The organism is Stenotrophomonas sp. YJH_SMC_91 (assembly GCF_059368495.1).
In genome coordinates this window covers 1-55,987 of record NZ_JCAFRT010000018.1, presented here as the reverse complement: position 1 = coordinate 55,987, position 55,987 = coordinate 1, and the positions used below count along the sequence as shown (strand labels likewise).

Annotated in this window: 53 protein-coding genes (1 of these 53 cut by a window edge); 22 read left to right on the top strand and 31 right to left on the bottom strand. The window is 65.8% G+C overall.

Features of this window, described 5'->3' with window-relative positions:
* The 4 genes from AC5P5X_RS17980 to AC5P5X_RS17965 form a co-directional block, all read right to left on the bottom strand.
* On the bottom strand, nt 1–175 hold the beginning of the coding sequence (locus tag AC5P5X_RS17980; protein ID WP_005419512.1) for a F0F1 ATP synthase subunit B. The gene continues 296 nt to the left of window position 1, outside the view; the window shows 175 of its 471 coding nt (coding positions 1–175); it begins with the start codon at nt 173–175; the stop codon falls past the left edge of the window.
* Between the two features lie 106 nt (nt 176–281).
* Nucleotides 282–587, bottom strand: coding sequence for a F0F1 ATP synthase subunit C (gene atpE / locus AC5P5X_RS17975; protein WP_005411133.1), 306 nt, complete (start codon nt 585–587; stop codon nt 282–284).
* Nucleotides 588–660: 73 nt separating this feature from the next.
* Nucleotides 661–1,461 carry a F0F1 ATP synthase subunit A gene (atpB, locus tag AC5P5X_RS17970; RefSeq protein ID WP_005411134.1) on the bottom strand — a complete coding sequence of 267 codons (801 nt, stop codon included), beginning with the start codon at nt 1,459–1,461 and terminating at the stop codon, nt 661–663.
* A 31-nt stretch (nt 1,462–1,492) separates the two neighbouring features.
* The gene (locus tag AC5P5X_RS17965; RefSeq protein ID WP_006394654.1) at nt 1,493–1,858 is read right to left on the bottom strand and encodes a hypothetical protein; all 366 of its coding nucleotides are present in this window, start codon (nt 1,856–1,858) and stop codon (nt 1,493–1,495) included.
* Between the two features lie 457 nt (nt 1,859–2,315).
* On the opposite strand from AC5P5X_RS17965, the gene AC5P5X_RS17960 reads away from it, so the two are divergent.
* A complete protein-coding gene (locus AC5P5X_RS17960) occupies nt 2,316–3,134 on the top strand; it encodes a hypothetical protein (protein ID WP_032967007.1) in 819 nt (272 codons plus the stop codon).
* Nucleotides 3,135–3,588: 454 nt separating this feature from the next.
* Here AC5P5X_RS17960 and lpdA read toward each other — a convergent pair whose 3' ends face one another.
* The 3 genes from lpdA to AC5P5X_RS17945 all read right to left on the bottom strand — a co-directional run bounded on the left by lpdA (nt 3,589) and on the right by AC5P5X_RS17945 (nt 7,907).
* The gene (gene lpdA / locus AC5P5X_RS17955) at nt 3,589–5,397 is read right to left on the bottom strand and encodes a dihydrolipoyl dehydrogenase (RefSeq protein ID WP_279730626.1); all 1,809 of its coding nucleotides are present in this window, start codon (nt 5,395–5,397) and stop codon (nt 3,589–3,591) included.
* A 108-nt stretch (nt 5,398–5,505) separates the two neighbouring features.
* On the bottom strand, nt 5,506–7,224 hold the full coding sequence (aceF, locus tag AC5P5X_RS17950; protein WP_111189469.1) for a dihydrolipoyllysine-residue acetyltransferase: 1,719 nt from the start codon (nt 7,222–7,224) through the stop codon (nt 5,506–5,508).
* Between the two features lie 167 nt (nt 7,225–7,391).
* Nucleotides 7,392–7,907, bottom strand: a complete 516-nt coding sequence (locus AC5P5X_RS17945) for a DNA-deoxyinosine glycosylase (RefSeq protein WP_005411139.1) — start codon at nt 7,905–7,907, stop codon at nt 7,392–7,394.
* A gap of 186 nt (nt 7,908–8,093) precedes the next feature.
* On the opposite strand from AC5P5X_RS17945, the gene AC5P5X_RS17940 reads away from it, so the two are divergent.
* The 3 genes from AC5P5X_RS17940 to glpK all read left to right on the top strand — a co-directional run bounded on the left by AC5P5X_RS17940 (nt 8,094) and on the right by glpK (nt 12,029).
* Nucleotides 8,094–8,729 (top strand): OmpW/AlkL family protein, encoded by a 636-nt coding sequence (locus tag AC5P5X_RS17940; RefSeq protein ID WP_005411140.1) that lies wholly within the window; start codon nt 8,094–8,096, stop codon nt 8,727–8,729.
* Between the two features lie 189 nt (nt 8,730–8,918).
* A complete protein-coding gene (gene glpD / locus AC5P5X_RS17935) occupies nt 8,919–10,424 on the top strand; it encodes a glycerol-3-phosphate dehydrogenase (protein ID WP_495216018.1) in 1,506 nt (501 codons plus the stop codon).
* Nucleotides 10,425–10,529: 105 nt separating this feature from the next.
* Entirely contained in the window at nt 10,530–12,029 is a 1,500-nt protein-coding gene (gene glpK / locus AC5P5X_RS17930; protein ID WP_005414549.1) for a glycerol kinase GlpK, read from the top strand.
* 106 nt (nt 12,030–12,135) lie between these two features.
* On the opposite strand, the gene AC5P5X_RS17925 is transcribed toward glpK, so the two are convergent.
* The gene (locus tag AC5P5X_RS17925; protein ID WP_012481327.1) at nt 12,136–12,930 is read right to left on the bottom strand and encodes a MetQ/NlpA family ABC transporter substrate-binding protein; all 795 of its coding nucleotides are present in this window, start codon (nt 12,928–12,930) and stop codon (nt 12,136–12,138) included.
* Nucleotides 12,931–12,956: 26 nt separating this feature from the next.
* On the bottom strand, nt 12,957–13,928 hold the full coding sequence (locus tag AC5P5X_RS17920; RefSeq protein WP_005411144.1) for a helix-turn-helix transcriptional regulator: 972 nt from the start codon (nt 13,926–13,928) through the stop codon (nt 12,957–12,959).
* A gap of 81 nt (nt 13,929–14,009) precedes the next feature.
* Here AC5P5X_RS17920 and AC5P5X_RS17915 point away from each other — a divergent pair, with 81 nt between their 5' ends.
* Both AC5P5X_RS17915 and AC5P5X_RS17910 read left to right on the top strand, forming a co-directional pair.
* Nucleotides 14,010–14,612 (top strand): LolA-like protein, encoded by a 603-nt coding sequence (locus AC5P5X_RS17915; RefSeq protein WP_005411145.1) that lies wholly within the window; start codon nt 14,010–14,012, stop codon nt 14,610–14,612.
* A gap of 106 nt (nt 14,613–14,718) precedes the next feature.
* Nucleotides 14,719–15,495 (top strand): DUF481 domain-containing protein, encoded by a 777-nt coding sequence (locus tag AC5P5X_RS17910; protein ID WP_005411146.1) that lies wholly within the window; start codon nt 14,719–14,721, stop codon nt 15,493–15,495.
* Nucleotides 15,496–15,610: 115 nt separating this feature from the next.
* On the opposite strand, the gene hemC is transcribed toward AC5P5X_RS17910, so the two are convergent.
* The 5 genes from hemC to mdoH form a co-directional block, all read right to left on the bottom strand.
* On the bottom strand, nt 15,611–16,522 hold the full coding sequence (gene hemC, locus AC5P5X_RS17905; RefSeq protein WP_111189468.1) for a hydroxymethylbilane synthase: 912 nt from the start codon (nt 16,520–16,522) through the stop codon (nt 15,611–15,613).
* A gap of 568 nt (nt 16,523–17,090) precedes the next feature.
* The gene (locus AC5P5X_RS17900; protein ID WP_012481330.1) at nt 17,091–17,822 is read right to left on the bottom strand and encodes a LytR/AlgR family response regulator transcription factor; all 732 of its coding nucleotides are present in this window, start codon (nt 17,820–17,822) and stop codon (nt 17,091–17,093) included.
* Between the two features lie 10 nt (nt 17,823–17,832).
* Nucleotides 17,833–18,876, bottom strand: coding sequence for a sensor histidine kinase (locus tag AC5P5X_RS17895; protein WP_171040179.1), 1,044 nt, complete (start codon nt 18,874–18,876; stop codon nt 17,833–17,835).
* A gap of 3 nt (nt 18,877–18,879) precedes the next feature.
* Complete coding sequence (locus AC5P5X_RS17890) at nt 18,880–19,539, bottom strand: alpha/beta hydrolase (protein WP_049450392.1); 660 nt, start codon at nt 19,537–19,539, stop codon at nt 18,880–18,882.
* A gap of 50 nt (nt 19,540–19,589) precedes the next feature.
* Nucleotides 19,590–21,515 carry a glucans biosynthesis glucosyltransferase MdoH gene (gene mdoH, locus AC5P5X_RS17885; protein WP_005414555.1) on the bottom strand — a complete coding sequence of 642 codons (1,926 nt, stop codon included), beginning with the start codon at nt 21,513–21,515 and terminating at the stop codon, nt 19,590–19,592.
* Nucleotides 21,516–22,010: 495 nt separating this feature from the next.
* Between mdoH and AC5P5X_RS17880 the strand changes: the two genes are divergently transcribed.
* Nucleotides 22,011–24,056 carry a TonB-dependent receptor domain-containing protein gene (locus AC5P5X_RS17880; RefSeq protein WP_111189670.1) on the top strand — a complete coding sequence of 682 codons (2,046 nt, stop codon included), beginning with the start codon at nt 22,011–22,013 and terminating at the stop codon, nt 24,054–24,056.
* 60 nt (nt 24,057–24,116) lie between these two features.
* On the opposite strand, the gene AC5P5X_RS17875 is transcribed toward AC5P5X_RS17880, so the two are convergent.
* Complete coding sequence (locus AC5P5X_RS17875) at nt 24,117–24,290, bottom strand: hypothetical protein (RefSeq protein WP_005411154.1); 174 nt, start codon at nt 24,288–24,290, stop codon at nt 24,117–24,119.
* Between the two features lie 216 nt (nt 24,291–24,506).
* Here AC5P5X_RS17875 and AC5P5X_RS17870 point away from each other — a divergent pair, with 216 nt between their 5' ends.
* A complete protein-coding gene (locus tag AC5P5X_RS17870) occupies nt 24,507–24,893 on the top strand; it encodes a DUF2628 domain-containing protein (protein ID WP_024957921.1) in 387 nt (128 codons plus the stop codon).
* 77 nt (nt 24,894–24,970) lie between these two features.
* On the opposite strand, the gene AC5P5X_RS17865 is transcribed toward AC5P5X_RS17870, so the two are convergent.
* The 3 genes from AC5P5X_RS17865 to AC5P5X_RS17855 all read right to left on the bottom strand — a co-directional run bounded on the left by AC5P5X_RS17865 (nt 24,971) and on the right by AC5P5X_RS17855 (nt 28,886).
* On the bottom strand, nt 24,971–27,502 hold the full coding sequence (locus tag AC5P5X_RS17865) for a methyl-accepting chemotaxis protein (RefSeq protein WP_099484402.1): 2,532 nt from the start codon (nt 27,500–27,502) through the stop codon (nt 24,971–24,973).
* A gap of 209 nt (nt 27,503–27,711) precedes the next feature.
* Nucleotides 27,712–28,605: an NAD-dependent epimerase/dehydratase family protein gene (locus AC5P5X_RS17860; RefSeq protein ID WP_005414561.1), complete on the bottom strand. Its 894-nt coding sequence runs from the start codon at nt 28,603–28,605 to the stop codon at nt 27,712–27,714.
* 98 nt (nt 28,606–28,703) lie between these two features.
* Nucleotides 28,704–28,886, bottom strand: coding sequence for a peptidase S41 (locus tag AC5P5X_RS17855; protein WP_099490603.1), 183 nt, complete (start codon nt 28,884–28,886; stop codon nt 28,704–28,706).
* Nucleotides 28,887–29,105: 219 nt separating this feature from the next.
* Between AC5P5X_RS17855 and AC5P5X_RS17850 the strand changes: the two genes are divergently transcribed.
* Nucleotides 29,106–29,411, top strand: coding sequence for a KGG domain-containing protein (locus AC5P5X_RS17850; protein ID WP_024957919.1), 306 nt, complete (start codon nt 29,106–29,108; stop codon nt 29,409–29,411).
* Nucleotides 29,412–29,421: 10 nt separating this feature from the next.
* Here AC5P5X_RS17850 and AC5P5X_RS17845 read toward each other — a convergent pair whose 3' ends face one another.
* Nucleotides 29,422–30,894 carry an MFS transporter gene (locus tag AC5P5X_RS17845; RefSeq protein WP_111189671.1) on the bottom strand — a complete coding sequence of 491 codons (1,473 nt, stop codon included), beginning with the start codon at nt 30,892–30,894 and terminating at the stop codon, nt 29,422–29,424.
* A gap of 126 nt (nt 30,895–31,020) precedes the next feature.
* Here AC5P5X_RS17845 and AC5P5X_RS17840 point away from each other — a divergent pair, with 126 nt between their 5' ends.
* A complete protein-coding gene (locus AC5P5X_RS17840) occupies nt 31,021–31,650 on the top strand; it encodes a TetR/AcrR family transcriptional regulator (RefSeq protein WP_005414565.1) in 630 nt (209 codons plus the stop codon).
* 15 nt (nt 31,651–31,665) lie between these two features.
* On the opposite strand, the gene AC5P5X_RS17835 is transcribed toward AC5P5X_RS17840, so the two are convergent.
* Together AC5P5X_RS17835 and AC5P5X_RS17830 are read right to left on the bottom strand one after the other, a co-directional pair.
* Nucleotides 31,666–32,016 (bottom strand): VOC family protein, encoded by a 351-nt coding sequence (locus AC5P5X_RS17835; protein ID WP_005411161.1) that lies wholly within the window; start codon nt 32,014–32,016, stop codon nt 31,666–31,668.
* Nucleotides 32,017–32,172: 156 nt separating this feature from the next.
* On the bottom strand, nt 32,173–32,373 hold the full coding sequence (locus tag AC5P5X_RS17830; RefSeq protein ID WP_005411162.1) for a hypothetical protein: 201 nt from the start codon (nt 32,371–32,373) through the stop codon (nt 32,173–32,175).
* Between the two features lie 188 nt (nt 32,374–32,561).
* Here AC5P5X_RS17830 and AC5P5X_RS17825 point away from each other — a divergent pair, with 188 nt between their 5' ends.
* Entirely contained in the window at nt 32,562–35,918 is a 3,357-nt protein-coding gene (locus AC5P5X_RS17825; RefSeq protein WP_111189672.1) for an autotransporter domain-containing protein, read from the top strand.
* Nucleotides 35,919–36,033: 115 nt separating this feature from the next.
* Here AC5P5X_RS17825 and AC5P5X_RS17820 read toward each other — a convergent pair whose 3' ends face one another.
* From AC5P5X_RS17820 to AC5P5X_RS17805, 4 genes are all read right to left on the bottom strand, one after another.
* The gene (locus tag AC5P5X_RS17820) at nt 36,034–36,396 is read right to left on the bottom strand and encodes a hypothetical protein (protein ID WP_111189673.1); all 363 of its coding nucleotides are present in this window, start codon (nt 36,394–36,396) and stop codon (nt 36,034–36,036) included.
* A 24-nt stretch (nt 36,397–36,420) separates the two neighbouring features.
* Entirely contained in the window at nt 36,421–36,801 is a 381-nt protein-coding gene (locus AC5P5X_RS17815; RefSeq protein WP_005411165.1) for a hypothetical protein, read from the bottom strand.
* Between the two features lie 66 nt (nt 36,802–36,867).
* The gene (locus tag AC5P5X_RS17810; RefSeq protein ID WP_495216017.1) at nt 36,868–39,396 is read right to left on the bottom strand and encodes an RHS repeat protein; all 2,529 of its coding nucleotides are present in this window, start codon (nt 39,394–39,396) and stop codon (nt 36,868–36,870) included.
* Between the two features lie 317 nt (nt 39,397–39,713).
* The gene (locus AC5P5X_RS17805) at nt 39,714–40,166 is read right to left on the bottom strand and encodes a PA2169 family four-helix-bundle protein (protein WP_005411167.1); all 453 of its coding nucleotides are present in this window, start codon (nt 40,164–40,166) and stop codon (nt 39,714–39,716) included.
* Nucleotides 40,167–40,720: 554 nt separating this feature from the next.
* Between AC5P5X_RS17805 and AC5P5X_RS17800 the strand changes: the two genes are divergently transcribed.
* Nucleotides 40,721–43,555, top strand: coding sequence for a TonB-dependent receptor (locus AC5P5X_RS17800; RefSeq protein WP_049886011.1), 2,835 nt, complete (start codon nt 40,721–40,723; stop codon nt 43,553–43,555).
* A 260-nt stretch (nt 43,556–43,815) separates the two neighbouring features.
* Entirely contained in the window at nt 43,816–44,844 is a 1,029-nt protein-coding gene (locus tag AC5P5X_RS17795; protein ID WP_111189675.1) for a hypothetical protein, read from the top strand.
* A 27-nt stretch (nt 44,845–44,871) separates the two neighbouring features.
* Here the strand turns inward: AC5P5X_RS17795 and AC5P5X_RS17790 are convergent, their stop codons facing one another.
* Entirely contained in the window at nt 44,872–45,822 is a 951-nt protein-coding gene (locus tag AC5P5X_RS17790) for a DMT family transporter (protein ID WP_172961848.1), read from the bottom strand.
* A gap of 7 nt (nt 45,823–45,829) precedes the next feature.
* On the opposite strand from AC5P5X_RS17790, the gene AC5P5X_RS17785 reads away from it, so the two are divergent.
* Nucleotides 45,830–46,633, top strand: coding sequence for an AraC family transcriptional regulator (locus AC5P5X_RS17785; RefSeq protein ID WP_005411172.1), 804 nt, complete (start codon nt 45,830–45,832; stop codon nt 46,631–46,633).
* 85 nt (nt 46,634–46,718) lie between these two features.
* Nucleotides 46,719–47,360 (top strand): glutathione S-transferase family protein, encoded by a 642-nt coding sequence (locus AC5P5X_RS17780; protein WP_005411173.1) that lies wholly within the window; start codon nt 46,719–46,721, stop codon nt 47,358–47,360.
* Nucleotides 47,361–47,383: 23 nt separating this feature from the next.
* Here the strand turns inward: AC5P5X_RS17780 and AC5P5X_RS17775 are convergent, their stop codons facing one another.
* On the bottom strand, nt 47,384–47,791 hold the full coding sequence (locus tag AC5P5X_RS17775; protein WP_005411174.1) for a hypothetical protein: 408 nt from the start codon (nt 47,789–47,791) through the stop codon (nt 47,384–47,386).
* 49 nt (nt 47,792–47,840) lie between these two features.
* Nucleotides 47,841–48,260, bottom strand: coding sequence for an H-NS histone family protein (locus AC5P5X_RS17770; protein ID WP_005411175.1), 420 nt, complete (start codon nt 48,258–48,260; stop codon nt 47,841–47,843).
* 118 nt (nt 48,261–48,378) lie between these two features.
* Here AC5P5X_RS17770 and AC5P5X_RS17765 point away from each other — a divergent pair, with 118 nt between their 5' ends.
* Entirely contained in the window at nt 48,379–48,771 is a 393-nt protein-coding gene (locus AC5P5X_RS17765) for a DoxX family protein (protein ID WP_005411176.1), read from the top strand.
* Between the two features lie 16 nt (nt 48,772–48,787).
* Here AC5P5X_RS17765 and AC5P5X_RS17760 read toward each other — a convergent pair whose 3' ends face one another.
* Nucleotides 48,788–50,563 (bottom strand): serine hydrolase domain-containing protein, encoded by a 1,776-nt coding sequence (locus AC5P5X_RS17760; protein ID WP_258391080.1) that lies wholly within the window; start codon nt 50,561–50,563, stop codon nt 48,788–48,790.
* A gap of 61 nt (nt 50,564–50,624) precedes the next feature.
* Nucleotides 50,625–51,266: a hypothetical protein gene (locus AC5P5X_RS17755; RefSeq protein ID WP_111188971.1), complete on the bottom strand. Its 642-nt coding sequence runs from the start codon at nt 51,264–51,266 to the stop codon at nt 50,625–50,627.
* A 346-nt stretch (nt 51,267–51,612) separates the two neighbouring features.
* Between AC5P5X_RS17755 and AC5P5X_RS17750 the strand changes: the two genes are divergently transcribed.
* The 6 genes from AC5P5X_RS17750 to AC5P5X_RS17725 all read left to right on the top strand — a co-directional run bounded on the left by AC5P5X_RS17750 (nt 51,613) and on the right by AC5P5X_RS17725 (nt 55,899).
* The gene (locus tag AC5P5X_RS17750) at nt 51,613–52,458 is read left to right on the top strand and encodes an HNH endonuclease (protein ID WP_241900157.1); all 846 of its coding nucleotides are present in this window, start codon (nt 51,613–51,615) and stop codon (nt 52,456–52,458) included.
* Between the two features lie 4 nt (nt 52,459–52,462).
* Entirely contained in the window at nt 52,463–53,284 is an 822-nt protein-coding gene (locus tag AC5P5X_RS17745; RefSeq protein ID WP_099470530.1) for a GIY-YIG nuclease family protein, read from the top strand.
* Between the two features lie 93 nt (nt 53,285–53,377).
* Nucleotides 53,378–53,926 (top strand): hypothetical protein, encoded by a 549-nt coding sequence (locus AC5P5X_RS17740; RefSeq protein ID WP_099470529.1) that lies wholly within the window; start codon nt 53,378–53,380, stop codon nt 53,924–53,926.
* A gap of 168 nt (nt 53,927–54,094) precedes the next feature.
* Nucleotides 54,095–54,343: a helix-turn-helix transcriptional regulator gene (locus AC5P5X_RS17735; protein WP_111008288.1), complete on the top strand. Its 249-nt coding sequence runs from the start codon at nt 54,095–54,097 to the stop codon at nt 54,341–54,343.
* Between the two features lie 117 nt (nt 54,344–54,460).
* A complete protein-coding gene (locus AC5P5X_RS17730; RefSeq protein WP_111188970.1) occupies nt 54,461–54,751 on the top strand; it encodes a hypothetical protein in 291 nt (96 codons plus the stop codon).
* A complete protein-coding gene (locus AC5P5X_RS17725) occupies nt 54,748–55,899 on the top strand; it encodes a YfjI family protein (RefSeq protein WP_495216016.1) in 1,152 nt (383 codons plus the stop codon). Before AC5P5X_RS17730 ends, AC5P5X_RS17725 begins: the two co-directional genes overlap by 4 nt.
* Here AC5P5X_RS17725 and AC5P5X_RS17720 read toward each other — a convergent pair.
* Nucleotides 55,878–55,987: IS3 family transposase (locus tag AC5P5X_RS17720; RefSeq protein ID WP_495215958.1), on the bottom strand; the 110-nt coding region annotated here is incomplete at its 5' end. The genes AC5P5X_RS17725 and AC5P5X_RS17720 overlap by 22 nt on opposite strands.

The window sequence follows — 55,987 nt, the reverse complement described above, 5'->3', positions numbered from 1 at the left end:
CCTGCGCCTGGGCCAGATCTTTCTGGCTGCGGTCGGCAGCAGCGAGGCCTTCAGCAATCTTCTGCTGGCGCTCTTCGATCGCGTTCATCAGCGGCGGCCAGATCTTGGTCGCGATGATCCAGATCAGACCAGCGAAGGCCAGCGCCTGCGCAAGAAGGGTGAAATTGATATTCATGGTTAGCTCGATCGCTGGTTTCGGGGTGGACGCGCCGCCGTAGCGGCACATCCGGCCTTCATCCGAAACCGGGTGCATCAGCACCCGGTCGTCTCAAACCGCTGTATCAGCCGGCCAGAGCCTTGGTGACGGCGCCAGCGAAGGCAGCCGACAGCGGGTTGGCGAAGGCCAGCAGCAGGCCAACGGCGACCGAGATGATGAACGCGGCGTCGATCAGGCCGGCGGTGATGAACATGCGGACCTGCAGGACCGGGATCAGTTCCGGCTGGCGGGCGGCCGACTCCAGGAACTTACCAGCCATGATGGCCAGACCCAGACCGGCGCCCAGCGCGGCCAGGCCGATCATGATGCCGACGGCAAGGGCGGTGGAGCTCTGAATCTGCGCGAAGTTGGTCAGGACGGCGAAGTACATGGTTATCTCCAGGAACTTAAGTTGCTAAGGGTGATGAAACGGATGAAGGTTGAAACGCGTTGAAGCTTGAAACTCAGTGAGCGTCTTCCGACAGGCTCAGGTACACGATCGACAGCATCATGAAGATGAAGGCCTGCAGCGGGATCACCAGCAGGTGGAACAGCATCCAGCCGAGGCCGAACACACCACCGGCAATGGCACCGAAGAAACCGGCACCACCCAGCACCCAGATCAGCAGGAACACGATTTCGCCGCCGAACATGTTGCCGAACAGTCGCATCGCCAGCGAGATCGGCTTGCTCAGCCACTCGACGATGTTGAGGATCAGGTTGAACGGCATCATCCACTTGCCGAACGGGGCCGTCAGGAATTCCTTGATGAAGCCGCCCAGGCCCTTGGACTTGAGCGCGAAGAACAGCATCAGGAAGAACACGCTGATGGCCATGCCCAGGGTGGCATTGACGTCAGCGGTCGGCACCGGCTTCCAGTAGTGCACGCCCGCCCATTCCAGCGGCTTGGCGATGAAATCGGCCGGGATCATCTTCAGCAGATTCATCAGCAGAATCCAGAAGAAGATGGTGATGGCGATCGGCGTGACCAGCTTGCTCTTGCCGTGGTAGGTGTCCTTGGCCTGGCGGTCGACGAACTCCAGGCAGATTTCAACGAAGGCCTGCCACTTGCCCGGCACGCCGGCGGTGGCCTTGCGGGTGCCCAGCCAGAACGCGACAACGATCACCAGGCCCATCAGGACCGCGGTGAGGAAGGTATCGACGTGGATATGCCAGAACATACCCTCACCCTTGCCGACCGGCGCGGTCAGGTTGTGCAGGTGATGCTGGATGTAGCTGGTAGGGGTTAGAGCCTCGCCCGCCATGTGTCCGGAACCTTCAGTTAATTGAATTCTGTCAACGCCTGGCCATCGCCAGGACCTGGAACATCAAGCCGACGGCGATACCGGCCAACAGCGCCAATGCAGGCAGCTTGAAGACCAGGAACCCCACCAGCAGGACGCCGAAAACCACGACCCACTTGGCCACGATCGCAATGATCAGGCGAGCCATCGCCGATCCTGCGGCCAGTGCCCCACCGCCCAGTGCCATCCGTGCCGCCACCCAGCCACCGGCCGAAATGGCCACACCGGACGCCAGCGCGCCGAGGGCGTATTTCGGACCTACCAGCAGGAAGGCCAGGGCCAGGACAGCCACTGCGGCCAGCGGGTAGACCGCGGCGCGCAGCATCAGTCGCCGACCCGCATCAACGGAGTTCAGCACAGGACGTCCCGCGTGGTTGCAAGTGGAGGGCTGAGGCGGCTACAGCAGGGGGGCCTCATCGAGCCGCCAAATTATAGCAATGGGACAATTTGCGAGACAACCGCTCCCTGTTCATCCCTGGAAGCCGCAAGTTGCGGTAACGGTTACATTTTTGCGTGCCACCAGGGGGACAATGACGTCCGCACCATGTTGCGACGCACTATTGAACTTTGGTCGCAGGCTGCGGAACTTTCGTCAGACATGCCGGTCCGATCATTCGACCTGCCTGCAGCATCCTCGTCGGCTCCGCCCCGCAGGTCCCACGATGGCCCCGAAGCCCGGCTCCGGGGCCATCTTTTTGCATCGTCGCGACAGCACTGAACCGTACACATGCCATGGACCATACGTTCACGCATGGTGGACGGGCCTGTCCGGCACAGTGGCCTTCATTCTGATGAACCACTGCAAGGACTCTTCGATGCGCCCCGTACCCACCCTGCTCGCCCTCTCCCTGCTCGCTGCCGGCGCCTCGTTCGCCAATGCGGCCCACGCCGCCGAAGGCGATGACCGCTTTGCCATCCGTCTGGGTGCGATGAACATCGATTCGGACAACACCCTCCGCGGCAGCACCACCGTGGCCGGCCAGGACATCTCCCTGAACCAGGACTTCAAGCTGGGTGGCAAGGAATGGGAGCCGCGCATCGACGGCATGTTCCGCATCAGCAACCGTCAGCGCCTCCTGTTCAACTACTTCAAGTACGACAAGGACCGCCGCGAGACCCTCGACCAGGGCATTTCCTTCGGCGGTGAGAACGTGCCGGCCGGCAGCTTCGTGAAGGGTGAGCTGAAGTACCAGGTGGCCAGCCTGGTCTATGACTACTCGGTGGTTGATACCGACACCTTCGACCTCGGCCTGCAGATCGGTGGCGAATACGCCAAGGTCAGCACCAAGGGCTACGCCGACCTGGGCACGGTGTACGAAGGCCAGTTCCTCGACGAGAAGGCCGATGGCGTGGCACCCGTGGTGGGCGCCCGCATGACCTTCACTCCGTCCGAGCGTTGGATGATCACGCTGCAGGGCCAGTACCTCAACACGCGCTGGGGCAGCTTCGATGACTACAAGGGCGACCTGAGCCGCGCCAATGCCATCGTCGATTACCGCTTCACCAAGAACTTCGGCGTGTTCGCCGGCTATGACTGGTTCAAGCTGGACGTGGACAAGAAGGGCAGCGACGGTACTGTCGGCCTGAAGCAGGAATTCAAGGGCCCGGTGGCCGGTATCAGCTTCGTGTTCTGATCCCCCGCCCCTTCCACGGCACCCTCTCTCCTGGCGCGGCCTCCGGAACATCGGGGCCGCGTTTTTTGTGGCATCGTCGAGCAGAGAAGCAGGTTGGTCGAGCGCGGGGGGAGAGGGGCTTGCGTGCGAATGTCCCCCGGCGCCGGCCTACGGCCGACGCCTCCTCCTTTACTTCGCACACAAGCCCCTCTCCCCCCGCGTGTCAGGAATCCGGGCGGCTTTGGCACTGGCTCTGACTATCCGCAAGCCGAGCCACTGCGCGGGTGGCGGGCGTTTCGACAAAGTAAAGGAGGAGGCGACCGCCACAGGCGGGCGACGGGGGACATTTGTCGAAATGCCTGCCACCCGCGCAGTGGCCCGGACCCTCGCGATGACAACAGCCGAAGACATTCCTGCAGCCAACAAAAAACCCCGGCAGAAACCGGGGCTTTTCGTTCGGAACGGCGCGGGCGCCTTACTTCTTCTTCGGCATGTACAGATCGGTGATCGTGCCGTCGTAGATTTCCGAGGCCATCGCCACCGACTCGCTCAGCGTCGGATGGGCATGGATGGTGTGGCCAATGTCTTCGGCTTCTGCACCCATCTCGATCGCCAGGCCGATCTCGGCCAGCAGGTCACCGGCGTGCACGCCGACGATCGCACCGCCGATGATGCGGTGGGTTTCTTCGTCGAAGATCAGCTTGGTGAAGCCCTCGGTGCGGCCGATGCCGATTGCGCGGCCACTGGCGGCCCACGGGAACTTGGCCACGCCGACCTTCAGGCCCTTGGCCTTGGCTTCGGTCTCGGTCACGCCAACCCAGGCGATTTCCGGGTTGGTATAGGCCACCGACGGAATCACGCGGGCCACCCATTCCTTCTTGTGCCCAGCAGCCACTTCGGCGGCCAGCTTGCCCTCGTGCGTGGCCTTGTGGGCCAGCATCGGGTTGCCGACGATGTCGCCGATGGCAAAGATGTGCGGCACGTTGGTGCGCATCTGGCGGTCGACCGGGATGAAGCCACGGTCGGTGACCTGCACGCCGGCCTTCTCGGCATCGATCTTCCTGCCGTTCGGCGAGCGGCCCACGGCCACCAGCACGCGGTCGAAGGTGCCCTGCGCCAGCGCAGGCGTCTGGCCTTCCTCGGCGGCTTCGAAGGTGACGGTGATGCCCTTGGCATCGGCGGTGACGCCCGAGGCCTTGGTCTTCAGGTGCACTTCGATGCCCTGCTTCTTCAGGCGGTCGGCCAGCGGCTTGACCAGGTCCTTGTCGGCGCCCGGCATCAGCTGGTCCATGAACTCGACCACGGTGACCTTGCTGCCCAGCGCGCTGTACACGGTGGCCATTTCCAGGCCGATGATGCCGCCGCCGACGACCAGCAGCGAGCCCGGCACTTCGGCCAGCTCCAGCGCGTCGGTGGAATCCATCACGCGCTTGTCGTCCCACGGGAAGTTCGGCAGCTTCACCGCCTGCGAACCGGCGGCGATGATGCACTTCTGGAAGCGCAGCAGCTGGGTGCTGCCGTCAGCAGCGGTGATTTCCAGCTCGTTGGCCGAGATGAACTTGCCGACGCCCTGCACGTTGCGGACCTTGCGCTGCTTGGCCATGCCAGCCAGGCCCTTGGTCAGCTGGTTGACGACCTTTTCCTTGTACTCGCGCAGCTTGTCCAGGGTGATGGTCGGCTTGCCGAATTCGACGCCGAAATCACCCGCGTGGGCCACTTCGTCGATGACGGCTGCGGCGTGCAGCAGCGCCTTGGACGGAATGCAGCCCACGTTGAGGCAGACGCCGCCGAGGCTGGCGTAGCGTTCGACCAGCACCGTATCCAGGCCGACGTCGGCAGCGCGGAAGGCGGCGGTGTAGCCGCCCGGGCCCGAGCCCAGCACGACCATCTCGCATTCGATGTCGGCCGGCTTGCCGCTGGACAGCGCCGGCTTCGGCGCAGCCGGTTCGGCCGGGGCGCGGTGCGACGGGGTCACCGGGGGCTTGCTGGCCGGAGCGGCTGCAGCCGGAGCCGGCGCAGCGGCCTTGGCCGGGGCTTCGGCGGCGCCTTCAGCGTCCAGCACCACGACCACGGCGCCTTCGGACAGGGTGTCGCCCAGCTTGACCTTGATCTCCTTGACCACGCCGGCAGCCGAGGACGGCACTTCCAGGGTGGCCTTGTCCGATTCCAGGGTTACCAGACCCTGGTCCTTCTTCACCGTGTCGCCGACGGCGACCAACACTTCGATCACCGGCACATCGCTGTAATCGCCGATGTCGGGAACCTTGACTTCAATCGTGGCCATGGTGGGTTTTCCTCATGCCCGCCCGGCATGGCCGGTGGGCTGTCACTGCATCTGTTCACGCGGCCGCGCCAGGGGCTGCGGCCGCACGGTGGGGGCGAAGCGGGTGCCTTACAGCAGCACGCGGCGCATGTCGGCCAGTACCTGGGACAGGTACGTGGTGAAGCGTGCGGCCAGGGCGCCGTCGATGACGCGGTGGTCGTAGCTCAGCGACAGCGGCAGCATCAGCTTCGGTGCGAATTCCTTGCCGTTCCAGACCGGCTGGATGGACGACTTGGAGACACCGAGGATGGCCACTTCCGGTGCATTGACGATCGGGGTGAACGCGGTGCCGCCGATGCCGCCCAACGAGCTGATCGAGAAGCAGCCGCCGCTCATGTCGGCCGGGCCGAGCTTGCCGTCGCGCGCCTTCTTGGCCAGTTCGCCGGTTTCCTGCGCGATCTGCACCACGCCCTTCTTGTCCACGTCGCGGATCACCGGCACGACCAGGCCGTTCGGCGTGTCGGCGGCGAAGCCGATGTGGAAGTACTTCTTCAGGGTCAGGTTTTCACCGCTGGCATCGAGCGAGGCGTTGAACTCCGGGAACTTCTTCAGCGCTGCGGCGCTGGCCTTGATCAGGAAGGCGAGCATGGTCAGCTTGATGCCGGCCTTCTCGTTCTCCTTGTTCAGCGCCACGCGCAGGCCTTCCAGATCGGTGATGTCGGCCTGCTCGAACTGGGTGACGTGCGGGATCATCGCCCAGTTGCGGGCCAGGTTCGCACCGGAGATCTTCTTGATGCGCGACAGCGGCTGCACTTCGGTCTCGCCGAACTTGCTGAAGTCGACCTTCGGCCACGGCAGCAGGTTCAGGCCACCACCGGCAGCGACAGCAGCACCGCCGGCAGCCGGCGCGCCACCGCTGAGGGCGGCCTTGACGAACTTCTGCACGTCACCCTTGGTGATGCGGCCACCCTTCTCGGTGCCGTTGATCTGCAGCAGGTCCACGCCCAGTTCGCGGGCGAACACACGCACCGCCGGGGTGGCATACGGCACCTTGGCGGGCAGCACGCCATCGGCGTTGAACTGCACCGGCGGGCTGGACGGGGTACCGGCCGAGGCGATCTCGCGGGCCGCCAGCTTGTCCGGCTGCACCGGCACAGCGACCGGCTCGACCTTGGTGGCGGTCTCGGCGGCAGCCGGAGCGGCCGCAGCGGCCGCCTTGGTCGGCGCCGGCGCGGCAGCGCCCTCGGCCTCGATGATGGCGACCACATTGCCCTGCGACAGAGTGTCGCCGACCTTGACCTTGATCTCCTTGACCACGCCGGCCACCGACGACGGCACTTCCATGGTGGCCTTGTCGCTTTCCAGCGTGACCAGGCCCTGGTCCTTCTTGACCGTGTCGCCGACGGCGACCAGCACTTCGATGACCGGAATGCCGGCGTAGTCGCCGATATCCGGCACCAGCGCTTCAACCGCACCACCGCTGGCAGCCGGGGCGGCCGGCGCAGCTGCGGCCGGGGCCGGTGCGCTCTGGGTGGCGGCAGCCGGGGCAGCGGCCTTGGCCGGTGCCGGCGCGGCAGCCGCCGGCTTGGCGGCTTCGGCTTCGCCTGCGGCCACTTCGATCAGGGCCACGACCTTGCCTTCGGACAGGCTGTCGCCGACCTTGACCTTCAGTTCCTTGACCACGCCAGCCACCGAGGACGGCACTTCCATGGTCGCCTTGTCGCTTTCCAGCGTCACCAGGCCCTGGTCCTTCTTGACCGTGTCGCCGACGGCGACAAGCACCTCGATTACCGGGATATCGCTGTAGTCACCGATATCGGGGACAAGTGCTTCCTTGATTTCGGCCATGGGGATAACTCCGGCAATCTGGTGTAGGGAAACGTCTATTGTGCGGCCAGCGGGGTCCAGCGCCAACCGTTACAGGTGTTTTCAGTACGCACGCAGCCGGGACAGGCTGTTGCCCATGGGTCGCGGCCGCGACCAGTCGGTAGCGTATTGTCCGGACGATGTCCGCTTCATGTCGCCCGCGCGTCGGCCACCGGCTGCCAGGCCTGGCGCAGGCGCGGCAACGACCACGCCGCATTGGCAGGGCTGGTCGACGGCAATGCGACCAGCTTCGGCGGGGTTTCCAGCCGTGGCAGCACCCAGCGCTGGAATGCCTGCAGCGAGGCACCACCATTGCAGCCGATCAGCTTCAGCTCAGGCAGCGTGGCGATCAGTTCCGGCAGCGCATTGGCCACTTCCGTGCCACGCACGATGTCGGCATCCAGGCTGCCGCGCCGCTCGCAGCGGCCGATCACATCCCACAGGCCGATGCCCGCGGCGTTCAACGCCTGCAGCCGTTGCACATAGGGCAGAGCCGCGTCGAAACCGCAGATATCGGCCATCAGCGGCCAGAAGCGGTTGCGCGGATGCGCGTAGTAACGCTGCTCCTGGAGGGATGCCACGCCTGGCATCGAACCCAGCAGCAGCACCCTGCAATCCACGTTCACCTGCGCTTGCAGGCCGACGCACAGCGTTGCCGCGCTCACATCTTCTCCAACTGAATGAATGCAACTGACGACCAGAAACCCCATGGATACAGGCTTTTCGCGCTGATCGCTGAACAAGGAAAACTATTTTTTAACGCGCGTCGGATTCGATTCATGTTGAGGCGACTACGGTGTGCTCGCCCCGCAACCGGGGGCCCAAAACAAGAAACATTAGGAGATACCCCCATGCGCTCCATCCGTATCCTGAGTCTCGCCCTGCTGACCTCCGCCGCCTTCGCGCCGGCCGCTTTCGCCCAGGACAGCAGCTCCACCGATACCGCTTCGGGCAAGCATTTTGCCGTGGTTGGCGGCGTCGCGCTGCTGCAGCCGAAGAATGATCCGATCGACGGCATCAAGAAGGTCGATGGTGGCCCGGCGCCGACCGTCAGCTTCAGCTACTACATCAACGACAACTGGGCCGTTGAACTGTGGGGCGCCGCCGACAAGTTCGACCACAAGGTGAAGGGCCCGAACAATGCCCGCCTGGGCAACGTCGAGCAGCAGCCGGTCGCGCTGAGCGGCCAGTACCACTTCGGCCAGGCTGACAACGTGTTCCGTCCGTTCGTGGGCGTGGGCTACTACCAGTCCAGCTTCAGCAATGAAACGCTGGCCGACGGCAGCAGCTCCGACATCCGCCTCAAGGACGCCAAGGGCGTGATCGGCACCGTCGGCGTGGACATGAACATCAACTCCACCTGGTTCGCCCGTGCCGATGCCCGCTACATGCGTTCGCGTCCGGACGTGAAGGTCGGCGGCGAGAAGATCGGCGAAGCCAAGATGGATCCGTGGACCGTCGGCTTCGGCATCGGTGCCCGCTTCTGATCCAGGCAGCACCGGCTTCACTGATGTAACGCGACGGGCCCTGCGGGGCCCGTCGTCGTTTCCGTCACCCGCGTTCTGTAGAGTCGACTGTCAGTCGACCGCTCTTTCAAAAAGTCGAACATGGCTCGACTCTACAAGAGGCAGTCAACTGACAGTCGACTCTACGCACACACAGGACACGGAGACGCGATGGACGACGTCGACCTGCTGGTGATCGGTGGCGGCATCAACGGCGCCGGCATCGCCCGTGATGCGGCCGGCCGCGGCCTGCGGGTGCTGTTGTGCGAGCAGGATGACCTGGCCGCGCACACCTCCAGCGCCAGCAGCAAACTGATCCACGGCGGCCTGCGCTACCTTGAACAGGGCGAGTTCGGACTGGTGCGCAAGGCACTGGGTGAACGCGAAGTGGTGCGGCGCCAAGCCCCCAATCTGGTCCGTCCGTTGCGCTTCGTACTGCCATGGGAACCCCACCTGCGACCGCGTTGGATGCTGCGCGCGGGCCTGTGGCTGTATGACCATCTCGGCCGGCGCAGCCCGAGTTTTCCCGCCTCGCGCGCATTGGACCTGCAACGCGACCCGCTCGGCCCCTGGCTCTCCCCGGCGCTGCGGCAGGCCTTCAGCTACGCCGATGCGCAGGTCGATGACGCGCGGCTGGTACTGCTCAATGCGCTGGACGCCGCCCGGCGTGGCGCACGGGTACATGTGCGCAGCCGCTGCATTGAACTGCGCCCTGTGCTGGGCCGTTGGCAGGCCACGCTGGAAGCCACCGACGGCCGGCAGCAAACGGTGATCGCCCAGGCCGTTGCCAATGCAGCCGGCCCTTGGGCAGGAGGCCTGCTGGAACGTATGCAGGCGCGCGATGGCGGCCCCGCCCTGCGCCTGGTACAGGGCAGCCACATCGTGCTGCGCCGGCCCTGGCCCGACGACAGCGCCTGCCTGCTTCAGCAGCCCGATGGCCGCGTGGTGTTCCTGCTGCCGTTCGCCCACGACCACCTGCTGGTCGGCACCACCGACACCGACTACCGTGGCGACCCGGCCCGGTGCAGCGTGCTGCCTTCGGAGGTGGCTTACCTGTGCGAGGCCGCCAACCACTACCTGCGCGAGCCGATCACCCCGCAGGACGTGGTCTGGCAGTTCGCAGGGGTACGCCCGCTACTTGCCGATCCAGATCCGCGTGCAGCGAAGCTGAGCCGTGACTACCGCCTGCAGTTGCAGTCCGGCCCGGCGCCCGCGCTGCATGTGCTGGGCGGCAAGCTGACCACGTACCGCGTGCTGGCCGAAGAAGCGCTGGACCTGCTGCGCCCCGCCCTGCCGCAGATGGGACCGGCATGGACGGCAACGGGCCACCCACTGCCGGGCAGCGACTGGGGCGACGCCACGCAGGCGTGCTCGCGCCTGCAGGCACTGGCACCGTGGCTGCCCGCAGAGATTGCGCGCCGCTGGGCCGGCGCCTACGGCAGCCGCAGCGCGGAGCTGCTGCAGGGCCTGCGGGGTATGAACGATCTTGGCGAGGACTTTGGCGGCGGCCTGCATGCGCGGGAAGTGGCTTTCCTGCGCGACCACGAATGGGCGCGTAGCGCCGAGGACGTGCTGTGGCGGCGGAGCAAGCTGGGGCTGCGGCTGGATGCGGCGCAGGTGGCGCGGCTGCAGGCGTGGATGGGGGGTCGGATCCCTTTCCCAGGGAAAGGGCTCTGACCCCCGTGTTGCCACGTGTGCCAACCAAGGTTGGCAGCTACCAGGGTGGCCGCGCGCGACGCGATCGATGCATTAGGATTTCCCCATCGCCACCGGAGACGCTGCATGACGCCCCGCTACGTGCTGGCCATCGACCAGGGCACCACCAGTTCGCGCGCGATCCTGTTCGACCGTGCTGGCGACATCGTCGGCAGTGCGCAGCGCGAGTTCGCGCAGATCTTCCCGCAACCCGGCTGGGTCGAGCATGACCCGCGCGAGATCCTCACCAGTGTCTATGCCACGCTGACCGAACTGCTCAGCCGCGAACAGATCGACCCGCGTCATATCGCCGCGCTGGGCATCACCAACCAGCGCGAGACCACCGTGGTCTGGGACCGCGCCACCGGCCAGCCGATCCACAATGCCATCGTCTGGCAGTCGCGGCAGAGCCATGCCATCTGCGAGCGACTGAAGTGCGACGGGCATGAGGCACTGGTCCGCGAACGCACCGGCCTGCTGATCGACGCCTATTTTTCCGCCACCAAGGTGCGCTGGATCCTCGACCACGTGGAAGGTGCGCAGCAACGCGCCGAGCGTGGCGAGCTGCTGTTCGGCACCATCGACAGCTGGCTGGTATGGAACCTCAGTGGCGGCCAGGCGCATGTGACCGACTACAGCAACGCCGCACGCACCCTGTTGTTCAACATCCACACGCTGGACTGGGATGACGACCTGCTGGCGCTGCTGGACATACCCCGCGCGATGCTGCCGCAGGTGCGCGATTCCAGCACGGTGTATGCGCACACCCGGCCACAGTTCTTCTTCGACCACCCGATCCCGATCGCCGGCATCGCCGGAGACCAGCAGGCGGCGCTGTTCGGCCAGGCCTGCTTCCAGCCGGGCATGGTCAAGAACACCTATGGCACCGGCTGCTTCATGCTGATGCACACCGGCACGCAGGCGGTGCGCTCGCGCAACGGCCTGCTGACGACCATTGCCTGGGGCCTGGACGGGCGCGTGGAATATGCACTCGAAGGCTCGATCTTCATCGCCGGCTCGGTGGTGCAGTGGCTGCGTGACGGCCTGCGCATGATCGAGCGTGCCAGCGACAGCCAGGCACTGGCCGCGCAGGTGCCGGACAGCGGCGGCGCGTATCTGGTGCCGGCATTCGTCGGCCTGGGCGCGCCCTACTGGCGCAGCGATGTGCGCGGCGCGATGTTCGGCCTGACCCGTGGCACCCGCAAGGCACACTTCGTGCGTGCCGCGCTGGAGGCGATGGCCTACCAGACCCGCGACGTGCTTGATGCGATGCAGTCCGATGCGGGCATCGCGCTGACCGAACTGCGCGCCGACGGCGGTGCGATCGGCAACGACTTCCTGGCCGGCTTCCAGGCCGACATCCTTGGGGTGCCTCTGCTGCGGCCGCGGCTGACCGAGACCACCGCGCTGGGCGCGGCCTACCTGGCCGGTCTGGCCGTCGGGTTCTGGTCCAGCCGCGAGCAGATCGCCGCGCAATGGGGCCTGGACCGGCGCTTCGAGCCACAGATGGAAGTGGCGCGCCGCGAGAAACTCTATGCAGGCTGGCAGCAGGCCGTGGCGGCCACCCTCGCCTTCCACGTCGACTGAAGGTCGTGCCGGCCGCTGGCCGGCAACCCCATGATCCTTGGCGGCGTTTGCAGATTGCCGGCCAGTGGCCGGCACGACCGCATGGCCAGAACGTCCGTAGCGCCGGTCAGAACGCCGGCAGCACCGCGCCCTTGTACCTGGTCTCGATGAAAGCCTTCACCTGCGGGCTGGTCAGGGCCTTGGCCAGCTTCTGCACGCGGGCGTCGTCCTTGTTGTCCGGCCGCGCGACCAGGAAGTTCACGTACGGCGAGTCCTTGCTCTCGATCGCCAGTGCATCCTTGGTCGGGTTGAGGCCCGCATCCAGCGCGTAGTTGGTGTTGATCAGGGCCAGGTCGACCTGGTCCAGCACGCGCGGCAGCATCGCCGAGTCCAGCTCGCGGAACTTCAGGTTCTTCGGGTTGGCGGTGATGTCACGCAGGGTCGACAGCGCGTTGGCCGGATCCTTCAGCTCGATCACGCCGGCCTTGTGCAGCAGGATCAGCGCGCGGCTGTTGTTGCTCGGGTCGTTCGGGATCACCACGTCGGCACCGTCGCGCAGCTCGGCCAGCGACTTGACCTTGCGCGAATAGGCACCGAACGGCTCGATATGCACGCCGATCACCTTCACCAGATCGGTCTTGCGATCGCGGTTGTAGGCATCCAGGTACGGCTCGGTCTGGAAGTAGTTGGCGTCCACCTGCTTCTGCACCAGCTGGTCGTTGGGCTGCACGTAGTCGTTGAACACGCGCACGTCCAGGTCCACGCCTTCCTGCTTGAGGATCGGCTTGACCACCTCAAGGATCTCGGCATGCGGCACGGCCGTGGCGGCCACCACCAGCTTCTGCGAGGGCTCGCCGGACTTGCCGCAGGCGGTCAGGGCCAGCGCAGCGGCGAGCAGGGGCAGCAACAGGGTCTTCTTCATGGGCGGAGGAGTTCTCGGGGGGAGTGTCAGGATTTTTCGTAGTTGCTCAGGGCCAGCTCGAGCAGCGCCTTGGCCTGCTCGCGCAGCATCACCGGCTCGACGATTTCGGCATCCGAGCCGTAGTGCAGCACGTCCATTAGCAGTTCGCGTGAGACGCTGTACGGCACCTTCAGTTCATAGCGGCCATCGGCCAGGAAGCGGCCCTGCTGCTTGGAGTGCCAATGCTCGTCGGCCACCCAGCGTGCGGCCTTGGCACTGAACAGGATGGTCGCCCAGCCCTTCGGCGCACCGGAGAAGATGCCGTAGCTGGCACCCAGCTGCTCGTCCAGCTCGCTGTCGGCGACGTCACGGGCAGTGCTGTCGACCACGCGCGCCTTGTGGATGCGGTCCACGGCGAAGCTGCGCAGGGCTTCGCGGTCATGGTCCCAGGCATCCAGGTACCAGTTGTCGCGGTAATGGGTCAGGCGCTGCGGCGAGACGGTGCGCTTGGTCGGCTCGTCGGTGGAACGGGCACGGTACTCGAACGCCAGCTGGCGGCGCTCCAGCACCGCCGAGGCCACGCTGCGGAAGCTGCCTTCATCGAACTTGCGGCCGCGGTGCGGGATTACCCGCACACGATCCACCGGCCAGTTGGAGACACCGGCCTGGGCAGCCAGCAGGCTCTCGATACGCTGCTGCAGCGGCGCCAGCACCGAGGACAGCACGCCGCCGCCGGTACGCGCCAGCAGGTGCTGCGAGGCCAGCAGGGCGTGCAGCTCCTCCGAGCTGAGCCACAGGCCAGGCAGTTCGAAGCGGTCGCTCTCGTCGGCCTGGTAGCGGAAGCCGGCCTCGCCGTCGCCCTCGATCGGTGCCATCAGCGCATCGCGCAGGAAGGCCAGGTCGCGGTAGACGGTGGCACGGGAACAACCGAGCTTGTCCTGCAGGGTCGCCACCGTCACCGGATAGCGCGCGGACTTGAGCAGACGATGCAGGGCGGTGATGCGTTCGTATCGGTCCATACCCCCGATTATGTCCGAGTCGCGGGTCTTGTGTGGGACGTTTGGGCTATCGTGGTCGCCCCCACCCCCATGGAATGCCCGATGCGCCGGTTGCCCGCCCTGTCCCTGCTGGCCTGCCTGCTGCTGGCTGCCTGCGATCGCGCACCGGCGCCGGCCAGGACCGAAGCCCCCGTGCCCGCGGCCAATCCGGCCCAGGCCGTACTGGGCGCCAGCCAACGCTTTGCGGCCCTGGGCAGTTTCCATGCCGAGCTGGAGGTGCTGGGCGCGCCGCAGCCGGTGCGCAGTGCCATGGACTTCGTCGCCCCCGACCGCTTCCGGGTGCAGACCCCGGGCGGGCCGCAGACGATCATTGGCGACACCATGTTCCTGCAGGCCGACGGTGCGATCCGCCAGGTTCCCACCCCGCCGGGCCTGCTGGAGCAGTGGCGCAATCCCTTGCCGGCCGACGCCCTGCCTGCCGAACTACAGGCCGAAGACCTGGGCAGCCAATCGCTGGATGGAGTCGAGACCCGTCACTACCGCCTGCGCGGCGCGCAGGCCGGCGAACGCCTGGAGTACTGGGTGGACGCCCAGGGCCTGCCACGGCAGATCGTGCGCAGCGGCAGCAGCAACGGCCGCAATTTCCAGCTGCGCCTGCGCTATTCGCGCTTCAACGACCCGGCATTGCGTATCGATCTGCCCTGAATAGGCGTCCGCGGCAACGTCTGCTGAAGCGCGCCTTGGATCGATTCTGACCGCCATCACGCTTCCAGTATCATCACCGGCTGTCAACCGCTTCGGAGAAGCCCCGATGTCCCTGCGCGTGTCCCTGCTGATCCCCCTGCTGCTGTGCGCGCCGCTCGCGTATGCACAGGATGCCTCCGAACTGGCGGCGATGTCTTCGCCGTGGAGCGGCAGTGGCGGCGAGCTCGGCTTCGCCTCGGCACGCGGCAACAGCAGCACCGAGAGCTTCAACGGCCGCCTGCGCCTGCGCTACACCGACGGCGACTGGGTGCACAGCATGGACCTGGCCGGCCTGCGTTCCAGCTCCAAGGTGACCGAGACCCGCGACGACGGCACCACTACCCGCCGCAACAACACCACCGCCAACCGCTACACCGGCAGTGCCGGCAGCGCGCTGCAGCTGGGCGAGCACCGCCAGCTGACGGCCACGGTGCGTACAGAGCGCGACGACTTCGCCACCTACGACCGCCAGAGCTCGTTCGGTCTGGGTTACGGCACCCGCCTGTGGAACACCGAGCGCTTCTCGTTCGACGCGCAGATCGGCCCCGGTGTGCGCCGCACCCACAGCACCGAGGACGACCGCACCCGCACCGGCATGATCGGCCGCGGCCTGTTCGACATGAAGTACTCGCTGACCGACAACACCGACCTGGTCAACACCCTGCTGGTCGAATCCGGTTCGTACAACACCTTCGGCCAGAACGACTTCGGCGTGTCGGTGAGCATGAACGAGCACCTGGCGCTGAAGGCCGGCTGGCAGGCGCGTTACAACAGTGACGTGGCCGAGGACAAGCGCAAGACCGATACGCTGACCACGATGAACGTGGTCTACAAGTTCAAGTAAGAAATGGGCGCCAAGGGCGCCCGTTCTTCTTCCGGTAGTGCCGGCCGCTGGCCGGCAACTGCATTCAACTGGGGCACGAGGTTGCCGGCCGCTGGGCGGCACTACCTGCGGTGGCTCAGACCTTCAGCAGTTCGCCGGCGCCATCGTCCAGCAGCAGCTTCGCCACGCGCTGGCCCAGGCCTTCCGGGTCATTGGCTTGGCCCACGGCCTCGGCGCGCACCGCACGGCCGTCGCTGGCGCTGCCAACCAGCCCCTGCAGGTGCAGGTCATCGCCCTGCCACTGCGCGATGGCCGCCACCGGCACGTGGCAGCTGCCGTGCAACGCACGATTCATCGCCCGCTCGGCTTCCACGCAGGCACGCGTGGCCGCGTCATCAAGCGGGGCGAACAACGCCATCAGACGCGCATTGCCACCATCGCACTCCACCGCCACCGCGCCCTGCGCCGGGGCCGGCAGCCACTGCGGCGGTTGCAGGCGCGCGACGATGCGCTCGCCCAGACCCAGACGCTCCAGGCCGGCCACGGCCAGCACGATGGCGTCGTAGCCACCGTTGTCGAGTTTTGCCAGCCGGGTGTTGACGTTACCGCGCAGGTCGAGCAGTTCCAGGTCCGGTCGCAGCGCGCGCAGCTGCGCCTGGCGACGCAGCGACGAGGTCCCGACCCGCGCACCGATCGGCAGCGCGTCCAGCGAGGCGTACAGGTTGGAGACGAAGCCATCGGCGGGATCGTGGCGGGTCAGCATCGCCGGCAGCGCGAAGGGTTCGTCCAGTTCCATCGGCACATCCTTCAGCGAGTGCACGGCGCAGTCGGCCTCACCGCGCAGCATGGCCAGCTCCAGCTCCTTCAGGAACAGGCCCTTGCCACCGATGGCGGCCAGCGAACGGTCGAGCACTTCGTCGCCGCGGGTGCTCATCGGCACCAGTTCCACATGCAGCCCGGGGTGGGCCTGGCGCAGGCGGTCGGCGACGTGTTCGCTCTGCCAGAGGGCGAGCGGGCTCTTGCGGGTGGCGATGCGGACGGTTTCCATCCGGTCATTATCGCGCCTCCGGCGCGGATACGGCCAACGGCGGAGCCCCTCGTGGCTGGCGGAGGGGTCGTGAAAGCAACAGCCGCGCTTGGCCGGACGGGGTGGGGTCACGGGGGACGCCGTGAATCCGTCCGTGGAGGCTTGGCCGCGGCATCCATGCCGCGGACACCCCCGCGACCCCACCCCGCCCGGCCTCTGACAGCTTCAGTGCGCGTCAGCCACGGAAGATCAAAAGAAAAAAGCAGAAGCAAAAGCAACAGCCGACGGCTTCCGGGGTCAGATCCCTTTTCCGCAGGAAAAGGGATCTGACCCCTCTTTCCCCACCCGATAACAACAATGCCTTTGCCGTCCGACGCGGGAAAAACGAGAGGGTTGGGCCGGGGTGGGGCGGCGGGACCGTTGGCGCCATGGATGGCGCCATCGAGCTACATGGATGTACTTGCAGCGTGTCCCGCCGCCCCACCCCGGCCCAACCCAGCACGTAGAAACAACGAGCCATGACCCGCTGTTGCTGTTGCTGTTGCTGTTGATTTCATAGCAGTCGCGGCCGCAGGCCGCGCGGGACCACTCACAGATGCCGCAGTTCCTGCTTCAGCGTCGCCACGCAGCGGCGGCTGACTTCCAGCGGCTGCTTGCCATGCCGCAGCACCGCCTGCACTTGACCACCCGTGCCTCGACGCAGCTCCACCAGCTCGTGGCGCGCCACCAGGCAGTTGCGATGGATGCGGATGAAGCGGCTGGCGAACTCTTCCTCCAGCGACTTCAGCGACTCCTCGATCAGGTCCTCGCCGCGCGCATGGTGCACCACCACGTACTTCTCTTCCGCCTGCAGGTAGTGGATGTCGTCCAGCGGGATCAGCCGCAGGCTGCCACGCAGGCGTGCGCACAGCATGCTGCGGGCCTGCTGCCCGCCGCTGTCCTGCGGCTGGCCATCGCGGCCGGCCAGGAACGTGCGTGCACGTGCGATCGCTGCGGCAAGGCGCTCGGCGCGGACCGGCTTCATCAGGTAATCGATGGCCGCCGCCTCGAACGCCGACAGCGCATGCGCGTCATAAGCCGTGCAGAACACCACCGCCGGGCGCGGCTCGAAGCTGGCCAGGTGGCGGGCGGCTTCCAGGCCGTCCAGCCCGGGCATGGCGATATCCAGCAGGACCAGGTCCGGCTGCAGCTCCGCGCACGCATGCAGGGCCTGCTCGCCGTTGCCGGCCTCGGCCACCACGTCCACCCCGTCCTGCGCCGCCAGCAGGCTGCGCAGGCGTTCTCGCGCCAGCGGTTCGTCATCGGCGATGACTACCCTCACGGTCGTCCCCTCACTGGATCGGCACTGTCACCTGGCAGGCATAGTAGCCCTCGCTCCAGCCAGCCGTCATCCGCGCGGCGGCGCCGAAGCGCCAGGCCAGCCGATGAGCGATGCTGTGCTGGGCATGGCCGGCACCGCGCGCCAGCGCCAACCCCGGCGCCTGCGGATCGGGCGCGGGATTGCGCACGCGGATCTGCAGCTCGTTGCCCTCGCGCACCAGCTGCAATTCGATGGTGCCGCCTTCGGGCAGCCGCGAAATGCCATGCAGCACTGCGTTTTCCACCAGCGGCTGCAGTACCAGCCTCGGCAGTGGCAGGTCCCACGGCAGCGGCTCATCGCGCTGCCAGCGCACCTGCAGACGCTCGCCGAGGCGCAGCGACTCTATCGACAGATAGCGCTCGGCCAGCTCGCATTCGTCACGCAGGGTGGAGTCGCCCTCGCCCGCGCCCAGGGCAGCACGGAACAGATCGGACAGATCCAGCACCGCGCGTTCGGCCACCGCCGGATCGCGATGCAGCAGGCTGGCGATCAGGTTCATGCTGTTGAACAGGAAGTGCGGCCGGATCCGCGCCTGCAGCGCGTCGGCCTGGGCACGCGCGTTGGCCTGCACCTGCGCGGCCCAGCGATCGCTCACATAGAAGTAGCGCAGGGCAAGCGCGGCGATCAGTGCCGTGGTTGCCGCACTGCCCAGGGTGAAGCGCCAGAAGCTGATGCCGCGGGCGAAGTTGTCGCCCAGTACCGCGTACAGTGCATGCACGATGCCGGCACAGACCACCGCGATCAGGGTCGCCAGCACGATCGCCGCGACAGCGCCCAGCACCTGCGGCAGCCTCGACAGTGCCTGCCGCAGGAGGCACAGGCTGGCGGTCACCGCCAGCGCCAGCCACAGCGCGAAGCCGCTGGCCGACAGCAGCTCGCCGAAGGTCCAGTGGCGGCTGCCATCGGGCGCCAGCGCCAGCACCACCACCACCAGCTGGGCCAGGCCGAGCATCGCCGCCAGCCGCGGCAGGCGGCACAGTTCCGGCATCCACGGCGATGTGCTGGCCGGGGGCATGGCTCAGGCAGCGCCCAACCGTTCCTGCAGCCAGTCACCCAGCGCCTGGATCTCTTCGGCGCAGACCTGGTGGGCCATCGGGTAGCTGTGCCACTCCACCTCCAGGCCCAGCGCCTGCAGTGCCTGCGCGCTGTGTACGGCCACCGCCTGCGGAATCACCGGGTCGCTGCTGCCATGGGCCATGAACACCGGCACCTGCACCGCACCGTCAACGCGCCTGGCGCTCTCGGCTTCCGGCAGGTAAGTGGACAGTGCGATCAGGCCGGCCAGTGGCGCGGTGCGCGACAGTGCAGCGGTGAGGATGATCGCCCCGCCCTGCGAGAAGCCGGCCAGGAAGATCTTCTCCGGCGCGACGCCGCGCTCGATCTCACGTGCGATCAGCGCATCCAGCTGCAGCACCGATTCCTGCACGCCGGCCATGTCGGCACGCGAGCGGAAGTCCATCCCGACGATGTCGTACCAGCCGCGCATCGGCACGCCGTTGTTGATCGTGATCGGCCGCACCGGTGCGTGCGGGAACACGAAGCGCAGCGCCGGCCAGTGCGGACGCACCAGTTCCGGCACGATCGGCGCGAAGTCGTGGCCGTCGGCGCCAAGCCCGTGCAGCCAGATCACCGACCACTGTGGCGAGGCGCCGGTTTCCTGTTCCACCGTTTGCAGCATGATGCGGCTCCTTCAAGTTCGAGCCGCATTATGCCGCTGGTGCAGGGCCATCAGTACAGCGGCGGTTGCTCGGCGGCTTCCCGGCGCAGCTGCGCGGCGCGCACCAGCACCGGTGGCGGAATGTTCTCTTCGGGGATGTCGAGCAGGCCGAGGCGATGCAGGAAGGCACCCGGGCCGCGCGAGGAGGTCAGCGCCACCACCGGAACGGCCAGCACCATGCCGATCACCACCGGCGCCATCCAGGCTGCCAGCGACGGCGACACCGCCCACGCCAGCACACCCATGAACGCACCAAACACACCCAGCCCGCCGTAGCCACGGATCAAGGCCATCCACGAGATGCCACCATCGTCACGCTGCTGTGCGTCCCAGCCGGAATCGCGGCCGGACAGCACTTCGGCCACGCCGCGCGACTGCACGTACATCACCACCGGTGCCATCAGTGCGGCCAGCACGGTCTCCACCAGCATCGACACGAACGCACGGATCGCACCGCCGCAACCGCGGCGGTCGACAGGGTCCAGCAGCATCGCCAGATAGCCCAGCACCTTGGGCAGCAGCAGCACCGCCATGGTGGCGGCGAACAGGCGCACCACCTGCTCCTCGTCCTGGGCCCGCCAGTACACGCTGGGTGACAGGTGCAGCAGGGCATTGAAATCGATGCCTTCCTGGAACAGCGGGATCGCAATGCCGATCAACATCAGCATCGCCCACATCGGCGCGGTGAAGTAATGACCGATGCCGATCAGCATGTGGGTGCGGCTGATCCAGTGCAGGCCACGGCTGCCGACCACCTTGCCGTGCTGCAGGTTGCCCTGGCACCAGCGACGGTCGCGCACCAGCAGGTCGGTCAGGGTCGGCGGGCCTTCTTCGTAGCTGCCCCCCAGGTACGGCACCATGTGCGCGGCCCAGCCGCCACGGCGCATCAGCGCCGCTTCGACGAAATCGTGGCTGAGCACGTGGCCGCCGAACGGCTTGCGCCCCGGCAGCGCTGGCAAGCCGGCGTGGTCGGCGAAGGCACGGGTGCGGATGATGGCGTTGTGGCCCCAGTAGTTGCTCTCGGCGCCATGCCACCAGGCCACGCCACGGGCGATCACCGGGCCGTACACGCGACCGCCGAACTGCTGCATGCGTGCGAACAGGGTGCGGCCACCGATCACCGAGGGCAGGGTCTGGATCAGGCCGACATCGGCGTTGTGTTCCATGCCGGCCACCAGGCGCACGATGCTGTCGCCGGTCATCAGGCTGTCGGCGTCCAGGATCAGCATCTGCGGGTAAGCGCCACCGAAGCGGCGCACCCAGTCGGCGATGTTGCCGGCCTTGCGCCCGCTGTTGTCGCCACGGCGGCGGTAGAACAGCCGCGTCTGGCCGTCCGGCACGCGCTCGCGCAGTTCGGCGAATACCTGCTCCTCGGCGCGTGCGATGTCCTCGCGCCGGGTATCGCTGAGCACGAAGAAGTCGAAGCGTTCGAGCTGGCCGGTGGCGGCCACCGACTCGTAGATCGCCTGCAGGCCCGCCAGCAGTCGGCGCGGATCCTCGTTGTAGGTCGGCATCAGCAGCGCGGTGCGGCTGTGCACGGTCGGCAGCGGCTTGTCCGGGTCGATGCCAAGGCGATAGCCACGGTCGAACACGGCGGTCAGGAAGCCGGCCACGGCGCTGGCGAAGGACAGCGCGATCCAGGCAAACAGGCCGACGAACAGCACCAGCAGGCAGGCTTCCAGCACGCTGATGCCATTGGCCGACAGCACCCGCCACATCATGCGGGTGGCGATGGCGGTCATGGCCAGGGTGCCGCCGAAGATGTAGAACCGGCGCAGGCCGATCAGGCGTGGCGAGGTACGGTGCCGACGGACCTTCAGCTTGCCTTCGCGCAGGGTCTGTTCGGGCATCGGCAGCGGAGATTCGGCCGGCAGCAGCGCCCAGCCGGCGTCGAGCCGGGGCGCATCCGCTTCCGCGTGGATGGTTTGACCCCCCATCACCGCTTACTCCCCACGATCGGCATGGCCGGCCGTCCCGGCCGGGCTGCATGCGCGAAGGTTCCCGGCGCGCCTTCCCGGCGCCCGCACTTGTCCTGGCTGTACCGGCCCTTGGCCGCACAGTCGCTGTCTGTCACTACCGGAACCCACACGATCTCCAACGGGGCGGAATCGAAAATGCGGCCCAGTCTAGGGCGCCGGATGTAAGCCGAGTGCGAAGGTTTACGCCGGGATTTATCCCCATTCAGCAAACAGCAGGCGATGGCGGACCGCGCAGCGGAATGTCGCTTCGTGGCACCGGGTACTGGATCGTAACAAACGCGAACGGTTATCATTTCATTAACCAGGCAGGTAGCCGTCTTCCGTACGGCCGAGACCCACCCAGCTGCGCCGGCCCGAACCGTGCGCCCTATGACCCATGGAAGGGGGCCTGCCTGCTTGTCTGCGTGTGCCCGCTGCTTCCATCCGGTCCCCCCTCATTCGATGGAAGCCGTCATGTCCAAGCCGTTCCGCTCCCGTTCCGCGCGCCTGCCGCGCACCCGCCTGGCCAGTGCCCTGGCCACCGCCTGCCTGCTGGCCCTGCCCGGCGTGGCCGCTGCAGCGGCCAGCGCCGATGCCTCCACCAAGGACCTGGATACCGTGGTGGTCACCGCCTCGGGCAACCAGCAATGGATCAAGGATGCGCCGGCCAGCATCAGCGTGATCAGCCGCGAGGACATCGCGCGCCAGCCGGTGCACGACCTGGCCACCCTGCTCAGCCGCGTGCCCGGCGTGACCGGTGGCCTCAGTGCGGTTGGCGAGCAGTCCAAGATCAAGCTGCGCGGCATGCCGTCGAACTACACGCTGGTGCTGGTGGACGGCAAGCGCATGGGCAGCTCGGCCTCGACCAACTACCGGCCGGACCTGGGCCGCCAGGACCTGAACTGGATCTCGCCTGACCAGATCGAGCGCATCGAAGTGGTGCGCGGACCGATGTCGTCGCTGTATGGCTCCGACGCCATGGGCGGCGTGATCAACATCATCACCCGGCGCATCGGTGATGACTGGAGCGGCAGCGCCACCCACAGCTATACCCGCCCGGGCGACGGCAAGCGCGGCGACACCCAGCAGATCGGTGCGACGTTCTCCGGCCCGCTCGGCGAGCGCTTCGGCCTGCGCATCGGTGCCAACAGCATGCGCCGCGATTCGGATCGCTCCAATGGTGGTGTCTACGGCAACGCGTATGCAGGCGAGAAGGACCGCAATGTCGATGCGCTGCTGCAGTGGAAACTGAGCGACGCGCAGGAACTGTCGCTCGAAGCCGGCCATGGCGTGCAGCAGGCCTTCATCGACGCTTCGCTGGAAAAGCAGGATGAAGGCGCCTGGGGTGCCAGCGAACTCAAGCGCAGCTCGCTGGCGCTCAACCACGATGGCAAGTGGAGCTTCGGCAATTCGAAGATCAGTGCGTACTGGACCGAGTATAGGAACGACATCGGTGCTACCGGCCGTTCCGAAGCCACCGATACGATCATCGAGGGCAGCCTGACCACGCCGTTCACCCTCGGCGTTGAACACCAGTTCGCCGTGGGCGGCCAGTGGAAGCGCCAGGAGCTGACCAACACCGACACCATCGGCCGCGCGCCGATCGACTATGCCGGCAATGCCGTCAGCGGCTCCGATCTGGAAGTGGATACCTGGGCCCTGTTCGTCGAAGACGAAGTGAAGCTGCACCGCACCCTGGCACTGACCCTGGGCGCGCGCCTGGACCACCATGAGACGTTCGGTGGCCACGTCAGCCCGCGCGCCTACCTGGTCTGGCATCCGGCCGAGCAATGGACCATCCGCGGTGGCGTTTCCAAGGGCTTCCGCGCCCCCAGCCTGACCGAGAACTCCGCCAGCGCCGCCACCCAGTCCGGTGGCCGTGGCTGCACCTCGCTGATTCCGCTGGGCTATACCCGCGGCGGCTGCTACATGGCCGGCAACCCGGACCTGGACCCGGAAACCAGCACCAACCGCGAAATCGGCATCAGCTTCGACAACGATCTGGTCGATGCCGGCCTGACCTACTTCCACACCGACTTCAGGAACAAGATCGAGTACGCACCGCTGGGCAGGTTCAACGGCATCTGGTGGACGCGGATGAGCAACGTGCAGCGCGCACGCACCAGCGGCATGGAAGGCAGCTTCAATGTCCGCTTCGGCGAGCACTGGCGCTGGCGCACCTCGGCGACATGGATGAAGGAAGCCAGGAACCTGACCACCGGCCGCAACCTGATCGATACCCCCGAATTCTCGGGCTATTCGTCGCTGGACTGGACGCCCGACGCGGTGTTTTCCAGCAGCCTGTCGGCGCAGTACACCGGCAGGCAGGCCGGCACGGCGACGACCTTCCTCAAGGCCTACACGCTGTATGACCTGACCGCCGCCTGGAACGTCAATGAGGTACTGACCCTGCGTGGCGGCGTCAGCAACCTGGCCGACAAGAAGCTGTATGCGGAAGGCTCCACCGATTACTTCGTGGCCGGGCGCAGCTACTTCCTCAGCATGACCGCGCGGTTCTGACCAAGAGCGTCCGCCGCGATCGCGCTGGCGACGGGCCAGCGCGATCGGCGGTGTTGCGGATTACTCGCTTTCCAATGCGGCGGCGGGCGCCGCGCTCTGCGTAGCCGCCGTGCGTGCACGGTCCATCGCCACCGCCAGTTGCTGGCGTGCGAGCAGCTGTTGTGCCTGCACCACTTCAGGTGTCGGCAGGAGCACCGGTCCCGGTGCGTTTTCCGGTGTAGCAGGTGTGGTCATGCAACCTCCATGGACATCCCGCCGCCGCACGGATTCAGCTGGTGCGGCAGCGGAACTGCGCACCCTATCCTAAAAACAAGGCGGGCGGGTGACGGTGCGCGCCCCTGCCGCAGCAGCCGGAACAAGGCAGGCGTCACATTTTTGACGGTGACGCTTGGATCCTGAATAGGACTTGTCCTATCATGAAAACGTTTTCTCACAGGGATGTCTCCCCCAATGAATACCACTGACCTGTCCCAGTTCAGCCCGAAGTGGCAGTTCCGCTTCAACTTCTTCCGCCAGCACGGCGCCCCCAAGAACCCCGGCTTCAAGCAGGCCTGGAAGGCGCTGTCCTTTGGTGACCGCCTGAAGATCAACCTGAACTTCTTCGCGTTGTTCTTCGGTGCCATCTACCTGCTGATTCTTGGCATGTGGCGCAAGGCACTGGTGGTGATCGGCATCAACATCGCGCTGGCCATCATCACCATGTTCCTTCCGGACGTCGTCGGGCGCATGCTGTTCATCGCCATGAACCTGCTGGTCGCCTCCAGCACCAACTACAGCTACTACCTGGAGAAGGTGGAAGGACGTACCAGCTGGAACCCGTTTGAAGGAATGTTCTGAGCCATCAGACCTGCGCAGGATGCGCGGCAAGGATGCAACCGACGCCCGGCCCCCGCCGGGCGTCTTCGTTTCCGGGATCAGGCCGCGCGGCGGGCCATGGCCTCCGGTTCGGCCTGCAGGCGGAAGCGCGAGACCGCCACGGCCAGCTGCTCGGCCTGCTCCTCCATAGCCCGCGCCGCGGCGCTGGCTTCCTCCACCAGCGCGGCATTCTGCTGGGTGGTCTCATCCATCTGCACCACGGTCTGGTTGACCTGCTCGATGCCGGCGGACTGTTCGCGCGACGCAGCCGAGATCTCGGCCATGATCTCGTTGACGCGCCCCACCTGGCCGACGATGGCCTGCATGGTACGGCCCGCACCGTGCACCAGCTGCGCACCGGCACCGACCTGCGCCACGGATGCGTCGATCAGTTCCTTGATCTCCTTCGCTGCGCCCGCCGAGCGTTGCGCCAGCGCGCGCACTTCGCTGGCGACCACCGCGAAGCCGCGGCCCTGCTCACCGGCCCGCGCCGCTTCCACCGCCGCATTCAACGCCAGGATGTTGGTCTGGAAGGCGATGCCGTCGATCACCGAAATGATCTCGGCGATGCGCTGCGAGGAGGCCTCGATCTGCTCCATGGTCTGCACCACCTGGTTGACCACTTCCCCGCCCTCGCTGGCAACGTCAGCGGCGGATGCTGCCAGGGTATTGGCCTGCAGCGCGTGGTCGGCGTTCTGGCGCACGGTGGAGGTCAGCTCCTCCATCGAGGCGGCGGTTTCTTCCAGGTTGGCGGCCTGCTGCTCGGTACGACGCGAGAGATCGCTGTTGCCCGCAGCGATCTCACCCGCCGCCAGGCGGATGCTGGCGGCCGACTGCTGGATCTGGCCGACGATCTGGGTCAACTGCTGCACGGTGCTGTTGGCATCGTCGCGCATCACCGCGAACACGCCATGGAAATCGCCGCGCATGCGTGCGCTGAGGTCGCCGGCGGCAATCGCGCGAAGCAGCGTCGAAAGCTCAGCCAGGTTGTGATCGCTGACCTGCATCATGATGTTGAGGGTCTCCACCATGCGGCGGAAATCGTGGTCGAAGCGCTGGGCATCACCGCGTACAGCGAAGTCGCCGGCCGCCGCGGCGGCGGCCAGCTGCTGGATCTGCTCGTTGATCGCGGCCAGGTTGCTCTTGGTGGTGGCCATCGCTGCGGTGAACACCGCCTTCTCGCCCGGCAGCGCTTCCATGTCCACGCTGAGGTCACCCACCGCGTAACGCTGCATCACCTCGACCAGGCGCTGGGTGACCGCATTGCTGGAAGCCACCAGCTGGTTGCTGTCGGCCACCATGCGGCCGTACTCGCCGGGGAAGGCAGTGGCGTCCATGCGGTAGCTCAGCTCGCCAGCATCGTGGCGGCGCGCCATTTCCGCCTGCGCCGCCATCACCGCCTGCAGCTGCCCGCGCATGCCCTGCATCGCGTCCAGCAGGCGGCCCACTTCATCGTTGCTGCGCGCAGGCAAGGTGCTGTCGAGCTTGCCGGCGGCGACGTCACCCGCCACCCGCACCGCTTCGGCCAACGGGCGGATCGCCAGGCGGCGCAGCAGCACGTAGACACCGGCACTCAGCGTCAGCGCGGCCACCACGCCCACCAGCAGCGTCAACCACAGCAGCTGGCGCGCCTCGGCCACGATCACCGCGTGCGGCATCACCACGCCCAGCGCGAAGCGCTGCGGGGCATTGCCCACGCGTAGCGGCACGTAGACGCGCACGTTGCCGGCTGCATCGGGCGTGAAGGCTTCGAACCGGCGGTCGGCGGCGATGTCGGCCAGCATGCTGCGGGTCAATGCGTCGGTGCGCGGCTTGCCGATCTCGGCGGCATTCGCCGAGGCGAGCACCACGCCGTTGGGCGAAAGCAGCTCGACGCGGCCTGCGCCCATCGGCGTCAGCGTCGCCAGGTGCTTCTGCAGCGCCGCCAGCGAGAAGTCGACGGTGAACACGCCGAGGAAGGTACCGTTCTCGACGATCGGCGAGCTCAGCGTGCTCATCAGCACCTGCTGGCCGGCGATGTCGTAGGCATAGGGTTCACTGACCTTGGGCAGCTTGTCGCGGCTGGGCACCACGTACCAGTCGGCCGAACCGTCGGCGGCTTCGGTGTAGTCGGTCATGGTCGACTGCTGCGGCTTGCCGTCATGCCAGGCCCAGTAGCTCATGTAGCGGCCGCTGGCATCATGCATCTCGGTATTGGCGAACTCGGCATCCTTGCCATCGAAGGCGTCGGCCTCCCACATGGTGCTCTTGCCCAGCCATTCCGGGTGGGTACGCAGCTGCTCACCGAGCACGGCCGCCAGGCTGGCGCGATCAGGCACGTCACCCCGCGCACGCTGGGCGAGCACGGCTTCGACCATGGCATCGTTGCTGGCGAACGCCGTGCCCAGGTCGGCGGCGACCTGGCGCGCTTCGGCGTTGGCCTCGCTGGTCATGGTCTGGCGCGAGGCATCGATCAGGCTGGCACTGGCCTGGCGATAGATCAGGAACGCCGTCAGGCCGAAGCACAGCAGCGCGATGACAGCGGTGCCCAGCATCAGCTTGTGGGCGATGCTGCCCGGACGGCGGGCAGCGGCGGAACGGGAAGAAGGCATGGAGGGGTCCGCAAGGCAGTTCAGGACGACCGGCACCGGGAGGGCACCGCGCGGGCGCGCGATCCGTCGCGCAGGCCACCGGCCGCCGGGACCCGCCCGGCGCAGGAAGCGCACCGGGTTAGCGGCCGCCTGCCAACGAGGTTGAGGCGGCCGGCCTACACATTCCTGAATCCACTCAGGGACGGGACAGGGATCCGTCCCCGCGTCCCCTATTCGGCCACCCGATCCTTGATCCACTCCGCGCGTGGCAACACCTCGATGCTGCCTGCGGCGTACTGCTGCAGCACGGCGTCCGGCCCGAAACGCGGCTGCCACCCCAGCTCCCTGCGGATGCGGGCGCTGTCGTAGACGCGGTCGACGCTCAGCGGCAATGGCCAGCCGCGGCGCTCGAACTCGGCCAGCAGCTGCGGTACGCGCCGGGCCAGTACGTTGCGCGGCTGGGTGGCCAGTTCCAGGCAATCCTCGCGCCGGAACGGGGTTGCGGCGCAGGCGATGTAGCGGGCGAAGGCCGGCCCCTCATCCAGCAGCAGCGCGGCATGGGCACTGGCCACGTCACGGGCGTCGATCCCACGATGCAACCGGAACATCGCCATCCGTTCCGGCGGTTCCGGGAAGCAGCGCCCCATCCGCAGCACGCGCACCCCGAAGTCCGGTGCGGCGGCAGCTTCAGCCAGGGCCTCGGCCTGCAGCTTGCTGCGGTGGTAGATCGTTCGCGGCAGCGGCTCGGTATCCTCATCGATCCAGCGGCATCCCCCTGCCACCACCGCGTGGCCGTACAGCGCGGTGGTACTGGTCAACACGAACCGCCGCGCGCCTGCCTCGCGCGCCGCCTGCAGCAGGTGCGCAGTCGCGTCCACGTTGATCTGCTGGAACACCGCGTCCGGTACCAGGCCGACGTGTGGCGCATGCAGGGCCGCGGTATGGATGACCGCGTCGACGCCCTGCACCGCGCGCACGACGGCTTGATGATCGGTGACATCGGCAATGATGCGCGTGGTGGCAAACGGACTGCGGTCCAGACCCACCACTTCATGGGCAGCCGCCAGCGCGCCGAAGATCGCGCGCCCGATCCGCCCGGAACTGCCGGTCAACAGAATCTTCATTGAGTCCATTCACTCGAAGCGCCCGGGAACTACCGGGATGCTTCGATTCTAGGCATGCAACGGCACATCTGCGATAGGACGACCGCGCAACTGTACGTTCATCTTGACGACTTCGGCGGAGCCAGCAGTTGGCGCGCGATGGAGAGCGGATCGTCGCCGCCTGCCGCGTGGGGCGCGACACCGGTCCGTTCGCCGTTGCCACCGGTGCGCAGTTTGATCGGTTGCCGGTCCGGAACGTTTATCTGATAGCCATCGGGCAGCAGCACAGGATCATCGAACATATGTGCGGCACCGCCACTGCGGCCGCCGGCGTTGCCGCACATCCGAGGGCCGGCAGTGAATACGCGACGAATGCGGCCGCCGGGCCGGCTGCGTGATCATCCCGGTGCGCAGGGCGCGTGAAAACCGGGGCGAAGATGGCGACCTGGACTTAGCGTGCGATGGCCAAGCATGGACGCCGTCGTCCACGAAGGCGGCGTCCACACTGCAGGAGATTTCACATGACTGAGCAGAACCCGCGCAGCTCCAACCGGGGCTTCGCCTCGATGGACCAGGACAAACAGCGCGCGATCGCCGCCAAGGGCGGGCGCGCGGCACATGCCTCCGGCAATGCGCACGAATTCAGTCCGGCCGAAGCACGTGTCGCAGGCCGCAAGGGCGGCGAAGCGATCAGCCGCGACCGCCAGCACATGGCCACGATCGGACGCGAAGGTGGACACGCACGCCACGCCAACGCGCGCCAGCAGCAACAACAGCCTCAGGCGATCGAACGCACGGCAGAGGACCCGCAACGCCAGCAGGGCTGAATGCTGCGCGTCAAGCCGATGCACGCTGCCGATGCAGCCCAAGCGCCGCAAGCAGGGCCAGCGCACCTGCCACCGCCATCGCCCAACCGAACCCGCTGGCCATCGCACTGCGGTACCAGGTCAGCACCTGCGGCGTGGCGTGCATCGAGCCCGGGTGCAGGATCAGTTCACGCGCCTGCGCAACAAGCCGCTGCTGCCCTGCGGCCTGTGCGCAGGCGGCGAACTGCTGTACGGCACGCTGGCCCATCAAGCTGCCCATCAGCGCGATGCCCAGGCTCATGCCTGCCTGGCGCAGCGCGTTCATCGTGGCTGACGCGATACCTGCGCGTTCGGCCGGTGCGTTGGCCATGATCGCCATGCCGGTCGCCGGCACCGCCAGCCCCATTCCAATGCCAAGCAGCATCAGCACGGCAGTGGCATGAGCGCGCGAAGTAGCCTGTTCGAACGTGGCCATTGCGCACAGCGCCAAACCGGCCAGGACGTAGCCCAGCACCAGCGCGGCATGCAGCCCGAGGCGGGCAACCAGGCGCCCGAACAACAGCGAGACAACACCCATCAACAGGAACTGGGGAGCCAGCTGCGAGCCTGCCAGCGCGGCGCTGTGCCCCTGTGCCTGCTGGAAGAACAGCGACAGGAAGAACAGGCTCGCATAGGCGGTGAAGCCCAGCACGAACGAGGACAGGTTGAGCATGCGGAAGCGACCGTCGGCGAACAGGTCCAGCGGCAGCAGTGGGCGTGCCACCCGCCGCTCGACGATGCCGAACAGGATCAGCCCCGCAGTTGCGGCGCCCAGCGCCAGAAGCGTCACCGGGGCCAGCAGGCCCTGCTCGCCGATCGCGATCAGGCCATAGCACAGTGCGCCCAGCGCGCCGATACTGAGCAGCTGCCCGGCCGGATCCAGCGCGGCGTGCTGCGGGTGCCGTCGCTCGGCGATGCCCCAGGCGCCAAGCACAAACGCCAGCAGCCCCAAAGGCAGGTTGATCAGGAAGATGCTGGGCCAGCCGGCCCGCTGCACCAGCGCACCGCCGAGCAACGGGCCAAGCACCAGGCCCAGCGCGCTGAAGGCGGACCAGCCACCGATCACGCGTGCACGCTGGCCCGGATCGGGAAATGCGTGACTCAGGATCGGCATCGCACTGGGAATCAACAGCGCACCTGCCACGCCCTGCACCGCGCGCCCGGCAACCAGGGTCGAAAGGTCCTTGGCGCAGGCGCACAGCAGCGAGCCCATGGTAAAGGTGGCGACGCTCAGCAGCCACATCCGCCGATGACCGTAGCGATCCCCCAACGGACCGGCCGACAGCATCAGCGCCGACAGTGCGATCGCATAGGCGTTGATCACCCATTGCAGGCCCGCCATGTCGGTCTGCAGCGCCTGCTGCAGGGTTGGCAGGGCCACGTTGACGATGCTGATGTCCAGCGAAGCGAGGAATGTACCGAGGTAGGCCGCCAGCACCAGGGCGGGCCGTTGGAGGCGTCTCATGCGTGGATCCGGGGGGAGGATGTGCGCGCATCCTATCGACTGACTGACCGTCGGTCAATGACTGGCGGTCAGTCAGTGCGCAGGGGCAGCTAGAATGGCGTCCGTCACACCCGGATACCGCCCACCATGCAGACCCCAGCTGTCGCCAGGCCTCGCACCAAGCCCGCCGAAACCCGCCAGGAGGAACTGATGGACGCCGCGCAGGCGTTGTTCCTTTCGCAGGGTGTGGACGCCACCACCATCAGCGACATCGTCGCCGCGGCCGACGTGGCCAAGGGCACTTTCTATACCTATTTCGCCTCCCGCACCGAGATCCTGCAGGCGCTGGCGCAGCGCTACACGCGGCAGTTCATGGACGAGGTCGAGCAGGCAGTGCAGCAGCACCCTGCCGGTGATGGCGCAGCGCGCCTGCGCGCCTGGATCCGCGCCAACATCGAGATCTACGCGCGCACCCATGCGTTGCATGACGTGGTGTACGCCAACCATCACCACCACCAGCGGGGCAATGCCGAGCGCAATGCGATCCAGCAGCAGCTGCTGGGCATCCTCGAAGCGGGCAACGCAGCCGGACTGTGGCAGCTGCCTGCTCCACAGGTCACCGCCTCGTTGATCTATGCCGGCGTGCACGGGGCCACCGACGACCTGATCGCCACACCCGCACAGGATGCCGATGCCTTCATCGCCGCTGTGGAAGCGGATTGCCTGCGCATGGTCGGCGTTCCGGCAGCGCCAACGCGCAGCGGCAGACGCCGCTGAAGGAACGCTTCCCGCTCAGGTGTGGGCGAGAATGTTCAACAGCCGCCCGAACGGGTCGCGGACGAAGAAACGACGCACTCCCCAAGGCTCGTCGGCCGGGCCATACTCCAGCGGGATGCCGGCCGCGTGCATGCGCTCCAGCACCTGCTGCAGGTCGTCCACTTCGATCGACAGATCGGGCACTGCGGTGCCGGAACCCCCTTCGCTGGCAAAGCTCACCTGCGCCAGCGCACTGCCCTGCCCGCCATGGGTGACGATCCAACCATGATCCATCACCACCGGCATGCCCAGCAGCCCGCCATAGAACGCTGCGGCACGCGCCGGGTCGGGCGTGGCGATGTTGGCGACAATGCGTTTGACGGCCATGTGCAGCGGCTCCGGTGCGATTTCCCATCCTCGCCGCTGCGTGCATGGCCCGCAAGCGGGCTCGGGCCAGATGCCCGCATCGCCATCTGAGGCGATCGCTGGAACAGAAGAGCCCCGTCGATGACGGGGCTCCGCGTACGGCTCAAAGGGCGCGACTCACACGCCCATGCACAGATCGACCACGCAGGTGTTGTACGCCTGCTGGCATTCACCGGCATCGGTGCCACTGGCCAGGCACATCTGATAAGCCCGCCAGCACGGCTGGTCGCAGGGCTCGACCGGCCCAGCCACCGCCACCGAACCGGTACACGCCAACGCGAATACCGCCACTGCGATCACCTTCCTGACAACACGCATCGCCATCACTCCTTGATAAGCCTGGTGAGCCCAGGCCGGCCCACGTTAGCGAGGACACGGGGAGACGAAGTGAAGCCCACTGTCACGCACACTTAACCTGTTCACAATTCTGCTTTCACATGCATGGGGGATGTGGCCACGGATTGGCGTTAACGGCCTTGTTGCCCGTCCACCAAGGAAGTTGCCCGATGAATCACCCGCTGCATGGCCGTTCGTCCCACTCCCGCTCCCCGCTGCACAGCCGCCTCGCGCTGGCCGTGTCCAGCTCTCTGTTGCTTGCCGCTGCCGCGCCCGCCATGGCCGGCGAGGCGCTCGACGCATGGCAGCAACAGCGCCAGCTGCAGGCGGCGTGGGCACAGCCCGCCGTCAACGCGCCTGCAGCATCGACGGCCGCCACGCCCGCGGCAACCGCTACCGCCCTGCTCGGCAATCCGGGCGATGCCGCCAGCTGGCGCAGCGATGAGTTCAACGCCGACTGGGGCCTGGGTGCGATGGGGGCGGACCACGCGTATGCCCGCGGCCTGACCGGCAAGGGCGTGCGCCTGGCGCTGTTCGACACCGGCTCGGCACTGGCTCACCCCGAATTCGCCGGCCGCAACACTTCCAGCATCACCATCGGCCCGAACTGTGCGTCACCGGGAACCGTCGGCGGTACCGGCGCGTGCAGCCAGACACAGGGTGATCAACCGGGTATCAACTACTACACGCTCGGCGCGGGCGTGCCTGCTTCCCTGCAGGCCAACATCATTGCCGCAGGCCGTGAATGGGGTTTCCGCTATGCCGATCACGGCACGCATGTCCTCGGAACCATTGGCGCCAACCGCAATGGCACGGGGATGCACGGCGTCGCCTTCGGTGCCGATCTGACGACCGCCCGTGTATTTGGTGACACTTACTACGAATGGAGGCGCCAGGCGAGCGGAGGCTACCTGCCTGAAGCCGTGGAACGGACGGATCCCGATGGTGCCGCAAGGCTGGACATGTACGCGCAGCTGCAGGCACAAGGCGTGCGTGCCATCAATCACAGCTGGGGCATCTCCACCCGGAACATGACCGTGGCCGCACTGGATGCCCAGTACGCACGCATCGGTGCCGGCTACGACGTATACGGAAGCATCTACAAGGACAGTGCGAACGCCCCCGCTTCGCAGTTGATCCAGGTCTGGTCGGCCGGCAATGGCAGCGGCGCCGTCGCCGGTATCACCGCGGCCCTGCCGCGCTGGAAGCCGGAGATCGAGCCCTACTGGCTGGCCGTCGCCAACGTTCGCCAGCCCAATACAGCCAATGGTGAAACCGACTACGTGATCAACGCAGGCTCGAGCATCTGCGGCGCTGCCGCCAACTGGTGCATTTCCGCACCCGGCACGGCAATCCTCAGCACCATCGTTTCCGGTGACATCCAGGGACGGCTGGAGAAGACCGCAGACTACGTCCGTCTTCTCATCGACAGCCAGAATCCCACGTACGACTACGGCCTGAAGACCGGCACGTCCATGGCCGCCCCCCATATCACCGGCGCACTCGGCCTGTTGATGGAGCGCTTCCCCTACCTGGACAACGCCCAGGTGCGCGACGTCCTGCTGACCACCGCGCGCGATCTCGGTGCGGCAGGCGTCGACCCGATCTACGGCTGGGGCATGGTTGACCTGCGCAGGGCCATCGAGGGCTATGGCTCGCTGCGCGTGGATACCAACGTGGTGATGAACCAGAGGGCCGGCGGCCTGAAGGTGTGGGAAGGCGATGCCTGGGACGACTGGACCAATGACATCGGCGGCCCCGGCACGCTGACCAAATCCGGCATCGGTTGGCTGCGCCTGAGCGGCGACAACAGCTTCAACGGCGCGGTGCTGCGCGAGGGCACGCTGGAGTTGAACGGCAGCAACACCCTCACCTCGGCGGTCGATGTGCAAGGCGGCCGGTTCCTGCTCAACGGCAGCCTGGTCTCCACCGCACTCACCACCACCGGTGGCGTCAGCACGGTCAGCGCCAGCGGCGTTCTGAAGGACGGGAACCTGACCGTCAATGGCGGCGTGGTGTCCTTCAATGGCATGCAGACCGGCGGCACCACCACGGTCGGCAGCAACGGCCTGCTGAAGGGTATCGGCACGTTGGGCAGCACCCGAGTGGACGGCACCATCGCGCCCGGCAATTCGATCGGCACGCTGACCATCAACGGCGACTACGTGCAGGGCCCGACCGGCGTCTACGCCGCCGAACTCGCGCCTGGCGGGCGCAGCGACCAGTTGCACGTGACCGGTACCGCCACCCTCGGCGGCACGCTGGTCGCGTTGCCGGAACCAGGCATCTACTATCTCGGCGAGCAGTTCAACTTCATCCGCGCCGACGGTGGCATCAACGGCCAGTTCGCGAAAACCGACTTCAGCGCGTTCTCGCCGTTCCTGCAGTTCAGCCTCGCCTACGGCACCAATGGCACCCGCATCGACGTGGCACGTGGTGCCTCGCTGGCCAGCGCCGCCGCCACCCCGAACCAGCGCGCGGTGGCCGCCGCGGCGGACCTGCTGGCAATCAACCAGGGCCTGCCCAAACCGCTGACCCAGCTGTTCCCGCAGCAGGTCGGCGGCGTGCTCGACGGCCTCAGCGGCGAACTGCACGCAGCCACGCCGCTCGCACTGGTGGAAGGCAGCCGCTACGTTCGCGATGCCGCGCTGTCCCGCCGTGCAGGTGCAGTCGCGCCAAGCGCCGATGCGGGCGACGCCACCGGCGCCTGGGTGCAAGCTCTGGGCGGCAACAGCAGGCTGGACGGCAACAGCAATACCGCCCGCACCGAAGCCAACAGCAACGGCCTGCTGGCCGGTATCGACCACGAGTTCTCTGGCTGGCAGGTCGGCGTGCTGGCTGGCACCGGCCGCACCGACGTCAAGCAGCAGGCGCTTCGTGCCAAGTCGAAGATCGACAACACCCACTTCGGTGCATATGCCAGTCACAACTGGGGCGGCCTCGGCCTGCGTGGCGGCGTCGCCTGGAGCAAGCACAAGGTGAAGAGCACCCGCGATGTCGACTTCGCAGGGTTCAGCGACAGCCTGAGCGCCCGCTACAACGCGCATACCCGCCAGGCCTTCATCGAAGCCGGCTACCGCTTTGGTGGCCCAGAGGCCGGGCTGGAACCCTACCTGCAGGTCGCGCGCGTAGAGGTGGACCTCAAGCCGATCAACGAGCGCGGTGGTGCAGCCGCCCTGCACGGCAAGGTGGATGACACCGGCACCACGATCGCCACCGCGGGCCTGCGCTTCGACAAGGGCCTGAAGGCATCGTTCCAGCAGGACAGCTGGCTGCACCTGCGTGGTGGCGTGGGCTATCGCCGTGCCTCGGGTGACCGCAGCCAGCTGGCCGACCTCGCATTCGCCAACAGCAGCACCACCTTCGCGGTCGAAGGCGCCCCGATTGCCGACAGCGCCGTGGTGGCCGAGCTGGGGCTGTCGGCGTGGCTGACCCCGCGCCAGCAGCTGGAGCTGGGTTACAGCGGCCAGTACGGCAGTGAAAGCCGCGACCACAGCGCCAACGCGCGCTGGTCGGTTCGTTTCTAGACGCGTGTTCTCCTGACGGTTTGGGGCGGCCTCAAGGCCGCCCCCTTTTTATCCACGCCCCAGGGCCATGCGCGATACCCCAGCATCATCGCGTCCTGGATCCATCCGTGGAGCGTTACGCGTGGATGAAGATCGACTGGAGCCGGGTCGCCCAGCCATTGCACCCGGTGGAGTTGAACGCCTCGAGCCGGACATTCTTCCCCGATGTCAGCGCTGCCAACGCCGCCGCGTACGCTTCCTTGGCACCCGGCCGGGACATGTCGATTGCAAAGGTATCGGTATTGCAGAAGGCCGTACTCGAAACATGCACGTACACAATTCCCGCCGGGCCGTCCATGTACGGCCGCAGCGACAGAATCGTCATCTGATCGCTGGTTGGCTCCGCCTTCAGTGGTGCAGACAGGCACAAGGCCAACGTCAAGGCCAACCCCGCTCCCAACCTCCTGCGGAAGTCCGGCGTCGCGTCACTCATCATCATGTAGTTCCCCTGTGGATTCAGACATCAGGCCTCAGGCATCGTCACGGCCCTCAGCTGCATTACTCCGGAGGTGCAGCCGTCGACACGCAATCCGACACGCAGCTTGTTCTGCCAGGCGATGAGCAGCATCGAGACCATCTCCCTCTGCATCGGATGATCATTGAGGAGAATGAAGCGATTGCCACCCCCACAATCCGAGCCCGCTGGAAGCACACCTTGCGTCACCAGGTAGAACCCTTCCCCGCCCCAGCCAGTTGCGACGGATACGATCCGATGGCCTTCCAGATTGTAAGGCTCAGCATTTGCCGTTGAGGCCAGGCCAGTTCCCAGCACTGCCACCACCGCCAGCAGGACCTTGCCGCCGATGGCGCCACGCGGGCGCGATACAGCACGTACTCCAGCCATGTTCTTCCTTCCCCTGTCATGAATAACCGGTTGACGGTGCACCGCCGCCGGTGCAGCCCGCTACGCTCAGCCCAGCAGCAGCTGGTACAGCAGGGGCACGATGTCACCCTGCGGACGCTGGACATGTGAGACATCGGACACCGGCGTGCAGCTCCCCGTGGCGCCACAGGCAAGCACGCGATACGCATAGCTGGTGGCAGGGCGTGCGGCCGACGTCCAGTTCGCGGCGTTGCCTTCGTAGACCGTGGTCCAGGTCACCCCGTCCACGCTTTCCTCGACGACGTAGCGGACGGCAGAGGCCACAGGCGACCACCCAACGAAGTCCTTCGCGGCCGGCGAACGCCGCATCGGCACCGCTGCCTTGGCGACCAGGCTTCCGCCCAGCGTGATGTAATCGGTCCGTTTGTCCTCGCGCTCGCTCGCCTGGTAGCGGAGGACGCCGGCGTGGTCGTACATCGAGGTGATCCGTCCGAACGATGAATCTGTCTGTGTGCGGCGACCGTCAGCGTCGTAACGGTAGCTCTCGGAACCTGCCGCCGCACGCAGCCGGTTGCCGAAGTCGAAGGCGAACGGCTGCCCGTTCTTCGCCCGCAGATTGCCCTGCGCATCGTAGGCCAGGCCGACCACGGTTGACCCTCCGCACCCGTTGACCTTCACGTTGGTCAAGCGCCAGGCGTTGTCATAGCAGTAGTGATGGTCACGGCCGAGAATCGTCACCCGCGTGAGGTTGTCCAACGCGTCATAGCTGTAGCTCGCCGAGCCGAACATGGGCGAGGAAGCCGAAACGAGCCGATCCAGCGCGTCATAGCCCAGATTGCGGTTGCCACGCTGGTTGCGGCCCGTGGCACCGTCAGTGATTGCCATCACATTGCCGACCGCATCGTAGTCGTAGCCGTCGCTGAGGATCCGGGTTGCGCCAAGCGTGTCCTGGCTTTCATCCGGCAACTGGCGCGCGTTCTGCACCATCGTGTGGACAATACCGTTGCCATAGGTGAACTGACGAATCGCCCCGTTGGGGTAATAGACCACGCCAGCGACGTAGGAGCCCGCCTGCCCGGCCTGTCCCAGTGCGTTGGGCGCATACGCGACCACGTTGCCGGAGGGATAGCGATGCGCGGACAGGTTGCCCAGTGCGTCGTAGGCATACCCCATCGCCAGCGCTTCGCCATCGGTGGGGCTCTGCACCTCACCGATGAGCAGCCCGCGACGGTTGTACGCATAGCTGTTGTGCGTCTCCACCCCGGCGTTCAACGTGGTGACCTGCTTGACCAGGCCATCGGGCCAGTAGCTCCAGCGCTGGTTGCCATTGCCGTCGGGGAACTGCAGTGATGCGAGCCGGTTGCGTGCGTCATAGGAACGCACCACCCGGCGCCCGCTCGCCGCGGCAATGTCCTGGTTGCAGTTGCCTGCATCGGACAGGTCCAACCCCTGCGCGCTTCCAACCGGGTTCGATGCGGCGTCGTAGTCAATTACGGTGGCGCCGGTTTCCGGTTCGATCGTCTTGCACAACCGCTGCGCCGCATCGTAGACATAGCGCCGGGTCGACGTCACCGAGCCATTGCTGGCCCTGCGGGTGATCGACGTCGGCTTGCCGAAGACGTCCCGCGGGATATCCAGCACGGCTCCCTCTGCCAGTTCGATACGTACCGGCCAGTCAAGCTTCGCGGCATCTGCACCGGTGTAGGTCACGACGGTCGGGATACCCCTGGCATTGGTCGTGCGCACGCGCCGCCCCGGCAGGTACTCGGTTGTGCTGACCAGCGCGCCAATCTCGGAATCCTGGCTGACCTGGACCACCCGCCCAAGTGCGTCGTACGTCGTACGGACGCCAGTTCCGGCGTCCTGGACCGTACCGACCCCCGCGACAGGATAGGACTGGAAGGTGACCCGCCCCTCCGTGTCATAGGCGGTCACCGAGGCCCGCTGCGTGCCGGCTTCATTGCCCGCGTCGTACTCGCGCACCAGCAATGGGCGCCACAGCGCATCGTAGTAGGTGACCTTGCGCGCATTGCCGGTGCTGACCGTCTGCCGCCAGTGACCGGCAGGAATGCCGTACTCGGCGCCGCCCACCTGGGCAAACTGTGTCGTGGTGGACGCCCAGTCCACCGTATCGCCGTCGGGGTAGTCGACCAGCGACATGCGCCCCATCGCGTCGTAGTCGTAACGCGTGGTGTTGCCCCGGCCATCGGTGATCCAGCGTATCCAGCCATTGTCATCCACGCCGGCAGACTGGGTCGAACCATCCGCATACTGGATGTTCCCGGGGATGCCGCGCTTCCAGCCGGACAGGCTCACCGTATTGCCACGCCCGTCCACCACGGCGCGAACGGTACCGTCGCTGTTGTAGTGAATGGTCTGCTGGAGCTGGCCGAAGGCATGGATCCGCTGGGGCTTCGCGGTGGCCGGGTCATAATCCACCTGGGACTCGGTCCGGCCCGTGTCCTGGTTGACCGACGTCCGGACCTGGCCAAGCACGCACTTCGACAGATCATCGTGATAGGTGATGACGTTGGTCTTGCTGTAGGACTGCGCCCCCGCACTTCCCACAACCGTGCCCAGCAACATCATCGCGGAAAGTGCATTGACTCGACGCATCGTCAGTGGGCCTGTTCGCAATGGATGGCGATGGGACAACCAGGATCAGGCAACGGAAAGACCGGCGAAGCGCACATCACAGCAAACCGCGCACACGCACAAAGCCGGACGCGACTGCATCCGGTTGGCGATTGACGTTGATGCTGGACGAAGCCCCCTTCGTCATGCCGCGCCTGTTCCCTGGACTCGGCCAAGTATAACCATGGAAACGGGGCCGGACGCCCGGTCCTTCGCAGCCCTGCCGGGCTGCGAAGGTTCCCGGGCCATGACGCGCCTCCGGGGCTCGACGGCCGCGATCGGCCGCCCGGCGCGGGACGTCAGGCAGCCTTCATGGCGTGCTTGCGTGCCCGCATGACGTTGTGGCACTCCTGCACATCCGGCAGCAGCTGGGTCACTTCCTGGCGCACCGCGGGCGGCAGATCGTTGTCCTGCAGCACATCCTTGAACGCGCCCAGCAGGCGGTCTTCGGATTCTTCCAGTTCGGCCACGTAGCCGTAGTTGGTATCACCAAACGCGGCGCGCACCTTGCCGTAGAACTGCTGCATCGAACCGACCATGGTGCCGTGCTCGGCCGGCTTGCCGCCGCTGGCGGCAACTGAACCGCTGAGCGCCGCGACGATCCGCGCCTTCACCCCGGCGATACGGGTGAACAGTGCCGACAGTTCGGCATCCTTTACCTTCGTTGCGGCTTCCTCATAGAAGGACTTGCCATCACGGGCGATCTCGATCAGGTCGTTGAGGCGATGTTCGATGGTGGACTGGGTGCTCATGGCGTCGCTCCTGTGTGCTCGAAAGTCAGTGGAGAATGGCAGCGCGCCGGCACTGCCTTCGACCTCACTATCATCGTCCTCGTGTGCCGGCCGGGTGAGTACGAATTGATGTACACATCACCATGCGGAACACGTGCTGACTTATTCATTGCCGGCATCATTGAATGTTCACGGAAAACAAGCATGCGATGCCTGCCTTACCATGGCGCGATGACGATGATCACACTGATCAGCAGCGCAATTGCCAGAATCACCAGCAGCACATGCCATTGCTTCCAGCTGGGTTTCGGCTTGCCAGGCGTATTCATCGGCGGCCTCCTGTGTATGCCGGGAAAGGAGCTGCCAGACTGAAGCGAAACGACATTGCACAACGTCGACGCGACGTGCACTCCCCGTGCAGGACAGCGGCCAAGGGCGCGCGAAGATAACGCGTCCATAACGCAGTTCAAATGTGAGCGGGATGTTAGGTTCCTCTCGATTCCGGGTAACGGAATGCAGACCGGTCGTAGCGCCGCGCGCATTGCGACCACACAACGGATTTGGAGAGAGAAACAATGCACTACAAATACACTCTGCTTTCGGCAGGGATCGGCGCCGTGTTGGCTGCCGTTTTCTCGCCGGCTGCCAATGCACAGGACGATGCTGCGAAGTCTCCGAAGAACCTGGACCGCATCCAGGTGACGGGATCGGCGATACGCAGCGTGGATGTGGAAACCCAGCAGCCGGTGCTTGCCATCTCGCGCAAGATGATCGAGCAGCAGGGCTTCACCACCATCGCCGACGTCCTGCAGAACCTCACGTCGGCCGGCGCACCAGCGCTCTCACGTTCGCGCACGCTGTCGTCCGGCGAAGACGTCGGCGGCAGCTACGCAAACATCCGCAACCTCGGCGCCACCCGCACCCTGGTGCTGGTGAACGGCAAGCGCCTGGGCGCCAGCACCAGCGGCCTGCAGGACCTGAGCCAGATTCCGATGAGCGCGGTCGAGCGCATCGACGTGCTCAAGGATGGCGCCTCGGTGCTCTACGGATCCGACGCCATCGCCGGTGTCATCAACATCATTACCCGCAAGAGCGTCGAGGGGCTGGAGCTTTCGGCGCAGCATGGCCAGTTCAGCCAGGGCGACGGCAAGGACAGCACGTTCTCGCTCGTTACCGGCGCGCGCGGCGAGCGAGGTGGCTACACCTTGGCCCTGGAATACCAGAAGGCCGACCCGGTGTTCGCCCGCGACCGCTGGTTCTCCAAGCATGGTGGTTCGGGGCCGGGTTATCCGCGCGCGGGCTGGAGCGACCTCAGCCAGAACGGCTCCTGGTGTGACCCGGCGCTTTACGACTGTGCCACCGGAAATTCCGTGTTCAAGACACTCAATCGTGGTGGCGACCCGAAGAACCCGAACGATTACCATCCGATCACGCCGGCCGAGTATTCCAACGGCAACGAGCAGATGCATGTGCAGACCGGCATCGAGCGCCGGTCGCTGTTCCTCAGCTCCGACTATGCACTGAGTGACCAGATCACCTTCACCACCGATATCGGCTACAACGAGCGCATCTCGGACCAGCAGATTGCCGGCTACCCCTACGAATCGACCAAGTTCGGGACGCCTCTGGCCGGCAACAGTGCGTTCAACCCGGTCGGCCATGACATCGCCTTCAACCGCCGCCTGTGGGAGCTTCCGCGCACGACCGAAAGCAAGCTGAAGTCGCTGCGCGTGGCACCGACGCTGTCGGGCTACTTCGAACTGGCCAGCAAAACGTTCGACTGGGAGGTGGGCGCGCTGTTCAACCGCAACGAGGTGACCAAGACCGGCCGTGGTGACATGAGCCTGATCGCCTCGCGCCAAGCGCTGGGACAGTCCTTTGTTGATGGCAACGGTGTAGCACGCTGTGGCAGCGCAGGTGCACCGATCGCCGGCTGCCTGGCCTGGAATCCGCTGCTGCCGTACGGCGTTGCTGGCGCCGGCTCGCTTGCCGACCCGGAACTGCAGCGCTTCCTGTTCCCCACGTTCACCGATACCGGCATCACCAAGACCCGAAGCTACTTCGCCAACATCTCCGGCCCGGTGCTGGAACTGCCGGCGGGCGAGCTCTCGGTGGCGATGGGCTACCAGTACCGCAAGGAAGAAGGTCGCTACGTTCCCGACGCCTTTGCCCAGTCGCGCCAGAGCACTGCACTGGGGGCACAGACCACTGCAGGCGGTTACAGCCTCAATGAAGTCTTCGCCGAAGTGAATGTGCCGGTGCTGCGTGACCTTCCGTTCGCCAAGGAGCTGACCGTCAACGTTGCGGCGCGCTATTCCGACTACAGCAACTTCGGCAGCACCACCAACACCAAGGCCAGCTTCGCCTGGCGCCCGGTCGAGGAGCTGATGGTGCGCGGCACCTTCGCCGAGGGCTTCCGTGCTCCCAGCATCTCCGACCTGTATGGCGGCCTGGGCACCAGCTTCGAAACCTACGTGGACCCCTGCGGCATCGGCGCCACCAACAGCGTCAACGGCAACGCGGCCTGCAACGCCGCCGGTGTTCCGCGTGGCTACGAGCAGCTGGCCCAGGGCCTGAAGCCCTGCACCAGCTACCCGTGCGCCACCCCGAACGAGTTCACCACGGGCTCGAACCCGAACCTGCGCCCGGAAGAGTCCAAGAGCAAGACCGTCGGTGTGGTCTGGAGCCCGCGCTGGGTCAACGGTCTGGACATCAACCTGGACTGGTACAGCTACAAGATCACCAACATGATCATCGAGGACAACGTCGATCGCATCCTCCGTGACTGCTACGTGCTGGGCAATGCCTCGCGCTGCGGCAGCGTCAAGCGTGCCGCTGATGGCCACATCACCAGCATGTTCTACGGCCTGACCAACCTCGGCGCGATGAAGACCGAGGGCTGGGACCTGGGCATCCGTTACCGCCTGCCGGAGTACGCGTTCGGTCGCTTCACCCTTGACCTGCAGAACAGCTACGTCTCCAAGTACGACGAGGAGAAGCAGAACTCGGCCGGTGACACCATCATGGACGGTCGTATTGGACGCCCTGGGGTGTTCCGCCTGCGGTCCAATCTCGGCGTCAACTGGCAGCTGGGCAACCTCTCGGCCCAGTACACGGTCCGCTACTACTCCGGGATGATGGAAGGCTGCATGCCAAACCGGCCCTGCACCGCGCCCGAACGCATCGCCAACGGCGAACCGGATGCCGTGCGCAGGGTCGGCTCGAATGCGTTCCACGACATCCAGGTCAGCTACAGGCTGCCCTGGGATGGCACCGTGGCAGTGGGCTCGAACAATGTGTTCGACCATCGCGGCCCGATCATGTTCTCCAAGCCGGAGAGTTCCTTCCCCTACTACGGCGGCTTCGACATCGGCCGCACGGTGTACGTGAAGTACTCGCAGCGCTTCTGACCGTAGCGTCCGTGCACGTGGCCGGCGGAAGGGGAGTTCCGCCGGCCACGCCGCACACAACCTCCACCCAATCTCCACGCTACTTCGACCCAATCTCCAACATCCGCGGCAACACTGGCGCAACGGCAGCAGATGGAGCAGGCAAGCGAGGAGCGCCCGCGTGGCATCCACCTCGCCCGACCTCTCCGGATTCACCACTGAATGCGATGGACCACCCCCTCCCCGCTGCGGGGATGAGGCTGGTCCAAGGGAAGCAAGCGATGACAACGGCAGTACACAGTGGCTTGACCGATCTGGTCATGGATGCGCAGCGCTACCTGCGCCGGATCCTGCCCGGCCTGGCCTCGGTGGTCGGCCCCGTGGCTGCGGCACGCTTCATCCCGCAGACCATGGCCTCGCGCTATCACATCGCCGAGCTGACCCTCTATGGTGAAACGCCGGCGATGCTGGCAGTTCCACGCGTCCCGGGCGAATCCAGCAGCCGCGTCATCCAGGATGTGAAAGTGCTGCGCTCAGCGGCAAAGGCCATGGTGCTGTATGTCTCGCCGTACCTCACCCCCACCCAGCGCAGGTTCCTGGTCGAGAACCATATCGACTTCGTGGTACCGCACAACCAGCTGTACGCCCCCAGCCTGGCGGTCGAATTCCGCGATGCGCCCGACCACGAGAAGAAGGCGATTTCGCTGCTGCCTTCGGCGCAGGCCGTGCTCATCCACGTACTCCTGTCCGGCCAGGCACGCTGGTGGTCGCCGCGTGAGGTCAGCCGTGCTGCCGGATACACCTCGATGACCGCGTCGAGGCTCTCCGCTGAACTGGTCGGTCGCGGACTGGCCGAACGCTCCACCGGCGGACGCGAACGCTTCCTGAGACTCGCCGGCAGCCGCGGCGAGGTCTGGGCGAGAGCGCAGCCGTTCCTGCGCTCCCCCGTGCTGAAGGAAGTGGAGGTCTGCTGGAAACAGGTCGCCGACGTTCTGGCCCGACATGCTCAATCCGCCCCCCAGGCAGGGACGGAAGCAATGCTTGCGGTGCCGTCGAAAGACCACGGCATCACGCGCGCCCTGTACATCGATGCCTGGCGGAAGCTGGGGGCACTGCCTGCAGCCGGCCCCGACTGCACGCGCAGCGGAACGTTGCAGATATGGTCGTATCCGCCTGCCTTCACCGGTAGCGGTGACCGCGTGGACCCGCTGTCGCTGTACCTGAGCCTGCAGGGCAAGCGCGGCTACGACGCCGACGCGCTGGAGCAGGAGGTGGAGCAGGCGCTGTGCGGGACGACACGCCACGGCTGAGGTCCGCGCGGGTCCGGCCCGACCGCGTCAGGACGCTTCGCCCCCACTCGCCATCGTCGCGCGCTTCGCTGCGTACTCGGCGAAGACCACACCGGATACCGCCAGCACGCCCCCTGCCAGTACCCAGCCACTGAGCGATTCACCCAGCAGCAGCACGGCCAGTGCGGCGGTCACGATCGGCACCAGGTTGAAGAAGCCGGAGACACGCGCTGCGCCCAACCGTGACAATCCGGTCATCCAGGTCAGTGGGGCCAGGATCGACGCGCATACTGCCGCAAACCCGATGCAGCCGACCGCGGTGAGATTGTTCACCCCGGTACCGACCAGCAGCTGCGCCGGCAACAGGATCAGCGACGCGGCGGTGGCCTGCAGGAACAACGATTCCAGCACCGTCAGCGGGATCTTCCAGCGCTGCATCAGCACGTTGTAGGCGGCAAAGGCCAACGCACCGATCAGCATGATCGCATCACCGCGGTTCACGCCCTGAGCGGCCAATCGTGCCAGGTCGCCCTGCGAGACCACCGCCGCCACCCCGACGGTGGAAATCACCGCACCGGCAATGGAGGTACCGCGCACCGGATGGCCCATGAACACGCGTGACAACGCCAATGCGAGCAATGGAATCAATGCCTGGATCACGCCCATGTTGGTGGCCGAGGTGAAGTGCGCCGCATAGTACGCAAGGCACTGGTACATCACCCCGCCCAGGCACCCCAGCAGCAGGAAGCGGCCAAGGTTGGCACGCACGGTCTGCAGGTTGTTGCGCAGCCGCGGCAGCGCGAAGGGCAACAGGACAATGGCCGCCACCAGCCAGCGGAAGAAACCAATATCGATGGGACCGACCGCGCCCGAGGCCAGCTTGGTCACGATGGTATTCGCGCCCCACAGCAGGCAGGCAAGGATTGGGAAGAGGTAGTTCAAGAGCGTGGGTGTACGTGGGGGAATAGCCAGCGTACGCTTGGCGCATATCAAGGACATCCTGAAAATGCGTCACTCCGACCCCGGGTTGCGGCAACCGATGGAGCCCATCCCCACCTTCCGCCAGCTGCCCGGTCCGGTCTACTTCCGGCAGGGTGCGATGGAGCCCACCGACTGGGGCACGCACAGCCATCCTTGGGGCCAGTTCAACTTCGTCGCGCAGGGCGTGATGGAAATGAAGATCGACGGTGAGTGGATGGTGTCCCCGCCCCACTACGCGATCTGGATTCCGCCCGGAATGGCGCACTATTCGCGCAACCGCTCGCAGCTGGCCTATCGCTCTGCCTACCTGTCACCGGCCTTGTCGCGCCGGCTGCCCGATCAATGCCGCGCACTGGAAGTCAGCCCGCTGCTGCGCGAACTGCTGCACGAGCTGGCGCGACAGGGCGTGACCGATCCCCGGACGCCCGCCCAACGGCGCATGGCCGCCGTGGTGATCGACCAGATCGTCAATGCCGCCGTACTGCCCAGTTTCCTGCCGATCGCCAGCAGCGAAGCACTGAAGCAGGTGATGGCCTATATGGAAAAGCACCTCTCGGCGGCCGAATCGGTCGCCGAGATCGCGCAGCGGCATCATATGAGCGTGCGCAAGCTGGAGCGCCTGGCACGCAGCGAACTGGGCATGTCACTCGGTGACTGGCGTGGACGCGTGAAGTTCGTTCGCGCCACCGACGCACTGTGCACTCGCAAGCCGATCAGCCGGATCGCCGAGGAGCTTGGCTACTCCGGCGTCAGTGCTTTCGCCGAGATGTTCAAGCGGCACGCGCAGTGCACACCGGATCAGTACCGGAAGCTGCATCGGGCGGGCTGAGGGGCGCGCCTGGCGTTGTCGATTTCCCGCCCTGTCGTTCGTCGGAACAGAAGAGACAGGCCTTCCCGCCTGCAGGAGCGCCGCGATGTCCCCCATCCTCACCGCCTTTGCCACCTCCCCCGACCGCGGCCAGGGCCTGGCCCGTGACATGCGCGTGCGCTGGGCGCTGGAGGAACTGGGCGTGCCCTATGACGTGCAGCTGCTGACCTTCGCCGAAATGAAGCAACCTGCCCACCTGGCGCGGAATCCCTTCGGACAGATTCCCACCTGGCAGGAGGGCGACCAGGTCCTGTTCGAATCCGGCGCGATCGTCCTGCACCTGGCCGAACAGCATGCCGGCCTGCTCCCCGTCGGTCCGGATGCGCGAATGCGCGCAGTCATGTGGGTGTTCGCCGCGTTGAATACGGTGGAGCCACCCATCGTCGAGCGCTCGATGGCCTGGGTGCTGGAGCGCGAACAGCCCTGGTATGCACAGCGATTGGTGATGCTGGACGAGCGCGTGCGGATGCGTCTCTCACAACTGTCCGCGTGGTTGGGCGCGGCGGCGTGGCTGGACGGCGGGTTCAGCGTGGGCGACCTGATGATGGTCTCGGTGCTGCTGCGCCTGAAGAGCAGCGGCCTGCTCGACGAGTACCCGCTGCTGGTGGCCTATGTGGCACGGGCGACGCAGCGTCCCGCCTATCAGCGCGCGTTTGCTGCGCAGTTGGCGGTATTCCAGAACGGGTAGTTCCACGCCATGGGTGGAAACACTCAGCGCAAGCTGCGCCGGCAGGCGGCCTGCACCAGCATCAGCTGCGCTACCAGGATCAGCATCGCGCCGCCTGACAGCAGCCACGGGTCGATGTACCACTGCGCGTTGAAACTGAAATCACCGGCGGAAATGCGCTTCCAGCCATTGAAGTGCTGCATCGCTGCAACCACGAACGCGAAGCCGCCCGCTGTGTACGACAACCAGGGCACGATGAGGCTCCCCGGCCGCGCGAACAATGTCAGCACGCCCAGCACACCGATGACAGTGCGTTGTACGCGGCAGTATGGGCAGACATAGGCCATCCCGCTCCACTCCACCGCCCAGGCCAACAGGCTGACCAGCACGGCCACGCCTGCGGCTGTGTACAGGACTTTCGGCGTGATCGTCATGCCACCCTCGTGTGCCATCCGGTGCTCCTTGGTTGAAAGACCCGGGCAGGGTAGCAGTGCTGCAGCCTCATCCCTTCTTGATGACAGTCCGCTTGCCGATGGTGCTGGTCTTGCCAGCGGTCGGCCTGGCCAAGCCAGGAATCAGGAAATCGGTGGCCTTATGGCCCATCGACACCTTGGACGCCAGCCAGCGCGGCATGCGCCCGCGACCGGTCCAGGTCAGGCGCTTGTATTCCGGGTCGCGATACTTGGGCGCGACTTTGCCGGATTTACGGCGGGTGGGTTTGCGGGCGGGCGCAGGTGTTTCCGAAGCTTCGCCACCGAAGAGTTCTTCGAGGGTGTAGCCGGCTTCGGCCGCGGCAGCCTTCAACATCCGCCGCACCGCGCTGGCCGGACGGCGGCTGGAAATGAGCTGTTTCCGCTGTTCAGCGGCAACCACCAAGGCGCCCAGCTCCCGAAGGCTGAGCGATTCAATATCGATCATCATGATGGAAAGGTGTCCTGCGGCCGGCCAGCTGTCAAGCCGCCTTGCCCGGTACGTAGACACGGGCTTCACTGCCGGTGGGCTCCGATCGCCTTCGGCAGCCATCTCCGAGGACTTCGACGTGAGCAACTCATCGCATTCGCTCGCCTACCTGCTTGCGCGCATCCTGCTGATGGCACTGTTCCTGGTGTCCGGCATCGGCAAGCTCGGCGACCTCAGCGGTACCCAGGGCTACATGGAAGCGATGGGGGTACCCGGCATCCTGCTGTGGCCTACCATCGCCTTTGAGATCGGCAGCGGCCTGTGCATCCTGCTGGGCTTCCAGACCCGGCTGGTATCGATCGTGCTGGCAGGCTTCAGCCTGGTCACCGCCTTCATCTTCCACCACAACGTTGGCGACCCCACCCAGCAGATCATGTTCCTGAAGAACCTGGGGCTGGCCGGTGGCTTCCTGCTGCTGGCCTGCACCGGGGCGGGGCGCTACAGCATCGATGGGCGTGGGCGGCGCGGATGATGGCGGCATGCCGCCATCATCCCTGGCCCACGGGCTGGACGCGCTGCAGACGCAGGTTGCGCCATGTCGGCTGGGAGCTGCGGAAATCCACCGCTTCGCCATCGCTGGTGAACAGCAGGCCTGGCTCCACTTCAGTGACCAGGCGGATGCCATCGATGTACAGCCAGCCCTGTCGCTGCTCCAGCACAACGGACATCGACGGTTTCCCCCATTGGTCGATGCGATAGCGCCCCAGCCAGGGTCGCCAATGGGACGCCTGCGGCCCTGTGGCCCCATCGATGGGATCGTTCTGATCCAGGCCATCCTCGCCGTTCGTACATTCCAGGTGCGCCGGCAGCCTCTCCGTCGCCGCATGGTAACGGTACGTCGCAACCTCTCCATCGGTGTCCGCGGTGAACAGCTGGTCGCCGTCGATGGCCGCAAACCGTCTGCCCACAGCTTGCGCCCCACGATGCAGTTGCAGTTCACCGCTTCCGGCAACCACGATCTTCGCCTTGCCGCTGCGCCCTATCCAGTCTCCCGCCATCCGCTGCATCTGGTCCTGGTTCAACCTGATCGGCGCCAGGGACGATAGCGGCACACGCGGCTGACGGGGCCCGAAACGCGCCGACAGCAATTGATCGAGCAGACGCTCGCCGATGCCGTACCCCGCGGACGTCGCGCGGTTGAACATCGCGGCAAATCCAGCGTTGGCCTGCCTGCAGTAGGTGAACACGCACCCGAATCCGAAGCCTCCGCCGCGATGGTGAAGCAGCCGCACCGGCGTACTGCCGTAGAGGCGTTCGCTGCGCATTACACCGAGCCCGTAGTCACCGCCCAGGCCGAAACCATGCATCTGGTCCCAGAGACGGGGCTCAAGCAGTTGCTGCGCACCGGATCGGCCGCCACCGAGCAGGAAGCCAAGATACTTCGCCATGTCGGCGGCACTGGTCCAGACGCCTCCCGACACCACCAGCGGTGTCACTGCCGGCACCTGCGCATAGCCCTCCTGGGTTCCCAGTGCCCGACCCTTGCTTGCCAGGTAGACCGACGCATCGGCCGTACTGTCGTGCATTCCCAGCGGCTCGAAGATCCGGCGTTGCAGCCATGCCGGATAGCCAATGCCCGCAACCTGCTCAAGGACATGACCGGCAAGGTCGAAGCCCAGGTTGGAATAGCGATAGCGCGTACCCACCGGAAAGCGCAGCCATGTCTGCGAGATGCTGCGGACGTGCGCATCAAAGCCCGGTGACGCCGGTTCGTAATTGTTGCCCAGCGGCGCCTCGTGCGTGAATCCCGCGCGGTTGGCAAGCAGCAGGCGCAGGGTGATGCGCTCCTGCGGGGAATGCTCGAAGCGACTGCGCACGGTGAACGACGGCAGATAGCGGGTAATGGGCGCATCCAGATCAAGAATGCCGTCCTGCACGGCCAACAGCACCGCCACCGCCGCGAAATTCTTCGAGGTGGACTGGATGCTGAACATCGTGCTGGCGTCTACTGCTGCACTACCGTGACCCGACGCGTACCCGAAGCCCTCGAGCCAGCGCACCTGCCCGCCTTCGACCAGGCAGACGGCAGCGGCACCGATGCCGCTGCCTTGCATGGCGGAGCGGATCACGCTGCGCTCCGCTTCGATCAGGTTCCCGGTGGTGACGGTGGGCTGCGCCGCCGTGGCAACACCGGTGGGCATGAGCGTGGCCGCCGGAACAGCCGCGACATTGGCCAGGAAGGCGCGACGACTGAGCGTACCAGGCATCAGATCACTCCACTTCGGGATGCCGCCATCTTCCCGCCAGCAGAAATGGCGGGGCATGTGTCATTCGGCACAGAGTGCGGTGATCGACGGTGCTGCGCCTTCGCCGGCCGAGCAGGCCTCAGCCCGGAGGGTCCGGCAAGCGGATTCCCTGCGCCGAAACAAAGGCGCGGGACTCGCTCCAATAGGCCTGTGGCGGTTCCCGCAACTCTGGTCGCGCCCAGTAATCGTCGCCATGCAATACGCTCATCACATGACGCCAGCCATCACGCGGATCATGAACCTGAAATCGACCGCGATGATGGCGCGGATGATATGCGTAGTGGCCGAGCGCCTCCTGGCGCGCTTCATCCGGCGAACGACCTGTCTGATGGACCAGCGTCCATGCACGCATGTGGCGCGCATGCGCGAGCGCGCCAAGGTACTCGTCCTCATCCAGCAGTGGGACCCGCTCACTGCGGGCCAGGCACAGTGCGTCCGATTCGGCTTCATAGTCCAGCGATGGCTGCGCCAGTTCCGGGCGCCGGTGCCAATAACCTTCCCCTTCCACCTGCAGCATCGCCCAATGCCAGGGCTCGTCGTGGAAGATCAGCGCGTGCTCGTAATCGCGGCCGGGGCTCTGGTCGGGATAGCGTTGGCGTGCCTGTTCAAGTGCCAGCGCCTCGGGCACCTGTCCATAGTGGACCAGGCACCAGGCAAACAGGTGCCGGCTGTCTTCGATTTCGTTGGTGAAGTCTTCCACCGGCGTATCGGTGCTGGCCATGGTCGATCCCTGTGTGCGGATCAGATGGTACGGACGCTGCAGGTCGCGCTGGGGAGCGATGAGACCTGCGACCGGTCAGGCGAGGTCGGTTGGTGGCCCACCATCAATCACATTCATTCCACAAGAGATTGTTGGGGAAGAACTTTTCTCAGGCGGCCAGCTGCGGTTACTCGCACCGTTACTCACATTCCCCAGAAGGGGACTGGATTCGAAGCCTGACGATCGCTGTGAGCAGTGAAGCAATAGTCCCACGCTGTACAGGAAAGTACTATCCAGTCTTCTTCATCGCGCCGCGCGTGGGCTGACCTCCATGGGCCGTGGCGACAATTGGCAGGGGACGTAGCCGATGGCCGCTACACAGAAGCCGGGACGCGATGGCGTCAAGTATTGGCGAGCCGTAGACGCCATTGAGGCCTTGGGCAGCGCGTCGCTGGCCGAGGTCGAGGAGTGGGACCTGTCGCGCCACCCTCACGACCCGCTGGGCAACGCCCGCGCTGACCTGGAGTTGTTCACGGTCAATTCGCCCAGCCGAGTTCACTACAACTACTCGCGCACGAACTGGCGAAGCGACCAAGATCACCCGCACGACCGCTTGTTCAAGCTGGTCGATCCCGGCCCGCCGCGGCGCACGCGCTACGTTCTGTTCAATCCAGCGGACCACGGGCACGTGGACCTGCAAAAGGGTGGCGACGGAAAGTGGAAAGCCAGACCCCTGATCATGGACGATCAGGCGCGGGTGGAGGCAGACGCGCAGGCAGGCGCGTTCACCGCTCCAGTGGACAGCGACCACGACGCCCGCGTGTGGGCGATGCGCGCCGTGGCCCAGCGCCGCGGCCAGCCGTTGTTCCGCGCCAAGCTGCTGGACGCCTACGGCGGCCGCTGCGCCATCACCGGGTGCTCGGCGATTGAAGTGCTGGAAGCCGCGCACGTGCTGCCCTACAAGGGCATACATACCAACCGGGTGGATAACGGCCTGCTGCTGCGCGCCGACCTCCACACGCTTTTCGATTGCCAACTACTGTGGATCACCCCCGTGCATACGGTGGCCTTGGCGCCGTCCCTGCTCACCACCGACTACGCCGCCTTGCAGGGCAAGGCGCTGGCCTTGCCCGCTTCACCGGCCCACCGCCCCAACGCGGCGCACTTGGCCGATCACGCGGCGCGGTGCCAAGCTCGCCACTCGGGGCTCTAAGCCGATGCGACTCTTCGACCTGCTCAAAGTATGGGAGCCCGCGTTTGACGCGTCGAAGGCCAAGGTCCACCTGGCGCGCTACAACGGCAACGAGCGGCCGCTGGACGTGTTCCTGGAAGGGAAATTCGACTGGTGGCAGCGCTGGCAGACCAAGCGCAACTTCCAGCGCGAGTTCGTCGTGTCGCTGGTCAACGCGGGCTCCCCCACGCGCTGGCTCTACGCTGGACTATTCCGATCCATCGACTATGTGGAAGAAGCCGACCCAAAGCCCCACTACTTCTACACCCTTGAGCGGGTGCCCTCCTGCGAGGAGTGGGTCGGTCGCCTCTATCTGGAAAGCGTCTACACGGGACGGCCTTCCTACCTCCGCGGGGAGACTTTGGCAAACGATCTCACTGTGGTCGAACTGCTACCCGAGCGACTGTCGATCGCAGACTTTCCAGGCTTCAAGGCGGTGAACCTCACCAAGGCGCAGCTGGACATTGTGGTGCGCAACCAGTCCGCCGCCTGGAGCGCGGCCTTGTCGTCGGTGAAGGGGGTCTACGTCATCACCGACACGGCCACTGGCCGGCTCTACGTTGGCAAGGCATCGGGCGCCGACGGCATCTGGCGGCGCTGGTGCGCGTATGCCGCCAACGGGCACGGGGGCAACGTCGCCCTGCGCCAGGAGTTCGGCATCGAGGCATCTGAGGAACGGCGGCACGCCTTGCGCTTTGCCGTCCTGGAAATCGCTGACCTGTCGGCAACCGAGGCCGATCTCTGCGAAAGGGAGAGCCACTGGAAGTCCGTTCTGCTATCACGCAACCACGGCTTCAACCGGAACTAAAAATGCCCCTTGGGTCACTCGGTCGATTCAAAAACCGCGTCGAGCGCACCAGCTCACAGGTCGCCGCGTTAAGCTTCTCAGGTACATGAGTCGATGTCGAAGGTAGTGCGTGTGGAACAAAAGAGCATAGAGGAAACCCTGGCAGGACTCGCGGCTACGTTCGACAGGACACCCGAGACGTCCAACCGCAGCGACGTCATCTTCTTCAACGGGATAAAGCGCGAAGCGGTGATCGCGCTGCTGGATGCAGCCCACTCCGCCATCCAAGAGAACCAAGAATCTGCTGCCTGGTCCTATCTCGTCCAAGCATCGGAGCAATTGGGCTACCTCATTGGCATCAATGAAGCCGAGTCCCTGGCTACGCCAGAACAGGCCATCAATGCGAAGCTAGAACAATATGGCCGCAAAGGCGGATTGAAGAAGGGCGAGAACGCCAAGCAGCTTCAAGACGCTGTCGCCCGCAAACTCATTGCCGCCACACCCAAGAACGGATGGAAGAATCGCCAGGAGGTCCATCGGCGGTTCTTTGAAGTGGCCGATGAAGTTCCCGGATTCAGTGCAACTGACTATCAGTGGCGTGCGCTGCTCAAGCGAAGCGACGTTAAAAACGTTCTGCCGGCCACCAGCAGACGAACCCGCTGAACACCGCCGCGGGCACTGATCAATGCAGATTCGTAGGGATGCAAGCCGTGAGCGGCAACGCTGGCGCCACGATTTCGTTGAATAGCGGCTATTAGATAGCATCATAGCTGCTATAAAAACGTATAGCACCTGCTAGGGATCGGCACTTTCTCTCCGAATTTTTAACGTGTGTCCAAGCATCAGCTTGCCGACACACTCATGAATTCGCAGCGACTCCAAATCATTTCCCTGCTCGAGACGACGAAGCGCCTGAACCTCGCGCGCTCCACGCTCTACACGCGTCTCGATCGGAAATCACCCTACTTCGACCCTGATCTGCCGAAGCCCGTGCGCTACGGCTCAAGCGTCGGATTCATTGAGCACGAGATTGACGACTACATCCTTGGCCTGATGCAGGCCAGAGGGGGTGTGGACTGACAGTAGATGCGCGACTGGTTCGCGACTGTCCTGCGGGGCGCTGCTCTAGACGCTCCCTGCCACACCCCGCCACTCACAACGTGGCGAATCACTTCACAAGAATCTTGGTACAGAAAAATGCAGCACGACATCAACAATGACCTTCAGTCCGAAGCCGACGACATCATGGGAGCGCTTCGGGAATTGCAGTCCAACCCTCAGCACCGAAAGGGGCAGCTGTTCTCGCTGCTTTATCCGGCAATCGTCGAAATGCTCGAGAAGAACGTCACCCAAAAGGCGATCCTGGCCACCCTCGCGCAAAGAGGGCTGAAGCTCCATCCTGCCCGCTTCAAGGAGATGATGGCGAAGGAGGCCCAGAAGATCCGCGGTATTCCGGGCTCCGGCGGTGCCGAGGAGGGTACGGAATGAACACTCCCTACTTTCCTCGCGCCTACCCCATCCACGCCATGTACAGCGTCATCCGGGACGCGATCCTGGAAGTCCAGCACAACCTGAAAGCGCCCGACGCGCTGATCGCCGGTTCGTTCCTCACGGCGATGTCCATCGCCTCGCAGGGAGATGTGGATGTCGAACTTCCCACTGGCCAGATCCGCCCGGTTTCGCTGGATGTCCTGATCATTGCCGATTCCGGCGAACGCAAGTCTGCCACCGACAGCATTGTTGGCGCGCCCATCTACGAGCACGACGAGAAGGTGGCACGGGATCACGTCCAGGCCGTGCTCGCGCACAAGGCAGATCGGCGCCTTTGGGATGCAAAGGAGGCGTCCCTGCAACGCAAGGTGGCCAAGGCACTGGACAACGGCATGGACGACGACATCGAGCAACTCCGTGAAGAACTCATCCGCCATGGCGCGCGTGAGCCCGCCAGACCTGTCCTCAGTCGCATCGTGCACCAGAACATCACCGAACGCCCCCTGATGGAAAGCATGCAGGGCGATGGCAAGTCGATTGCAATCCTGAGCGATGAAGGCGAAATCGTGCTCAAAGGAGGTGCAATGAACAAGCTTGGCACGCTCAACAAGGCTTGGGACGGCGCCACGACACTGACCTTGGATCGCGCGGACGACAGCATCGTGGTCACCAATCCCCGCCTGACCATCAGCATGATGGTGCAGGAACGGGTCTTCAGGGAGTTCATGAACAAGCGGGGCGAGATGGCTCGCGGATCAGGTCACCTTGCGCGATACCTCGTCGCTTGGCCCGCGTCCACACAGGGCTTCCGTTTCATGTCACTTGAGGAACCTGCCTGGGAGCAGCTGCCCCGCTTCCATCGGCGTGTAAGCGAGCTTCTCGCGGCCGCACATGCACGTCGTATCGCCGGTGATAACACCCGTAAGACGCTCGCGTTCAGGCAAGAGGCGAAAGAACTTTGGGTGCAAACTCAGAACGCGATCGAACCGCGCCTGCGTCAGGATGGTGATCTGGCCAGCATTCGGGACTTCGCATCCAAATCGATGGAGATCACGGGGCGGGTTGCCGCAATCCTGCATCACTTCAGCGCACAAGAATGGACCGGCCAGAGTTCTGTAGACACTCAGTTGCCGCTCTGCGCGTAGCGCCTTTCAAACTCTACCGGTGACACGCCGCCAGCGGAACCATGCCGGCGGATCGGGTTGTAGAACATCTCGATGTAGTCGAACACGT

Excerpts from the sequence above, each read along its gene's own strand:
- AC5P5X_RS17770 (WP_005411175.1), bottom strand. The coding sequence starts at position 48,260 with ATGATGATCGATATTGAATCGCTCAGCCTTCGGGAGCTGGGCGCCTTG.
- AC5P5X_RS17825 (WP_111189672.1), top strand. The coding sequence starts at position 32,562 with ATGAATCACCCGCTGCATGGCCGTTCGTCCCACTCCCGCTCCCCGCTG.
- glpK (WP_005414549.1), top strand. The coding sequence starts at position 10,530 with ATGACGCCCCGCTACGTGCTGGCCATCGACCAGGGCACCACCAGTTCG.
- AC5P5X_RS17725 (WP_495216016.1), top strand. The coding sequence starts at position 54,748 with ATGAACACTCCCTACTTTCCTCGCGCCTACCCCATCCACGCCATGTAC.
- AC5P5X_RS17845 (WP_111189671.1), bottom strand. The coding sequence starts at position 30,894 with ATGAGACGCCTCCAACGGCCCGCCCTGGTGCTGGCGGCCTACCTCGGT.
- hemC (WP_111189468.1), bottom strand. The coding sequence starts at position 16,522 with ATGGAAACCGTCCGCATCGCCACCCGCAAGAGCCCGCTCGCCCTCTGG.
- AC5P5X_RS17785 (WP_005411172.1), top strand. The coding sequence starts at position 45,830 with ATGCGTCACTCCGACCCCGGGTTGCGGCAACCGATGGAGCCCATCCCC.
- AC5P5X_RS17750 (WP_241900157.1), top strand. The coding sequence starts at position 51,613 with ATGGCCGCTACACAGAAGCCGGGACGCGATGGCGTCAAGTATTGGCGA.
- atpE (WP_005411133.1), bottom strand. The coding sequence starts at position 587 with ATGTACTTCGCCGTCCTGACCAACTTCGCGCAGATTCAGAGCTCCACC.
- AC5P5X_RS17880 (WP_111189670.1), top strand. The coding sequence starts at position 22,011 with ATGTCCAAGCCGTTCCGCTCCCGTTCCGCGCGCCTGCCGCGCACCCGC.
- AC5P5X_RS17855 (WP_099490603.1), bottom strand. The coding sequence starts at position 28,886 with ATGTTCGATGATCCTGTGCTGCTGCCCGATGGCTATCAGATAAACGTT.
- AC5P5X_RS17910 (WP_005411146.1), top strand. The coding sequence starts at position 14,719 with ATGTCCCTGCGCGTGTCCCTGCTGATCCCCCTGCTGCTGTGCGCGCCG.
- AC5P5X_RS17925 (WP_012481327.1), bottom strand. The coding sequence starts at position 12,930 with ATGAAGAAGACCCTGTTGCTGCCCCTGCTCGCCGCTGCGCTGGCCCTG.
- AC5P5X_RS17840 (WP_005414565.1), top strand. The coding sequence starts at position 31,021 with ATGCAGACCCCAGCTGTCGCCAGGCCTCGCACCAAGCCCGCCGAAACC.
- AC5P5X_RS17775 (WP_005411174.1), bottom strand. The coding sequence starts at position 47,791 with ATGGCACACGAGGGTGGCATGACGATCACGCCGAAAGTCCTGTACACA.
- AC5P5X_RS17790 (WP_172961848.1), bottom strand. The coding sequence starts at position 45,822 with ATGTCCTTGATATGCGCCAAGCGTACGCTGGCTATTCCCCCACGTACA.
- AC5P5X_RS17835 (WP_005411161.1), bottom strand. The coding sequence starts at position 32,016 with ATGGCCGTCAAACGCATTGTCGCCAACATCGCCACGCCCGACCCGGCG.
- glpD (WP_495216018.1), top strand. The coding sequence starts at position 8,919 with ATGGACGACGTCGACCTGCTGGTGATCGGTGGCGGCATCAACGGCGCC.
- AC5P5X_RS17830 (WP_005411162.1), bottom strand. The coding sequence starts at position 32,373 with ATGCGTGTTGTCAGGAAGGTGATCGCAGTGGCGGTATTCGCGTTGGCG.
- AC5P5X_RS17870 (WP_024957921.1), top strand. The coding sequence starts at position 24,507 with ATGAATACCACTGACCTGTCCCAGTTCAGCCCGAAGTGGCAGTTCCGC.
- AC5P5X_RS17745 (WP_099470530.1), top strand. The coding sequence starts at position 52,463 with ATGCGACTCTTCGACCTGCTCAAAGTATGGGAGCCCGCGTTTGACGCG.
- AC5P5X_RS17820 (WP_111189673.1), bottom strand. The coding sequence starts at position 36,396 with ATGATGATGAGTGACGCGACGCCGGACTTCCGCAGGAGGTTGGGAGCG.
- AC5P5X_RS17740 (WP_099470529.1), top strand. The coding sequence starts at position 53,378 with ATGTCGAAGGTAGTGCGTGTGGAACAAAAGAGCATAGAGGAAACCCTG.
- AC5P5X_RS17920 (WP_005411144.1), bottom strand. The coding sequence starts at position 13,928 with ATGGACCGATACGAACGCATCACCGCCCTGCATCGTCTGCTCAAGTCC.
- AC5P5X_RS17895 (WP_171040179.1), bottom strand. The coding sequence starts at position 18,876 with ATGCCCCCGGCCAGCACATCGCCGTGGATGCCGGAACTGTGCCGCCTG.
- mdoH (WP_005414555.1), bottom strand. The coding sequence starts at position 21,515 with ATGGGGGGTCAAACCATCCACGCGGAAGCGGATGCGCCCCGGCTCGAC.
- AC5P5X_RS17810 (WP_495216017.1), bottom strand. The coding sequence starts at position 39,396 with ATGCGTCGAGTCAATGCACTTTCCGCGATGATGTTGCTGGGCACGGTT.
- aceF (WP_111189469.1), bottom strand. The coding sequence starts at position 7,224 with ATGGCCGAAATCAAGGAAGCACTTGTCCCCGATATCGGTGACTACAGC.
- AC5P5X_RS17890 (WP_049450392.1), bottom strand. The coding sequence starts at position 19,539 with ATGCTGCAAACGGTGGAACAGGAAACCGGCGCCTCGCCACAGTGGTCG.
- AC5P5X_RS17940 (WP_005411140.1), top strand. The coding sequence starts at position 8,094 with ATGCGCTCCATCCGTATCCTGAGTCTCGCCCTGCTGACCTCCGCCGCC.
- AC5P5X_RS17960 (WP_032967007.1), top strand. The coding sequence starts at position 2,316 with ATGCGCCCCGTACCCACCCTGCTCGCCCTCTCCCTGCTCGCTGCCGGC.
- AC5P5X_RS17755 (WP_111188971.1), bottom strand. The coding sequence starts at position 51,266 with ATGGCCAGCACCGATACGCCGGTGGAAGACTTCACCAACGAAATCGAA.
- AC5P5X_RS17875 (WP_005411154.1), bottom strand. The coding sequence starts at position 24,290 with ATGACCACACCTGCTACACCGGAAAACGCACCGGGACCGGTGCTCCTG.
- atpB (WP_005411134.1), bottom strand. The coding sequence starts at position 1,461 with ATGGCGGGCGAGGCTCTAACCCCTACCAGCTACATCCAGCATCACCTG.
- AC5P5X_RS17805 (WP_005411167.1), bottom strand. The coding sequence starts at position 40,166 with ATGAGCACCCAGTCCACCATCGAACATCGCCTCAACGACCTGATCGAG.
- lpdA (WP_279730626.1), bottom strand. The coding sequence starts at position 5,397 with ATGGCCACGATTGAAGTCAAGGTTCCCGACATCGGCGATTACAGCGAT.
- AC5P5X_RS17800 (WP_049886011.1), top strand. The coding sequence starts at position 40,721 with ATGCACTACAAATACACTCTGCTTTCGGCAGGGATCGGCGCCGTGTTG.
- AC5P5X_RS17915 (WP_005411145.1), top strand. The coding sequence starts at position 14,010 with ATGCGCCGGTTGCCCGCCCTGTCCCTGCTGGCCTGCCTGCTGCTGGCT.
- AC5P5X_RS17730 (WP_111188970.1), top strand. The coding sequence starts at position 54,461 with ATGCAGCACGACATCAACAATGACCTTCAGTCCGAAGCCGACGACATC.
- AC5P5X_RS17860 (WP_005414561.1), bottom strand. The coding sequence starts at position 28,605 with ATGAAGATTCTGTTGACCGGCAGTTCCGGGCGGATCGGGCGCGCGATC.
- AC5P5X_RS17760 (WP_258391080.1), bottom strand. The coding sequence starts at position 50,563 with ATGCCCCGCCATTTCTGCTGGCGGGAAGATGGCGGCATCCCGAAGTGG.
- AC5P5X_RS17780 (WP_005411173.1), top strand. The coding sequence starts at position 46,719 with ATGTCCCCCATCCTCACCGCCTTTGCCACCTCCCCCGACCGCGGCCAG.
- AC5P5X_RS17850 (WP_024957919.1), top strand. The coding sequence starts at position 29,106 with ATGACTGAGCAGAACCCGCGCAGCTCCAACCGGGGCTTCGCCTCGATG.
- AC5P5X_RS17795 (WP_111189675.1), top strand. The coding sequence starts at position 43,816 with ATGACAACGGCAGTACACAGTGGCTTGACCGATCTGGTCATGGATGCG.
- AC5P5X_RS17815 (WP_005411165.1), bottom strand. The coding sequence starts at position 36,801 with ATGGCTGGAGTACGTGCTGTATCGCGCCCGCGTGGCGCCATCGGCGGC.
- AC5P5X_RS17865 (WP_099484402.1), bottom strand. The coding sequence starts at position 27,502 with ATGCCTTCTTCCCGTTCCGCCGCTGCCCGCCGTCCGGGCAGCATCGCC.